Genomic DNA, 57,671 nt, shown 5'->3' with positions numbered 1-57,671 from the left:
TCGGATCGCGCTTATACAGGTCGCCCAATTTAATGGTTGTTTTAATATCCGATATTAATATGGAGATCAATTCGGGATTACGTAAAAGTGTGTTATATGAACGCTGAACATCAGCTGGAAAATCATTGACCAGTATTTTATACTTCGATTCGAAATCAAGGCGGATATTTTCTATTTCAACCAGAACAGGATATTCATTCTTTACAAAATAAATGGCCGTCTTCTTTGTTTCCTGCGGGTAAACTTTCAATAATATGCCCAACTCAGTATCTGATTTATCTTTGTTGCTGATAAGCATCGGCAATAGTCCCGGAAATCGTGAAATATCCCAAAGTTGTTTTTGTTTGCTTTGCTTGTATTTCGACACGGCTTTTTTAAAGGAAGCTGCGGTGTTCTTTTGAATTTCTTCCAGTCGGGTAAATCCCTGTGGATAAGTAGCGGCATTAAAGATTGCTATGCGGCTTGAATCGGGGTAGCTGAATAATATACGTGCAGATGAACTATCATTTAAAATAAGTTTATGCATCACTGCTGCATTATTTTGCGCCCACACACTTGTTGAAAGCGCTGATACTATAAGGACAATTACTTTTTTCATTTTCAATAATTATTTATAGCCGAAAGTAAGAGGGATCAGTTGCCTTATCCATGACCGATATCAGTACAATGATTGTTTTATATCATCTTCCGGACTTACAGTAAATCTGGGGGATAAAAAAAGATAAGCAGCAGGAGTTGTATTACTTCCCGCAGTCGTTCAAAAACTCATTTTCTACCGGGTAGCCCAGGTCTCTTGCTTTGATGAAATCCTGACAGTAATTGCCATATATAAGCAGTTTTTTTATTCGTCCCCGCATGTAATGCGGGTAGCCTTCATCGGGGATCATTTCTATAGCTTTATCACAATCCGCCAGTGCCGAAAGTACATTCGGGTCGGATTCGTTCACCGTAACTTTATACGGGATGCTCCATTCAGCATTAAATGCCCGCGGGTTTATATCGGTTTTAACCTTGACCAATGTCATCCTGGTCTTATTTGTAAGATTAATCTTTGCCACAGCCCGGTTTACATAAGCCGCGGCAAAGCCGGGATTTAATGTAATGCATTTGTCAAAATCGTAAAGGGCCTTTTGATATTTTTCGAGAGCAAGCAAAGTAGTGCCGTGCACATTGTGAAAATCTTCTTTCCCGAAATCTTTAACGTCCGGTGCAAGAGTTATTCCCTTTTCAATTTCAGATAAAGCGTCATTATAAAGCCCCAATGCGAATTTACATATAGCAATACTAACCTGTATAGAGGCCAGTGAACCATTGTAGTACATATTAATATTTTCGGGTGTTGCATCAGCGAACCTGGGATTACTCTTAATATCAGCTAATAATTGATCTTTATTTTCTAAAGCGGAGTAATAACTTTCCAGGGCACTTTTATAGTTTTTAAGTGCGAGGAGGGAATTTCCCCTGAAAGATAATGCCATTGGGGTTTTGGGAAATTTCTTCAGGCCCTTTGTATAAATTTCCACAGCGTTTTGAAATTGCTGACGGTCATAAAACGCCATTCCCCTTTGAAAATAAAAACCCGGTTTCGTTGAATCGCAGTAATCATTTACTGCATATTCAACTTCTTTAATAAGTGAAGGATCATTAATATCAAGTTCCTTTATTAATTTTAATACAGTAAAGTTGTCACGGCATGATCCGTCAAGATCATTCAGTTTATACCTGGCTAGGGCCCGGTTCTTATATGGAAGAAGATCATTCGGATTCAGCTCAATGGATCTTGAATAATCTTCAATAGACTTGTTGTACTCATTAAGCGCATCGTAAATTGCTCCCCGGCCGGTAAAGAGAGAATGCAGATTGCTTTCGAGTTGAATGGCTGTATTAATATCCGCCAGAGCTTCCTGAAGCATTTGGTTGCTGAAATAGACACTCGCCCGCTGGAAGTAAGAATTATAATTATCCGGTGCCAGCTCCACGGCTTTGTTCAGGTCGGAAATAGCATCTGAAAAGTTGTTTTGATGCGAGATAAAATTTCCCCGTTGAATGAAATAGTTGGCATTTTTTGAATCGAGCTCAATGGTCTTGTTGTAGTCGGCTAGTGCGCCGGGTTTGTCATCCAGGTATTCTTTCAGGTTGGCCCGGGTTATGTAAAGTATAGCATCCTTTGGGTCAATGGCGATAGATCGGTCAAACAGTTCAAGCGCTTTTGTATTATCATTTTTTACCAGGTAAATACGGCCCATATTCATATAACAGCGGGCACATTTTGGATTTACTGCTAAAGCATCGTTGTAATATTTTTCTCCAATATCAAGTTGGTTGTCGGCAATATGCAGGTACCCGAGCCATCGCAAGGCTTTTTCATTTTTCGGATTTGATCGTATTTCCTCCTTAAAATACGGAATTAATTTTTCCTCTTGCCCTATACGTTTGAGTGAGTCAACAATTTTATCGTATTTATCGTTAGCCTGTCCGAATAGCCCGAGTTTACAGAGGATTAATAATACGAGTGAGAGATGTTTCACTTGAACATATTTTATAAAATGCTGATAGTTAAAAGGAGCTCGCATTATATATTCATTCCTATTTGTGTTTATTAAACGTCCTCAATACGATGCCACACAGCAGGAGTCCAATTAAAAAACTGTACTCTCCCCTTTGGCTATTTGAATGGTATAACTCAATTCATTACAATTCCAGCCGAAATTAGCTAAAAAAATTTGAGAATGGAATTGAGATCAAACAAGGGGCTTTCAGAAAGTATTGTGATTTTGTTTTGTGGTATTGATATGTGAAATAGCATGGATTTAAGTGATCAAAATACCCGAATAGCCGGCTTCTTTCCCGATCGAAAGTAGACCAGCGAACTAATCCATAGTGTTTAAATGTTGATACGTAGCCCCCAAAATGAGAATTGTCGAAAAGATGCAACATTTATAGATATTATCTCGTAAAACAGGTGATTGAACAGAAATGCCATGGAAAGTGGACAATTTAACAAGGAAAATGTAAAAACAGCGTACGATCTCTTATCGGATGGCTTCAAAGGCAAGCCGGGCATTTTAGGCGTTTTGAGTCTGGGGGAAACCAGGATCACCCTTAATAAAGTTGAGAACAGAATATTGACCAAAGCCATTAAAAACAAAGATTATTATGAAATAAAGAGAATTGTGAAGAAGATACATATGAAATAGTTGAATTCTGTTCCATTCCGAAATCCGTCAAACATACAGTCAAATATAAGTTAGCGTTAAATCAAACGGTTTATCACTATGTTCTACTATAGTAATTTCAATAGAATTCTTCTGTTTGGCAATTAGTTTATTTATATTTATCATATTGCTTTCCGGCATATATAGGTCCATACAATCTTTAAGTACTATTCTAAGTATTTCGTCCCCATTTTCTTTAACAGAGAAAATAATACTATCTGCACTTTCAAACCCGATATCAAAGGTGCAATTTAACACCATAAAGTTTTTTTGAAAAAAGGTAATTGTGTGTGACAACTTATCTGGGTTGCTCTGAATGCCTCTATTAAAAGTAAGTTCCATAATATATTTTAATTTCTTTCCTCTAAAGATACCTAATCGGGGATTATGATGGGCTCCCTATTTATCAAGACTAATTTTAAGCAATTGTTGTGGATTAACTGAGTGCAGGAGCGGATTATTTCATGATCCGCTATTTACCTGGAGTCACAAAGCAAAAAATCAATCCCGCCTAAGCGGGATTGATTTTCTTTTTTCTCCATGCCAATTCAAGCGAAGCTTGATTGTCATTCCGAAAAAACAAAAGGTCAGCCGAACTGGCTGACCTTTTACTTTTATCCGAGGACAGGAGCGGAGCTATGAGATTACACCTATAAACACTTCTACACCTTTCTACGCAATGTTTAGCTTTGCCCCAGTTCAATTTAAATCGTATAAACATCTGTACATACGTATAAATATTTGACCGAATTCGGTACCTGTTAAGTATCTATTAATAAACAGTAGCTCTTTGAGAGAATATATCACCTCAAACATGTTTCTTTCTGACATGCGCGAATATGTTGGATTTGGGATAGGGGAAACTGATTCGATCTAACATACAAAATAGATCAGCTACTTAACTTAAATCCCGAAAGTTATATTCCCTGGTATGACCTTGAATCCTCCCGGTCGAAGAAGTATATAATTTAAACGGTAATGTTGGTTCAAATTCTATAGTAAATTTTGATAAATTAATTTTTTTTAGACCATTGAAAAGGGGTGATGATTTGGCAGGCATACTGTCAACATATATGGTATTGTAGGATGGTTTAAAGTAGTTAATTAAACCAGCTTCATATAATGTAAGTGTAGATTTTCTTTTTATTTTATCCTTAGTAAGTAATTCTCTCTTTACATTATTGTAAAAATGTTTTGACTCTGTTGAGGAGGGTTTTCTTACATCCATTAATGCAGATTCTTTCACAGCTGAGATTAATAAAAATATTTCCTTGTCAGGATGATTCTGGTTGTAATCTGAAAGGATTTTCGGGAATGTCTGATGCTTGTCTAATCGCTTTTTTACTGGAAGGTTATCTGATCCTTGCATTGCCTGACCGATATATAAAATCTCATAATCGGCAATTTCTTTATGGACTAATTGAGAAGAATGATTATCCAAGAAAAATGCACATTTTGAAATAAATACGTTCCCGTCAGAGTCATTCAATGAAAACCTTCCATACGGAAATTCTGTATTTAATTTAATGTCAGAAGTTGGATGAAAAGGATTTTCAAATAAAATTCTTTCGAAGAATTGATTTCCTTGTTTGCTAACTAAAAAAGTTAAATACAAATTTCCGTTTTCGACTGTTAGACTTTAAAAAAGTTCTTTCCATTTAATACAACATTGCCTTGTGTCCATAGCATAACCTCTTGAGACCCTGTTTGCAAGTAGCTACCCCGATCGATTGGAAAATTATCTGCTACTGGCTTACCATTGGAGTTCACATATTTTATCCCTCGCCAGTTAGTATTCTCCACAATTTGTAATAGCTCCAATTTTATATTTCCTGGAATTGCATCAAACGCTCCATCAATTTCATTTCTTGTGAAATGAGTTGTTTTATGAACAATAAGCCGTTTGGGTGATCTTCCAGAGTGGCGCTTCTGATATAAACTTAGGCTCTTCGACAAAAGCTTACGCATTTCTGACCGAGTTAAAAACGGATTTTCACCAATTCTAAAATCAAGTTCCCCCGCATCATAAGCAATGAATTCCAATCCAGTTCCATCTGAGTCAAAAACTTGGCTACAACATGTTGTAAAATCAAATTGGTTTGTTTGTTGATTAAAACGTGTTGAATAACTTAAACCTAAGAAGGCCGTCTCTTCATCCATTGCTGCCAATTTCCAAGGAACACCGCCCGCTTTCACATATAGTGCAATACCAAGTCTCCACATTACACTACATCGACACCTGTATTTTATTACACTCCCTTCCCTTAATATTTGAGTAGGGATACTATTTATGGCTGTAGTTGCTTTAAGAAAATCATGGAGATCGAATCCCGTATCAGCATCCTCAAATCCTGCCTTCCAAATTTCGGGTAGATAAATAAATAAAACATCAAAATCCTGTTTCCTCTGACTCATACTTCGTATTGCGTTCCCAAGTTCTTGGCTTAAGGTAATGTATGGCTTATTTGAGGTGCTTTGAATTTTATTTCCATCGATCTGTACGGATGATCCTTCAGCAAGTAATTCAATTTTCGTCTTAAATGTATTTTCAAATCCAGTAAATGAAGGCAAATAGTTTACCCTTTCGAGAGGAGAATGAGTCCGCCCTAACTCATTAACTAGTTTTTTATCTTGTTCTTGAAGCTCTGTACTGGTATTTTTTAGTTTTTCCGAAAAATAATCGCCGTGTATTTTTGTAATGTAAGGCCTTAAATCTGAATGATATTTTTGGACGGCAGTGGAGATGTTATCTAACGTTGCTACAAAAAAATTATCCATAGTTTTAAATTGTCCTACTGCCGCGTTTTCAAATGCTTTATCAAAGTTGGTAGTAAAAATGAGTCTTATTAAATCGTTTTTCATTAATACTCCAATAACTTTATGTCCAAAACTATTTTGCATTCCCTGAAGCTGCTGCATTAAATATGTACTTCTATCGGTAGCTGAAGGATACGCCTCCTCGAAATAGACGGAATATTCATCTGTTGAATTACTCTTAGGATAACTTTGCTTAGCATCAAAGTAAGATTGGATTTGATTTCTTATTGCGGGATCGGATAAATTATTGAAAAGTGAAATATCATATCTTTCTAAAGAACAATAAATCCTTCTCTTAAATTCCCATACTAAATCACTTGCTGTCGGCATACCTGCTGAAACGGAGGTACCAGCTCCAAAAAACCACGCGAATTGTTTTGCCCGTAAAGGATATAGTCGTACAAATTCTGATAGCAACATGTAAATAAATTAAGGGAGGCAAAGTTGCCCCATTTTACCATCATAAACAAACAATAAATAGACGTTTTACCCTAGCGTTGCCGGATGGAATGCATGTTTGTGTATCGTAGCGAGCATTTGAACTTCTTCAGATTGCAACCCTTTTTGTTTGATTGTGTTGTCCGAACAGGATTCAAAGGGTTCAAGTCCAACTCAGACCCCACCTATCTTATACAATCTCCCGTCAATTGTGATGATTAAAAATTGAAATACCTATTCGGTCAAACATGCGGTCAATTAAAACCGTTATTTCGTTGAGAATGTATGGACCTATCCTAAGGTTATTCTACAACTATTTTATTACTGAGTAGTTTATTGTTATACAATGCACTAATCATATAAATGCCTTTCGCAAAGCATTGACTATCTTCTATCGGAAGAGTTCCACTACCTTGGGTGTCAGTCATTATTGTTTTTGAATAATATTTTTCACCAAGTATATTTCGTAACTCAATTAACACCGGAGTTTCTTTCTGAAGATCAGGAAACTTCAGTGATAAACTATTTTCAATAGTTGTAATTATGGGGTTCGGGTAGACTCGAAGAGCCATTGGTTCATTTCTTTCAAAATCTTCAATTGATAATGGAGCAGCATATTTAAAAATAACTCCTAGGTCATTTGCACCACCATTTATTGTAAGGCCATAAAAGCCATTCGATGAAGGAGTCAAAGAGCCAATTGGATCGCAGCCACTCGTAGAACATTTAAAGTCAAACAATTTAGAATAACCTGTGCCATCAGTTTTGATTTTGAAAATGACCCCATTATTGTTAACTCCACCATTCGCAAATCCATACAGATAATTATTTGCAACAGTAAGATAACCTGGGCCATCAGCGCCTGTTATTGTACTAAAGTCAAATAATTTTGAATATCCAGCACCACTAGTATTAATTTTGAATATACAGCCAACGCCAAGGCTACCCCCAGCAGCCGATCCAAATAATTCAGTACCAGATAAAACAAGCGGAGATGGACTAGATTCAGTGGTAATATTAAAGTCATGCAATTTGGAATACCCAGTTCCATCAACATTTATTTTGAAAAGGCATCCATAACCATTCGTGCCACCTTCCAATGTTGCCCCATATAAGACACTTCCTGAAAGTATAAGAGGGCCCATTGGTCGACTTCCATTTGACGAATTAGTGAAATCGTAAATTGTTGTAAATCCAGTTCCATCTGTGTTTACTTTAAAAATACTACCAAAAGAAGATGAAGCGCCGTATGACGTTGCTCCGTATAATACACTCCCGGAAAGTATTAAATTTCCATATGGAGTAGCACCATTTACATCTATATCAAAATCAACTAATTTGCCAAATCCAGTACCATCTGTATTAATCTTGAAAATACAGCCTTGACTGTTATCACCATCATTTGGGGATGTGCCGTATAATACATTTCCTGAAAGCATTAATCCACGTGGATATGCTCCCAGTGAAAGGTTAAGGTCATGTAAACTGGTAAATCCTGTTCCGTCAGTATTGATCTTAAAAATGCCGCCATAGCCATATGTTCCACCCTGATCTGTTGTCCCATATAGCACATTTCCATTAAGCACCAATGAACTAGATGGGTTTTTGAGATTTGTACCACCAAGAAAGTCGTACAGTTTGGAATATTGAGCTTTAGTTTTAATGTTTCCAAATAATACTAGAAGCAACAGTAGATAGTAGTTTTTCATTTGCAAATGGTTTATGGTTTTAATTAATTCATTGGAGAATTAGGGTTAATGTGTATTTGTGTCACAATCGAAGGCTTCAATACAGCAATTTAGGCAAAAAATCATCTAAAAGGTAATAGTTTACTGTTTTGCTAGAAAAAGATTGTAAATACTTTATTTTCATACTCTACCGAAAATGAAAAAACCCTTGAAAAAGAATAATTTCAAGGGTTTTAGAGGACAGGAGCGGATTCGAACCGCTGTAGCAGCTTTTGCAGAGCTGAGCCTAGCCTCTCGGCCACCTGTCCTTTTTAAGAACTACGAATTTAAGAATTAATTGGCAATCCTTCACTGTTTGCCGCATTTTGCTGCATTGCATAGGCTCGTATGCAGGATTCGCATAGGCAATTATCATACTGTTGTCGTAATTTGTCGAGTGTGGAGGACGATAAATTGTAGCGTTCACACCAGCAGCCCCTTTTTTCGGCACCACAATGAAAATCCTGAGAACATTTAACGCACTTTTTTATCGGCATCAGGAATGAACTATAACACTTACTTTTTCCACATCTCCGTTTATCGGAGGGTTGAGCTTTGTAAGTTTTACTTCCGCGTATTGAAGTGTGGTAAATTTCTTTTTGAGATCATTAATAATTCGCTGCGCAACCGGCTCGATCAGTTTTGAACGAATGGCCATTTCGGCCTTTACAATTTCGTATACCTCACAATAGTCAATGGTTTTGGAGAGGTCGTCGGTTTTTGCCGCTTCACTCAGGTCGGCTTCGATGGTAACATCAACTAAGTAATTACCTCCAATGCGGGCTTCTTCGTCCATGCAGCCATGGTAGGCATATAATCGGATACCTTCTACAATGATTTTCATATTTTTATCAATCCTTTATTGAAATAATAAAGCTATAAAAAAGAATGACGCTAAATTATCGAAATGGTTTTTATATCCTTCTTTTTCATCAAGCCAATTGGCTGCGCAAATTCACCCAGCCCATTCGCTTTCATTAGTCCTTCAACTTCATTTTTAAGGCTGGGCACAATTGTGAAAAGCAATCCCCCGTTTGTCTGCGGGTCACATAAAGTGAGTAGCGATTCTGCGCTTATTCCCTCCGTTCGTTGTTCGTAAGCGTTCCAGTTTTTGAAGGTATTATCCGGTACGCACATTTGGGTTGTATAATGAGCGAGTCCTTCGATCAGGGGAACTTTGCTGTAATATAATTCCGCCGACAAGCCTGAACCTGCTGCGATTTCAATAAGATGTCCCAGAAGTCCGAACCCGGTAACATCAGTCATAGCTGTAACTCCGGTAATTTTTGCGAGTTCAGTGCCGAACTTATTGAGTTTAACCATTTGTTCAACCGCAATTCCCCTGTGTTCTTCTTTTAATAAATTTCGTTTTGTTGCTGTGGATAGAATGCCCACACCGATTTTCTTAGTGATATAGATCAGGTCACCTTCTTTTGCTGTTGAGTTTTGTTTTAAATTTTTCAATTCAACAATACCATTTGCCGATAATCCGAACATCGGTTCCAGCGTATCAATACTGTGTCCTCCTGCAAGAGGGATGCCGGCCTCTAAGCAAATACTACGGGCCCCTTCAATTACTTTTTTAGCCAGTTCAACAGGTAATTTGTTTACAGGCCAGCCTAAAATAGCCAATGCAAGTGTCGGATGGCCACCCATAGCGTATACATCGCTAAGGGCATTGGCTGAAGCAATGCGGCCAAAATCATACGCGTCGTCGACAATTGGCATAAAAAAGTCGGTGGTGCTGATGAGTCCCGTTCCATTGCCCATGTCGTAAACAGCGGCATCGTCGTTGGTAGTGTTCCCGACAATTAACTTATTGTGTATGGGTGAAATGGCATCTGATCTTAATATCTCTTCAAGCACTTGTGGAGCTATTTTGCAGCCGCAACCCGAACTGTGACTGTATTGAGTCAGTTTTATTTCGCTCATCGAATGATCATTTTACTTGTTTTATTTCAGACGCGATAAAATCTGCATCTATTTTTTCAAATATGTATTTTTTTACGGTTGCCGTTTCACGCTGTTGTAACCCATGATCATAGGTTTTGTCGTAATAGGCCAGGCATATTTCGCAGGTGGTTTTAAGATCATTGGCTTCAAGTGCCTCCAAAGCTTGTTTTGCCTGAAGCCCCCCAAGCCGCTTGGTAATGCGTGTTATAGCTTCTGCTAACTCTTTTTTGGTGAACTGCCCGTATTCTTTTGTTAAATACTCAGCACGTATATTGAATGGGATATCGATGTAAGCTACTTTTGCTGCACGCATCTGTTCCCACATGCCCGCCGGTATTACTTTTTTCCCGATCAGCCTGCTCTCATCTTCAAGCCAGATGTGTTTTAACGGATCAAACCTTTTAAGTTCAATTGCCAGGCAATTTTCAAACTGTTCCTGTGTTGGCTGTTTTTCCTCTCCGATCGAACCAAATGAGGAACCTTTATGATGTGCTAATTTTTCAAGATCTACAACCTGCTCCGATTGTTCTGCCAGCTTTTTTAAAACCAAAGTTTTTCCCGAACCTGTTCGTCCTCCCAGTATAATGTACTTACGGTTACCATCAAGAGTTGCTAAAACATATCGCCTGAAAAATTTATACCCACCTTTAAGCGTATAAACTTTGTACCCGTATAATTCCAGCAGCCAGGCAACACTGCTGCTGCGCATCCCTCCACGCCAGCAGTGCATTAAAATAGATCTCACCCCGGCCCTCTCTCCCTCCATTGTCGGGACAAACTCCATAGAGGAGGCAATGGATGTAGTGTCCTGATTAATAATGGTTTCAACTTTTAAAACAAGTTCTTTCATTTTAGGGCCGACAAGTTCGAGTCCCTTTAAGAGGGCAGGTTGGCGGCCCTGTTGTTTGTAAATAGTTCCGACAATAGCCCGTTCTTCATTTGTAAATAATGGCAGGTTGTGCGCTCCCGGGATATTGCCTTTTTCAAATTCAGCAGGCGTGCGAACATCCAGTATTGGATATTCCCGGGATAGGATAAGAAATTGTTCGATGTCGATACTTGTAGGCAAGTGTGCGTTTTTTTCAATCCTACCCCTGTCAGGGTTTTAAGCCCTGACAGGGGTAGGGTGTATGGTGTGTGCGGAAATTACACTAATTCCGAATTATTATGACAATAGACAAAATTTTCCAAATCCTCGAAGTATTCAATAACCGCAGAACGATTTATAAATGAATTCTCTTTTCCTGAAATAATCAAATGGTAAGATGAATTCTCCCATTTCTCAGGTTGAATACACAATCCTGCTTCTACGGGGTTAAAATGAATATAGCGTATCACATTTATAAGGTGTCTTTCTTCGCTAATTGAAACTCGTTTGAACGGCCGCATAAATAAACTGCCTTTACGTTTTTGTTGTTTGTTATAAGCTTGAGTATATCCATTGAGCCAATTGGAAAATTGTCGACTGATATGATTTGAAAGAAATTGTTCTTTCTCAAACCCTGATAGGTTTCCAAACCCTATCAGGGTTTGAATGTTCTTGCAATTATCAAGAAAATGTTTTTCAATTATATTCTCTTCTTTGCACTGAACTAAGAAATGAAAATGATTAGGTAAAAGACAATAACAGTAGGTGTTAACTATAGGTGAAATATATTGCTGGTATTGCCGCAGGAAGTATTTATAATTTTCAGGAGTTGAGAATAATTTCTCATTTCCATTTGCCCTGTTGTAAATATGAAAAATGGAACCGGGAACCAGCGGGGCGATATAATCTTTCATTCTTAGTTAATCTTGTTTATCCTGTGTGGCCAAACCCTGACAGGGTTCTAAACCCTGTCAGGGTTGTGCGCTAGCACTAGCCATATTTATATTACAGTCTTACTTCCGGCAATGTATATTTTCTTCCGGCATTCACTTTTTTCAGGTGATCCATCAACGGCGCAAAGTAATCAAGCATAGCGCGGGCGCTGAGGTCTTCACCTGTTTTTTCTTTTAATAATTTTCTCCAGTCGCCAACGGCGCCGTTTTTCATAACGCTGCCGATAAACTCGCCGATCTGTTTATTGCCAAAGTAATTCGTGGAATGAGGATCCTGGTGCAAAATATTTTTGGCAATGTGATCATGGAACTGGAACATCAGTACGGAAGCTAATGCGTAATCATAGTACTGGCCCGGGTCATCAATGATATGTGTTTTGGTGGCGGCATCGCAAAATTCTTCGCCGCGTTCTGCAGGAGGAACGATGCCCTGTTCGCGTTTAACAATTTCCCACCAGCGTTTGTTGAATTGGTCTACCGGAAGATTTTTTGAGTATAATTCATATTCAAACTCACTCATTGTCCCGGCCTGCCAATTTAATGCAACAATATGGCTGAGAGCGTCCTTTAATAAGGATTGAATGGAATCGGTCTTCGTTTTCATGTCGATCAATCCCAGTCCGGCTAAAAATGGTTTTTGCATAGCTGCCATCCCCATCATGCTTCCAAGTGCTTCATGGTAGCCACGATTGGCACCTTCGCGCATCACCATGGGTACAGCCGGGTTGCTGTAAGAAATGTAATAATAAATATGTCCCAGTTCATGATGCGTGGTTTCGTACCAATGAGAGTTGGGTTCAATACTCATTAATGAACGGACATCATTGTCAAGATTGATGTGCCAGGCGGAAGCATGATTATTTTTTTTGTATGTGGCATTGGCTTCCAATGGATACAGATCAGACTTTTCCCAGAATATTTTTGGTAGAGCAGGGAAGCCCATGCTCACATAAAAACGTTCGGCCTGTTCGGCAATCCATTCTTTGGTATACTTTTTTTCCTTGATAATATTATCCAGATCAAAGCCTTTAACGGTTACAATGTCGCTCCAATCCTGTCCCCAACGGTTAGGAAGCCAATGAGCAGGTATATAATCCGGAACTTCTTTAACATTATATTTCTTTGCCAGTTCATACCTGGCATATGTATGCAGTTCACGGTACAGCGGGTAGATCTCTTTATTTATTTTTCGCAAAAGCTGCATCATTTCATCAGTGCTCATACCATAGTCTGCAACCTGGTATGAATAGTAATCAGGGAAGTCAAGTCCCTGAACTGTTTTATTTCGCAGTTCACGTAATTTGACAAGCGTTTCTTTCAGACCTTTGCCCACTTCTTTGCTGCATTCCCAGGCCTGCAGACGTTTGCGGATCGCATTTTCTTTTCTTAAAATGTCGTCAATATTATTAGTGGTTACTGACTTGCCGTCTAATTTATAATCGAATCCATATAACTTTTCAGTGGCTCCCGTTTCTGTTTTTATGCGCTCCTTTACTATATCGGCAACGGTTTGTGGGCTGCCACCGGCAAAATAGAGTACGTGTTCCAGTTGTTCAACCTGCAGTGAATCCAATTGATCTTTATGTTCGAGGAATTTTTTTATTTTTTCAATATTTTCAATACTTCCGGTAAAATTGGCCAATGCCTGCGAAGCTTTTTCAGTGGCATTTGATGTTGCGGTATCGCCTTTGACAATATAAATCTGAGATTTCCATTGTGTTTCATTTGCTTTGGTGCTCAGCTCCTGGTATTGCTTGTTGTATGATTCAAGAAATAGAGTTACATCGTTTGCAATGTTTGTTTCCTCTTTCTTTGTTTCGTTGTTGCCGCAACTCAAAAAGATAACTGAGACAATAGCCGTGATAAATAATTTGTTTTTCATTTTTATAAAATTTGCCCGAAGTTAGGATTATAATGGTATATCGACTTGTTTTTTTAATGAATGGTTAAAATCGGGGATTAATTACTTTACTTTTATTTTTGCGGCAATTGATTTCACCTTTTCTACAAGTTCTTTAACATTGGAATCAACATGGTCATAGGTTAACGCAACACCCATCCTGCGATAGGGTCGGGTAGAAGGTTTTCCAAAAATACGCAGGTCCGAGCGTGTAACATTAAGCGCTTCTGCGAAACCCTGGTATTTTGGATTAAGACCTTCGGCTGAGGCCAATATTACTGCGCTTGCACCCGCATTCTCCAGTAAGATTTCAGGGATCGGCAGGCCAAGTATAGCTCGCGCATGTAATTCAAATTCTGAAAAATTTTGAGTTCCGGCTAATGTTACCATGCCTGTATCATGCGGGCGTGGTGATAATTCAGAAAAATATACGCCATTATCTGAAAGGAAAAATTCAACACCCCAAATGCCTGGGCCGGTCAGCGCCGCCGTTACTTTATCAGCTATGTGTTGGGCTTCTGATAAATGTCCGGGATCAATTGCGGCAGGCTGCCAGCTTTCCTGGTAGTCGCCACGCTCCTGGCGGTGGCCAATAGGAGGACAAAACAAAGTCGGGCTATTTTTTTGGGTAACGGTAAGCAGGGTGATCTCGGAGTGAAAGGAAATAAATTCTTCTATGATCACTTCTGCCATATCGCCACGTTTCCCTGCCTGCGCATAGTTCCACGCTTTTTCAATATCCGTTTCGGTTTTAATGTAGGATTGTCCTTTCCCCGATGAAGACATTAGAGGTTTTACCACGCAGGGGATCCCAATATTTTTAACGGCAGAACGCAGTTCATCAAGTGTATTTGCATAAGCGTATTTAGCTGTTTTTAATCCTAATTCTTTTGCAGCCAGGTCGCGGATCGCTTTCCTGTTCATTGTGAAGTTAGCGGCACGTGCACTGGGAACTACCTGTATGCCTTGTTTTTCATAATCATAAAATCGTTCCGTGCGTATGGCTTCAATTTCGGGGACAATGATATCCGGTTTATGTTTCGCAACAATTTTATCCAATGCTGCGCCATCCAGCATGTTGATGACTTCACGTTCATCAGCTACCTGTTGAGCGGGAGCATTATTGTAAGAGTCAACGGCTATAACATATTGCCCCAAACGTTTAGCGGCGATCGCAAATTCTTTGCCCAGTTCACCGGAGCCTAATAGCATGATCTTTTTTATCATATCCAATTATTGAGTGTGTTCAAATGGTCTCGGACTCGGCAGCAACCGCTCCTCCTTTATATAATTGATTTTTGTATTTAAGTGATGGGGATTTAATAAAAGGGCCAAGACCAAGCATACTCCATTTTTCATCAATTGTTTTTATTGTTTTTTCATCCGCACAAATGATATTAGGCCAATCCCGCAAAAAGCCATCCAGCTTTTTTGTTTTACGGGTACCGTCAAAACCAATGTGTGACATTGAATTTTCGTCTTTTGCCTGAATAACATAACTGTCGCGTTTAGGATCAATGTTATTGGCAAATCGCCAAATCACGTCAGCTGTATCATTCGCATCTACAGTATGTTCAACGTAGATAATCATTTTCACATTTTTAAATTCATCCAGCGTAAATAGTTGCTCGTTCAATTCCCTCACATGATTTTTTCTGTTCTTTTTCACCGAAATAAAAACAACCGATATGCCCTGTTGCAACAACGAATCATTCACCCCGACAATTTCCGGAAATTTGTTTTTTATATCGTCTGCATTCAACTTTGAACTTTGAACTTTGAACTTTGAACTCGAAATTTCTTCCGGAAATTTCGCCGTTGCATCCACACACATTTTTCCTCCAAACGCGAACTTAGAACAGGAATGATCCAACACATCCATTGGTCCCTGGCTTAAATATATATCGTTTTGCGGGTCAACATTTTCGGAAATTGCTTTTGCAATAGCCATGTAATTATGTATGTCAACCTTCTCATCTACAACAACAAGAATTTTGTTGAACATCATTTGTCCAGCGCCCCACATGGCGTTCATCACCTTCTGCGCATGCCCGGCGAACTCTTTTTTTATTTTTATTATAGTGAGGTTGTGAAATACACCCTCAACAGGCATCTCCATATCAATGATCTCCGGTAGCAAAGTCATTTTTATCGGAGCCAGGAAAATGCGTTCTGTTGCTTTCCCGATCCAGGCATCTTCCTGTGGAGGTATGCCGACAATGGTCGATGGATATATTGCGTTTTTTTTGTGAGTGATGCAGGTAATATGAAATTTCGGGTACATGTCGGCCAGTGAGTAATAGCCGGTATGATCACCAAAAGGTCCTTCAAGTATCAACTCATCATTGGGGTCAACATAGCCTTCAATAATTATATCCGCGTCAGCGGGAACATGTATATCCTGCGTTAAGCACTTTACAAGTTCCACCCTTTTTTTACGTAAAAAACCTGCGAGCATATACTCATCAACATTGGGAGGAAGCGGGGCTGTAGCGGCATAGGTATAGGCTGGATCACCGCCAAGCGCCACGGCAACCGGCATTTTGATCCCCAGTTTTTTGTACTCATTAAAATGCCCGGCAGAGACTTTGTGTTTGTGCCAGTGCATACCTGTTAGCTTTGGGCTAAACACCTGCATGCGGTACATGCCCACATTCCGAATTCCTGTATTAGGATCTTTGGTATTGATAACAGGCAGCGTAATAAATCTCCCCCCATCTTCAGGCCAGCATTTCATCACCGGAAATTTTGTGATGTCGGGATCTTTCATGATTACCTCCTGGCATTCACCTTTACCACGTATCATTTTAGGCATCCATGATGAAATTTCGCCCAGCATTGGAAGCATCTTAAGCTTGTCCAAGATGTTCTCTTTAGGGCCTGCCAGCTTTTTAAATAATATTTCAATTTCTTTCGCAATATCATCCAGGTCAGCAACGCCCAGTGCCATGCACATGCGTTTGTATGAGCCCATTGAATTGATCAGAAGGGGAAACCCGGTTCCTGTGTTCTCAAATAACAGGGCTTTATTGTTGGAAGATTTTGAAACGCGGTCAACTATTTCGGCGATCTCGAGTTCGGGATTTACATACTCTTTTATGCGAATGAGTTCGCCGCTTTGGTCGAGGGTGACTATGAAATGTTGGAGGTTTTTGTAGGGCATAGGAATTTAGATGCTAAATAGGCAGTTTTTAGTTAAATGGCATGAAAATTGAACATAATTAACATTTAAATGTTTGTTTTATAACACCTTAATTTGGAGGAGTCAATATTTATCGCATATATTTGCACATCTCATTAACCATGTGTTAAAGGAGTTACGAGGCCGTCTGTTATGGGCGGCTTCTGCTTTTTATATATTCATCGTACTCCTTCTGTTTTTTTCTTTTCTCGTGCTCATAGTTTAAAACAAATGCAGTCCAAGGTAAAATATAGTCCTTTCTATCATCCAATATCATAATATAGTCAGGTTCTCCGCTACCCATTTCAAGCCAGATACATAATCTATTTTTACCGTTTCTGATTTGTGGCCAAACCTTTAATTTAAGCGGGCTTGTAAATATTCTGAAATATGACTTTCGTTTTTTGATAAATAGGGGAATTGCTTGTCAAGTATATTTGTAACCTTCGCACTTTTTCTGGTAGATATTTCTTCCATGTTTTCATAAATCCCTATCATAAGAGGATTGAACTTACTAAGAAGATAATGTTGCACAGTTATTGTAACCTGGTCGCAGCGGTCATTTGACGCTATAGGAAAAATGCAGATAGGTTTTGTAGCTTTTGTTATTGCATGAGGAGTAAAATATTCATCTGCAAAAGGAACTTCATCAGGGGTGTATTTTTTTTCAAATCCATAATCTTTAAATGCTGAAGACAAAAATTGTTCCAGTGTTTCGTAGAAGGGATTCTTGTTCTTTTTCCAGGTTAATAGAACGAGAGAAGATAATTTTGAAATGGTATCTAACAAACACATAAGGTTAGGAAGAATAAATTGCCTGTCGGATATTAAGTAAATATTTCCATCATCAATACTAACTTGGTTTTCAGAAAGTATTTTTTTAATTAATTCTTGTTTGCTGTCACTTTCAACGTCAACATCATACGACATTTTCATTAAAGTCAAGCCGTAATCTTGTATAAGGAAAGCATCCCCCCTTTTTTCAATAAAGATTTCATAAATGTCTCCATCAGGATGATAATAGGGCAGCAATATCTGATAGATATGAGGTCGCACAGGAACCAAATCAAACATATCCATGAACTGCTTTTTTAAAGCCTCTTTTATTTCCTGAATCTCTTTCATTATTTTTTAAACATAGCTAATTGGTTAGGGTCCTCCTCCTCAATATCAAATATTTTCAGGTACTCTTTATAATTTGTAAAATTAAGTTCTTTAAAAAAATGCAGAATGGCTCCTTTAAAGGTTACATAATCCGCTTCCCTTGAATGATGTTCTGCCCGGATTCCTTTTGCAATTATTTCTTCCTTGGCAAAATGTTTATGAAATGATTCTATTTTTTTACCATCTGAAAATTTATTCGTGTGATCCTTATGTTCTCCGTTATAACGGACCAAATTAAAATCCTCATCTTCTTTGGATATATATTTCAGTCCAATAGAGAATCTTTCTTCAAATTTTTCACTTTGACGAATGAATACTTCCAATTTATGCGTATCATCTTCAGTACAAGCTTCCATAGTAAGTCTTTTACTCCTGTTAATCGACTTAAATTTAACTCTTTTAGAAGATGTTATTTTTTTTGCACAAGTTATAAGACTATCAATTTCTTGCTGTGTCATAGGACAAAATTACGAAAAAATCATGGGTCACTGGTCAATTCAGAATACCGTAGCAGTAAACACAACTATAAAATCAATTCTTTTTCTTCTTTTTCTTCTCCACCGCAAACAACCCTGCTGTATACTTCTCATACAACTCAAATAAAAACTCCATGCGTTTGGCCTCGGTTGTAAACGGCTGCTGGCGGTAACACAGATCAACTGCTTTATCAAGCTCCTGGTGGGCTTTTACCAATAGGGGTGGCATGGTTAATGGGTCGTACAAATCGGCTAATGAGCTGTTAGGAAACTCCGCTCTTGCATCTAACACCTTTTGCGCCGCTGTTTCAACGGCCTTTATTTGTTTTTCTGTTGGGCTCTCCGGCCAGGGGTAGTTGTTGTAGACGATTTTATTGGAATAGATAAAATCGCTTTTCATTCTGCCACATACATAACTCATCCAAGCCATGCGCATCTTACTTTCCAAAATGCCAAAAAGGTAATGGCTTTCGTTGGGAATGAATGATGCTGTATTGTTAATTATAAATTCAGGTTCAACATAAGCAAATGGAATATAGTTTCTCCTTTCCGATGAAACTTTTGGAAACATTAAATACTTTGTTGTTGGTTGTCTGTCTTCGGAAAATAAAGTTGGAAAATTTGCCCAATGTCTTGTTCTTGCTTTAGTGCTCGCTAATCGGAAGTTTTTTACTCTTTCAATTCGTTCTTGAATAAATGGAATGTTTCTAATTTCACTTATTGGTGCATCTTTCAGCCAAAGGCAATATCGAACGTTTCCATTAATAAAATCTCCGCCACCAACAAATGGTCGAATGAATTTTGAACTTTGAGGATACTTTTTCTTTAACTCAGTTACTTCGTCAAAGGTTAGCATAAAGTGTCCATCATCGGTTGTTTCACTGCCTTTAATAATTTCAGGAACATTACATAAAGGCTTTGTTCTTGTAATAATAAACATGTCTTTTCCCTCAACTAAGTAAGGAGTGATGTTTTTTACCCTAATTTCATGCGGCTCTCCTTTAATATCATCGTATTCAAAAATTCGTTTCTCATTAATATCAAAGTTGGAAAATCCAATAATTACGACATGTACAGCTGCATTACCTTTTGCCTCATTCCCCCATTTAAAAGTGTTATGAGCAAAATGAATTTTTATTTTATATTTTTTAAATAATTCATTCCATAAAATTCCAACTTGCTCGCCTTGAGTAATTGAATTGGTACTCACAAATGCACATTTTATTTTAGTGTTTTCAGTTGAATATTGTTGTAAATACTGCGCGGCTTTAATGTACCAGGCTGTTACATAATCCAACACGCCTGCGCCTTTAACACCTGCAAAAATTAAATCCATGTCAGCTTTTTGCTCCGCACCTTGCAATTGTTTCCCAATAAACGGAGGGTTTCCAAAAATATAATCAAACACCTGTTCTTTCTTTTCCCATGGTATAGGGTCAATAAGGGTATGCCAGTCAAAACGCAATGAGTTAGTGTTTTTAATAACAGGGCTTTTCTTTAAAGGCAGGCGCACGTAATATTCGCCAAACTCCTCGCTCACTATCATGTTCATCTGGTGGTCAATTAACCACATGGCTACCTGCGCTATTTGCGAGGCAAACTCATCCAGCTCAATGCCGTAAAAGCGGTCCACATCAATTTTCAATAATATGGAAACAGCTTTTGCCTGTTCGTTTTTGTTCAGGCGTTTTATTATTTCAAGCTCCAGCATACGCAATTCTCGGTACCCAATAATTAAAAAATTACCGCAACCGCAGGCGGGATCGAGGAAACGGAGCAGGCTTATTTTTTCGTGAAGTTTGTTAAGCTGGTTTTTATTGTCTTTTGCTTTATCAAATTCCTGCCATAGTTCATCAAGAAATAATGGCTTTATCAGTTTTAAAATATTTTTTTCGCTGGTATAGTGCGCCCCCAAATTGCGGCGTTCCTTAGGGTTCATTACACTCTGAAACAGTGAACCAAAAATAGCGGGCGAAATTTTTCCCCAATTGAGCGCGCAACATTCCAAAAGTATTTTCCGCATCTCGCTATCAAATGAGGCGACGTGTAAATGTTCTTCAAATAATTTACCATTCACATACGGAAATGCGGCCAGCGCTTCATCCATATTTTTCAGGCGGTCTTCTTTGGCAGTATTAAGCACCTCAAAAAGCTGAGAAATATGCGCGGCCAGGTCGGAGCCGTCTACATTGGTTTTTCTTTCAATGTATTCGCGGAAGGTGTCTTTTTCAAAAATGCTGGTATCATCGGCAAACAAGCAAAACAACAGGCGCACTAAATACACTTCGAGCTGGTGGCCTTTGTAGCCAATAGCTTCCAGCTTATCGTGGAGCTTACCCATTAACAGGGCTGCCTCTATGTTTACGGGATCCTGTTCTTTATAGGTTCTTTTTTCGTAGCCTGCAATAAAACCAAACTCTTTTATGTGTTTGTATAGGTCTTTTATTGGAAATTCAACCGTGGTATTATCATCAAGATTGTAAAGACGGAAACGGGCAAAATCAGAAACAAGAATATATTTAGGTAAGTCGCGATCATTAAGCCCCGGAAAATAATCAATAGCCTGTTGATGAGCTTTATCAAGGTCTTTGCCGCGCGATTTAAATTCAATAAGTATTTGTCCTTTCCAAAGCAGATCGATATACCCTTGCTTGTCGCCTGCCTTTTTTACCTGGGTTTCAAAAGTAGCCACACGCCGGCGCGGAATGCCAAACACATTGAAGAATGCATCCATAAAGGATTTGGCTTCGGCATCCTCATTAAAATCATGTTCCCATTCCTTCGAGAATTGAACGGCGCGTTGTTTTATTTCGTTCCAGCTTAAAGCCATAATTTGTTAATAGAAATGTTTCCAAAAGTACTTATTGCACTATTGGTTTCTCATATTAATTCAAACAATAATTTCCCAACTATTTTTAACAGATGTATTGAGCATAACAATATATAACAGGCCGGGATGGAGGGGGTAGAAAAATCATTTTCAAATGGCCTACGTATTTTTTGTAATTGATTGATTATCATATAATGATACATGTCATTTTTATGAGAAATGAATATGCTTAACTTAGCACTTCTAAAACAATAGCCATGAAAAGGACACTTTTGATTTTCCTGTTTAGTTCAATAGCAATTTCATCCAGAGCCGATCTTAAAAAGGTAAGCGTAACCGGGAACTGGACATCTAATGAGACATGGGTGTCAGGTGCACCGGGGAATGGCGACAGCGTTGTGGTACCTACAGGACTCATACTTACAGTAAATGCCAATAACCTTGGACCTTTTTCAGGCATGAGGATAACTGTTGAAGCAGGCGCCGAAATAATAATTGGCGGCGGGAAAAAATTAGAGCTGGAAGATGATGGAATTATTTATCTTCTGGGAAATGGTAAATTGTCGGCTGAAAACCATGGTTCTTTAGGTTTTATCGGGGGAACTGAAGTTATACAAGGAAGTACGGGCCCGGCTACTACCGTAACACTTACCGGACCATTAAAAATTACGAAAGACGGCCAATTTCCCCTTCCAATTCAGCTTGTTTTCTTCTCTGCGAAAGAAGAGGGTGGTAAAGTGCTGCTCACATGGGCAACCGGAGTTGAAGTCAATAATGATTACTTTTCTATAGAACGCAGTTTGGACGGAATTTCTTTTGAAGTTATCGGGCGTATTAAAGGGGCCGGAACAAGTTCGAGGCAATTGAACTATTCGTTTTTGGATGAAAAACCTTTTGAAGATATTTCTTATTATCGTTTAAAGCAAACTGACTACGATGGTAAATTTGAATACTTTGCTTTAGGGTCAGCAAATATAAGATCAAAGACCCAGTTCTCTGTTTACCCATCACCGGCCGCATCAGCTGAGATGGTAAATGTGTCATATTTCTCCGCACATCAGGAAGAAGGGGCAATAATAAACATCTACAATGCTGAAGGAAGTATTGTTTTAAGTAAAACCCAGTCAATATCTGAAGGCCGGAATTTGTTGAGTTTTGAAAATAATCTTTCAACAGGTCTGTACTTGCTGAGGATGACAGTTGGAAGACATAGTTATACAGAGAAGGTAATAATTCAGTAGGACGTATTCACTGTTAATTAAAAAAGCCCTGATAATTCAGGGCTTTTTTAATTATGTAAAATGAATTTATTTAACCGTCGCAATCCCTATTTTTTTCTTAAGTCCTTCAGTAGTGATAGAGCTTGGCCGTTCAAGCGGATGTCCAAGCGCCCTGTCCCAAACGAGTGATGCGAGTACGCCAAGCGCACGGGATACGCCGAATAACACAGTATAAAAATCAAACTCGGTAATGCCAAAGTGCATAAGCAACGCGCCGGAGTGCGCATCAACATTCGGCCATGGGTTTTTTATTTTGCCAGTGCTTTCCAAAATAGGAGGAGCAACTTTATAGATCAGTTGAACGATCTCGCATAAGTCGTCTTTCTTGCCATCAACAGCTATGTAGCGATAATAAAAATCCTGTTGTGCGCTAAAGCGCGGATCTGTTTTGCGAAGTACGGCATGACCATATCCCGGAACAACTTTGCCTTCTTCCAATGTTTTTCTGATAAAATCGGCAATTTGTTGTTCAGTGGGTAAGCCTCCGCCTAATTGTTCACGCATATGCATGATCCACAGGATTACTTCCTGATTAGCTAATCCGTGTAAGGGGCCTGCCAGTCCGTTCATAGAAGCGGCGAAGCTAAGGTAAGGATCACTTAATGCCGAACCCACCAGGTGGGTAGTATGTGCAGATACGTTTCCGCCTTCATGATCCGCATGTATGGTCATGTACATACGCATGAGACGCTTTACATTAAAATCTTCGTAACCCATCATGTGCGCGAGGTTCGCTGCCCAGTCAAGTTTTGGATCGGGTTCAATATGTTCGTCGTTCTTATATTTTTTGCGGTAGATATATGCGGCTACACGCGGCAACCTGGCAATAAGGTTCATGGAATCTTCGTATGCATAATCCCAGTATTCCTTTTTGCTCATACCTTTACGATAAGCGGCAGCGAATACCGACTCGGTTTGCATGGCCATAATGCCAATGCTGAACATAGTCATTGGATGGGTAGAGCCAGGCAGGGCATCAATAGTGTCGAATACATGCTTAGGCACAATACTTCTGCGCGCCCAATTGTTCGTAATGTTAGTAACGTCATCTAAAGTTGGCGCTTCTCCGGTTAGCATCAGATAAAAAACGCCTTCAGGCAACGGTTCAGTACCTCCATTTGGTGACTTGGGGAACTGTGCGCGTAATTCAGGAATTGTATATCCGCGAAAGCGAATTCCTTCTTCAGGATCGAGTTTTGATGTTTCGGTAACTAAACCTATAATGCCCTTCATACCCTGGTATACCTGTGCAACGGTGTATTCACCAAGTTTTTTATCGCCATGCTCTTTAATAAGGGCTTTAACTTCGGCAGCCATTGGCAGGGCTTTCGCGGCAAATTTTTCTTTAAGTGTGTCCATGGGATAAATGTTGTTAGTTGTTGGTTGTTTGGCGTTATTGGCTTCAGGTCTCAGGTTGTTTGCGCCTGACAACTAACAACCAACAACCAAGAACGATTCATTACTTTATAAATTTAAAATCTTTACCAATAAATCTCGCCGCTTCCCCCAATTGTTCTTCGATCCGCAGCAATTGGTTATATTTCGCGATCCTGTCTGAGCGTGAGGCCGAGCCGGTTTTGATCTGTCCGCAATTTAACGCGACGGCCAGGTCGGCAATAGTAGTATCCTCGGTTTCACCCGAACGATGACTCATGATGCTGGTATAAGAATTGTTATGCGCAAGCTGCACCGCATTAACGGTTTCAGTGAGCGTACCAATTTGATTTACTTTAACCAATATAGAGTTAGCGACATTGTTACCAATTCCCTTCTGTAAAAAATTTACGTTGGTTACAAACAGGTCATCTCCCACAAGCTGTACTTTTTTGCCCAGCTTATCGGTAAGCAATTTCCACCCATCCCAATCATTCTCAGCTAATCCATCCTCGATCGAAAGAATGGGATATTTTTTTGCCCAGTCAACCCAAAAGTCAACCATCTCTGCCGATTTTAATTTTTCGCCGCTCGACTTTTTAAAATGATAGCTTTTGGTCTTCGCATCATAAAACTCAGATGCCGCAGCATCCATGGCAATATATATATCATAACCAGGTTTGTAACCTGCCGTTTCAATGGCTTTAAGAACGATCTTAATGGCTTCATCATTCGATTTAATGTCAGGAGCAAAGCCTCCTTCGTCGCCCACATTGGTGGAATAGCCTTTGTCTTTCAATACCTTTTTAAGGGTGTGAAAAATATCGGTGCCGATACGCAAGGCCTCGCTGAAAGTTTCCGCACCAACAGGCATGATCATGAATTCCTGGAAATCGATACTGTTGTCGGCGTGGGCACCTCCATTCAGAATATTCATTAAGGGGATAGGAAGTGTATTGGCATTGATACCACCAACATACCTGTATAACGATTGGCGGGCTTCTTCAGCGGCAGCTTTGGCAACGGCAAGTGACACACCAAGGATGGCGTTGGCCCCTAAAGTGCTTTTATTATTACTGCCGTCAAGAACGATCATTTTTTTATCAATGGCATTCTGATCGAATACATACATGCCATTTATTTCCTCCTTGATAACGGTATTTACATTATTTACCGCCTTCAATACACTTTTACCCATGTAAACACCTTTGTCGCCATCACGCAATTCCACAGCTTCGTGTTCGCCTGTTGATGCGCCTGATGGAACGGCCGCCCGGCCCATAATGCCTGTATCTGTTATAACTTCAACTTCAACGGTTGGATTACCGCGTGAATCAAGGATCTGCCGCGCCTGTATACTTGAAATGAAACCCATAATAAAAGGAGAATTTTATGATAAAACTATGCCTATCAAAAGTAGAAATTTAAATGACATTTAACCCTTATTTTGGCTAAAAAACTTTGTATACGGGCCATATTGGGGCATTGCTATTAAGTAATTTCATAATAAGTTGATTCCTTTTTTCTATTTTTGAATGCAGATCTATGGCAAATCCTAAAAAAACAAACTCCATTAAACCGGCAGCTAAAAATGCTCCATCAATTGCGTTTTCAAAATTGAAGTGGCGTTTTATTAGTGTTGTTTTCGCTTCAGCCTTTTTATTATATGCAAATACACTTCAGCACGATTATTCACTCGATGATGATATTTACACCAAGAAAAACACGTTTATTCAGCAGGGATTTTCCGCTTTACCAAGCCTTTTTAATAAGGGTTCACTGGTGGGGTTTAATAATGCCAATGAGTCCAACTACCGTCCCCTGGTGTTGCTCAATTTTATGATCAGCACTGCTATATTCGGGAATAACGCTCATGTTGATCATTTCTTCAATGTGATCTTTTATGGCCTGTCATGTGTTATTTTGCTGTTGTTGTTGCAAAAAATGTTTAAAAAATACAATCCGTATGTGGCCCTCGCAATTACGTTAATATTTGTATTTCACCCCGTACATACCGAGGTGGTGGCCAGTATAAAAAGCCGCGATGAAATACTCGGTTGGCTGTTCGGGGTGCTTTCTTTTTACTACCTGATGGTATATGTTGAAAATATGCGCCTGACCAAGAAGTTGTTTTGGTCGCTTCTGTTTTTCTTCGCTTCTATTTTGTGCAAGGAAAACAGTTTGACATTTATTCTTATTGTTCCTTTGTTGCTTTATTTTTTTACCGACCTGCCTGTTAAAAAGATCACCAGTATCGCTGTGCCGTACGCGGCTCTTATTCTAATATACATGGCCATTCGTATAAGTGTGTTGGATAGCATTACATTCAAAGACAAGATCATTATTATGAATAACGGGTTGATGGCTGCAAAAACAACTGCCGATATGCTGGCCACCAACTTTGTTATCCTGGGTAAATACATCTGGCTGCTGGTATTCCCGGTGAACCTGACCTGGGATTATTCATACAGCCAGGTGCCTATTGTTTCTTTTTCCGATTGGAAAGCTTTAGTTTCCCTCGCATTATACCTTGGGATGGGAGCCTATGTATTGTTGCGTTTTAAGGAGAGAAACGTATATGTATTCGCGATCCTCTTTTTCCTCATTACTATTTTTCTTTCATCCAATCTTTTGGTGAAAATAGGTGCTACTATGGGTGAACGTTTTCTATACGTGCCTTCACTTGGTTTTTGTATAGCTTTGGTATTACTGTTACTGAAAGCTATGAAAGTAGAAATGGAATCAATGAGCTGGCCGAACAGGTCGACCGTATTTGCTTTACTGGGTTGCATATTGGGTTTGTATGGATTTAAAACAGTTGACCGGAACAAAGCCTGGAAAAATAATTTTGAACTGTTTACGTCTGGATTGGAAATTTCTACCGGCAGTGCCCGTGCTCATTTTGCGGTTGGAAGTGAGTGCCGTGTAAAGGGTGAGGCAGAGCCCGATCCTGTTAAGCGTGGAGAATACTTTAAAAAGTCGGTGGAAGAATACTATAAGGGAATTGCCATTTACTCGGAAGATGCTGAAATATGGTATAACCTTGGCGTAACTTATTTTGATATGGGAGATACCGCAAATGCGCGTAAAGTATACGCCAAAGCGATTGAACTTAGGCCCAATTATAATATGGCTTTAAATAATACAGGGGTGCTTTATTTTAATATGAAGAATTACGACAAGGCTCTCCAATATTTCACCAAAATAATTGAAACCGATACGCTGTTTAATGACGCGTATGGAAATATCGGCGCGGTTTATCACAACAAAGGCGATTACAGCACGGCGGCAAAGTTTTACGAAAAAGCGTTGTCGAAAAATCCATACAACAAGAGTACGCTTAGTAACATGGCTCTTGTATATAAAGCCTTAGGCGATACAGTAAAAGCTAATTCCTGTCTGCAACGTGCGGCCGCTATCCAATGAAATTTGAACTGACATATTACCCCTGTTCGGTTTGCGGAAGTGAGCAATATAAACTTCTGTATAAGGTAAAAGGGTTTGACATTGTTCAGTGTAAGGACTGCGATTTTGTTTTTGTCAACCCACGTATTAAAAACAGTGACCTGTATAAAATTTATTCTGAAAATTATTTTACCAATACCGGCGAAGGATATGGTTACCAGGATTATGAACTGACATCGCACTTGCGGTTAAAGACATTTCAAAAATGGATCGATGGAATTGAGCCGTATTTAACAAAAAATAAAGGGCCGGTTTTGGATATCGGCTGTGCTGCAGGGCATTTCCTTGAATTGATGCGTGAAAAGGGTTGGGATGTAGAAGCGATCGAGCTGGATAAAAAAATGATCGAAAAGGTAAAAGCTAAAAACATAAAAGTTTTTGAGCGCCCTTTTGAGGAATTTACTTCCGGTAAAAAATACAAACTTATTACCATGTTCGATGTGCTTGAGCATATTCCTGATTTGAAAACAACATTTAAGAAATTACATGAGTTGTTGGATGATGATGGAATTGTTGCACTTATAACACCTGATTTTAGCTCAATGCAACGCAAATTGTTTGGTAAAAAGTGGTTCCAGTATAAACCGCAGGAACATATACAATATTTTACCCCTGCTACGTTGGCAAAAGCCATTGAGCCTTACGGCCTGACCTTAGTACATTCTTCGCCAAGCGGGCAATATGCCGACACAGGATTTTTGCTTGACAGACTCGACCGGTATAATTTCAGATTAATGAAAACAGTTGCGACAACTGCTGCTGCTTTGTTCGGGCTGAGGAATAAATACTGGTACCTCGACACAGGAAGTCTGTTCGCGGTCATAAAAAAGAAATAACCCGGCTCTTTTTTTTGGAAGGATGGGGACCTCATGATCTATATCATCGATTTCGGCAGCAGCAAAACTTCAAACATAAAAAATGTAGTGGAGGGGCTTGGATATAAATGCCGCATCATTCCATGGCAGGCGCCCCATTTGATTGATTTAAAAAATGCAAAAGGATTTATTTTAAGCGGAGCCCCTGTTTTGTTAACGGAGGCTTCTTCAGAACCTTATCTTGAAAAGTATCGGTTTATCACAACAGCCGGATTGCCTGTTTTGGGAATTTGTTTCGGGCATCAGTTAATTGGATTACTTTATGGCGCAAGAATTTTTAAGGGGGATGCGGTCAGAATATCGGTTCCGATAAGTATTAAAACTCAAAATAGTTTATTCGATCGTTTGCCGGAACAACCTGTATTTATGGAAGACCATATAGAAGGAATTGATTTACCAAAAGGATTTGTTCATTTGGCCCGCTCTGAAAAGTATGAAGTGGAAGCAATGAAGCATCCTTCTGAAAATATTTATGGCGTGCAATTTCATCCTGAGGTATCAGGAGAAAATGGAGAAAGGCTGATTGAAAATTTTTTGATCAAAATGAGTGAATTGAAGCGATAAAGCACTCATTTTTTATTACGCTTCAGTTTGATCTTCCTTTCTTTTAAAATGTCGTCAAAATAGCTCTTAAAACTTTTCTCGATTTTCTGTTTTATATTCTCCCAACTTATATCATGTATCATTGCCGGCATTTCGCAGGATTCAGCCCCGCTAAAATCTTTGATCTTTATGATCACATCATCTTCATAAGGCGCCATAATAGGATATTTTTCCTTAAAGAACCCAACCATTTGTTTCAGGCTGTATTTGTCGAGCAGAACACTAATATCCGCCAGATCTTTTTTTGTTTTCCTTCCTGAAAACGGATCGCATACCATTTTTATTTTTGTTGCGGCAATATCCTCGGTACTTGCCATCCGGATGCCATTTTCAAAAATAATTTCACGAATAAATGGGGTTTTACTGTCCACAATGTCAACTTTTACTCCATTGATTTCAGTTCGTATCATTATCCCACCTTCAGCCCTTAGCCGGCTCAATTTAAACTTCTCAATCAATTCATGGCATATCTCTTCAGCGGAAAAATCATTGCAACTGAACATATCTATATCAATTGATTTTCTGTGTCCTAATTGTAAAGACAGAGCTGTCCCGCCAACAAGACGGAAATTCTGAAGTGTTTTCAGCTTCATCAATTCCTTGAGGACGTTTAATAACTCCTTGGATACTGTTTCAGTTCGTAACATTTAAACTCGTTTTGGGGAATTTCAAAAACAGCTGAAGCGACAGCAAGCCCGAATGCATCCAGGTTAAGGGTAGAAAGCAGGAGGTTTTTCACATAATCTTTTCCATAACAAATAATAATGTCTGCAATTTCCTGGAAGTTTCCATAGTTGAAAACGCGACAGATAATAAAATCACTACTTTTTGTATAATCAATATTAGTTCCGGCAACATCCCATAAAACAACAGGGCGTATTTCAGGAATATATTTAGGTGATTTCATTCGTATATATTTCTTAAGTTTCAGGGTATCATATGTAACACGCATGATATCATCCGTGTTGTTGATACTGAAAGGCATCATAGTTGTTTGGTAAGTGTAAAGTTACAACATATAACAATTTTCGGTTATAATTATTGTTACCCCAGCATTTTCAAATAGCTCACTTCTTTTTCGGTTAACATACGCCAATTACCGCGGGGCAGATCTTTTTTTGTAAGACCCGCGAATATAACACGGTCAAGTTTTACAACAGTATAGCCAAATTGTTCGAATAGCCGGCGCACCACCCTGTTTCGGCCGCTGTGTATTTCAAGTCCAACTTCTTTTTTACTGCTTCCGTCACCAACATAACTGATCATGTCGGGCTTTATATGACCATCTTCAAGTGTAACGCCGTTATTGGCGATCTCATCAAAATCAGGCTTGTTGAGCGGCTTGTCAAGCGTGACCATATACACTTTTTTTATACCGTGTTTGGGATGCGTGAGTTTTTTGGTAAGGTCGCCATCGTTGGTCAAAAGCAAAACGCCTGTTGTATTGCGGTCGAGGCGGCCAACGGGGTAAATGCGTTCCCTGCATGCGTTTTTTACGAGATCGAACACCGTTTTCCGGTCAGCGGGATCGTCAAGTGTTGTGATAAAATCTTTTGGTTTATTCAGTAATACATAAACCAGTTTTTCTTTTCGGAGTGTTTCACCGCCATAATTAATTCTGTCGTCGGGTTTTACTTTGTAGCCCATTTCGGTGACCACCTTTCCGTTTACACTGACTGCACCTGCACTAATAAGCTCATCGGCTTCGCGCCTGCTGCAGATTCCTGCATTGGCGATGTATTTGTTTAAACGGATAAGGCCATCGGAAATGAATTCATCCTGTTCGCTAAGTTTTTTGTAGGCAGGTCCGGCCGATCTTTTTACAAATTTTCTTTTAAAAGATTTTTTTGTTTCGCCGGGTCTGTCTGTATCACTTTTTGCGGAGCTGCTGAATGGTTTTTTAAAAGGCTTTTTTTCAAACGGGGCTTTGTCGCGGCTGTAAGGGTGTTCTTCACGAACATCATCTTTTCTTTTGAACCCTTTTTCTTTACGTACATCCCTGCCATCGCTATAATCTGATGGATTAAATGATCCGCCAAAAGGCTTACTGCTGAAGCGGCTTGGCTGTTCTCCGCGATCATCGCCATTCCTTTTTGAGTAGGTGTTTTTACCTTTTCCGAAGGTCTTGCCTGGCTTTTTGAATGATTTGCCAAATTTCTTTCCACCTGGTCGGTCGGGTTTACCAAATGACTTCTTTTCGTCGGCGTAAGCAGGTTTTTCGAAAGGAGCCTTTCTTTCCTGGTCTAAAAGATTCTTTCGCTTTCTTACAGAATAACTTTCTTTTCCGTGCGCGAGATCTTCATTGGGATCAAAGCTCTTTTTTTCATTGGATCTGCCAAAGGTTTTCTCGTGGAATGATTTTTTTTCCTGATACGAGCCTTTTTTTTTGCCTTTACCTTTCTTAAATGATCTTTTCTTGTTGAATTCTCGAGCCATCGGTGCTTTACTTTACGCAAAGATAGTTAATTAAACAGCCTTTGCGAGAGAACAGCACAAAGAGATTTTTTGGAATACCACTTTCTAGCCTGCCGTTGAAAAAGCGTCTTCTATGTGATTTACCTGGGGATCTTGTGCGGTAAGTAAAATACCAACAATATCAAAACGTGTTTCTGTTTGTATGTTGTGCTCCATTACATAAGCATCTGCGGCCTTAATGATGCGCAATTGTTTTTTTCGTGTAACCCACTCATGCGGTTCGCCAAAAGTGATGCTGTTACCCGTTTTCACTTCAACTATAACCAGGAAATTATCTTTTTGAGCAATAATATCAAGTTCTAAATGCTGATGCCTCCAGTTCACTTCGAGTATAGTATATCCCCTTTTGCGCAAATGGTTTGCTGCAATTTGTTCCCCTTTGTCACCTGTTTTTTTTGACATTATCCTGTGGTTCGTTGCGAATATACGAATTCGCATTTTTCGTATTTAATGTTACTGAGTATTACGAAGCTTATGCGACAATGTATTTAACAAAAGCTTTATTAATAGGATACTTTCAAAGGTTTTAAACGTCGCCCAGGTAATGGGCCTAGTAGTATAATGATTGGTAATTCGCAGAAATTCGCAGTTCGTGCCGGTTGGCATGATACTTGAATGGCAATATGATAAAATTTACTATTTTCGTATTAACTAAACGATTCGACAGATGAAAAACCTAACTACTAAATTAACTGTTACAACCATTGCGGTGGCGAGTTTTGTATCAGCTTCACTTGCACAATTCGAAGGAACGATCGACTTCAAAAAAATGACCCAGATCGATACAACCGAATATATTTATTATGTAAAAGGGAATATGGTTCGTATTGACGAGATCGGTTCCAAATCGAAAAAGGTAGAAGGCACTTTCCTGATTGACCTTTCGGCTTCAACAATGTTGTCCTTGAGTCATGACCGCAAATTATATATGGATCAAAAGCCAGGAGCTCCTGTTGCTGTTGCCGGTAAGCCTGAGATAACAAGCACAAAGGGTGCAAAAACATTACTGGGGGTTAACTGTAAAGAAGTTTCCGTTGTTAACAAGGACGAGAACACAACCATTAAATACTATGTTGGAGGGTCTAAATTCGAGTTTTTTGCTAAAATGTTAAGGCTGATGAACAGGAAAGACAAGCCGGCATCGTATTTCCTTCTTATCTCAAAAGAAGCAGGTGACGGATTTCCATACATGTCTGTTCAAACGGATGCTACTGGAAAAGAAACAGGACGTTTAGAAGTTCAAAAGATAGAGAAAAAGGCCCTTGATGCTGAAATGTTCCAGATCCCCAAGGATTATCACAAATTCGAGAAGAACTAATCATATCTGAGCATTACTCCGGTATCATCCACAGAAAACCTTGCCTTACGGCCAAAAACCAGGGCGAGGTTTTTTTCTATATGCCCGGCAGGGAAATTGAAACAAACAGGATAGTTATATTCCGAAACCGCTTCAAATATTATTTCTTCTGCGGTTTTTCCAAAAGGATTTGGATTATCTTTCATGTCGGTCATTCCGCCCACCACCAGGCCGGCCAGGCCTTTTAATTTGCCGGCACGTTTTAAGTTCATCATCATGCGATCGATGTGATAAAGGTATTCGTTCAGGTCTTCAATGAATAATAGTTTACCCTTTGTGTCAATATCAGATCGGCTTGCGCTAAGGGCGTATAGGAGAGATAGATTGCCTCCAATTACTTCACCTTCGGCTTTGCCTTTTCTGTTTAGCAAATGGGATTCAACCCGGTATGATAATGGCTCATTAAATAACGCCTTTCTTAATGTGTCAACAGCCTCTTCGTTTTTATCGAAAATATTGGCCATGATGGCGTGCACTGTTTCAATGCCGTAATTCCTGTGTATATGAGCATGTAAAACAGTAATGTCGCTATATCCAACTATCCATTTTGGGTGTTTGCTAAATATTTTAAAGTCAAGTTTATCAATGATGCGCAGCATTCCATAACCTCCGCGTGCGCTGATTATAAGTTTAATTGATCTGTCATCCAGCATTTTTTGCAGATCGGCGGTGCGATCGTCATCTGTTCCTGCAAACTGGAAGTTTTCATTAAATATGTGTTTGCCGAGTTCTATTTCCAATCCCCATTCGTGAAGTTTATTGAGAGCCGGCAATATGCTTTCTTTATTTATTTTTCCGGCAGGCGCAACGATGCCGATCTTGTCACCTTTTTTAAGAGCAGGAGGAGTGTGCATAAAATACAATTTACAAAGTGAAAATGGCGATATGGATTAGTGATCCAATCTTGTATCTTTGCGTGAATTTACGTGAACTGTTCCAGGTTCAGGGCTCAAAGTTCAAATTTTTTATAAACAAAATAATACGACTTAAACATTGAACCCGGAACTTTGAACATTGAAACCCGAATATTGAACTATAAAAGACATACCGTTACAGCAGCGCTACCTTACGCCAATGGCCCTGTGCATATAGGACATTTGGCCGGCTGCTATTTGCCGGCTGATATATATGTGCGTTACCTGCGTTCAAAAGGTGAAGATGTGATCTTTATTTGCGGCTCAGACGAGCATGGTGTTCCCATTACAATTAAAGCAAAAAAAGAAGGCATAACACCTCAGCAGGTTGTAGATAAATACCATAAGCTGATGGGCGATGCGTTCCGCGATTTTGGCATTTCATTCGATATTTATTCGCGAACCTCCAGCAAAACGCATCACGAAACGGCTTCAGATTTTTTTAAAAATCTTTACGATAAAGGTGTTTTTAAAGAGGAAATAACTGAACAGTACTTTGATGAAAAGGCCGGTCAATTTTTGGCCGATCGTTATATTATAGGTACCTGTCCGAAATGTGGAAACGAGAATGCTTATGGTGATCAGTGCGAAAAATGCGGTACATCATTAAGCCCTACGGAACTGATCAATCCGCGTTCAACTTTATCGGGCGAAAAGCCGGTGATGAAGAAAACAAAGAACTGGTTTTTGCCGCTTGATAAAATGCAGGCCGGTATCGAAGCCTACATCGATTCTCATAAAGACTGGAAGACCAATGTTTACGGCCAATGCAAATCATGGCTAACACAAGGTCTGCAGCCGCGTGCAATGACCCGTGATCTGGATTGGGGTGTAAAGGTTCCGGTTGAAGGAGCGGAAGGAAAGGTGCTGTATGTTTGGTTTGACGCGCCTATTGGATATATTTCTGCAACGAAGGAGTTGTTCGAAAAGGGCGAGGGGCAAGGGACGAGGGACGAGTGGAAAAAATATTGGATGGACAAAGAAGCTCGTTTAGTTCATTTTATTGGAAAAGATAACATCGTTTTCCACTGCATTATTTTTCCCGCAATGTTAATGGCGCATGGGGATTATATTCTGCCGGAGAACGTTCCTGCCAACGAGTTCTTGAACCTGGAGGGGGATAAGATCTCCACTTCACGGAACTGGGCAGTATGGCTGCATGAATACCTGGTTGATTTTAAAGACAAGCAGGATGTATTGCGTTATGTGCTTTGTTCGAACGCGCCTGAAACAAAGGACAATGATTTTACATGGAAAGATCTCCAGGCGAAAAACAATAATGAACTGGTTGCTATACTTGGCAATTTTATTAACCGCACATTGGTTCTTACTGATAAATATTACGGAGGAAAAGTTCCTGAAGCGGATCAGTTTAGCAAAAACGATCTTTCTCTTCTTGAAGAAATAGTAAAGTATCCGAAAAAAATAGGCGATTCGCTTGATAACTTTCGCTTTCGTGAAGCACTGGCTGAATTAATGAACCTTGCACGACTGGGAAATAAATACCTTGCAGATAATGAACCCTGGAAAATTGCCGCAACCGATGAAAAGCGGGTCCGCACAATAATGAATATTTCTCTGCAGATTTCCGCGAATCTTACCGCATTGATGGAGCCATTTTTGCCGCACAGCGCGAAAAAACTTTCGGAAATGCTAAATTTAAAAGATCTGCACTGGCGCGATGCAGAATGTATTGACCTGCTAAAAACAGGACATCAGTTGGGTAAAGCATCACTATTATATGATAAAATAGAAGAGCCGGAAATAGATAAACAAATACAAAAACTTGCGGATTCAAAAAAAATGAACAACGCTTCGACTCCGCTCAGCATACCAAGCTCCAAGCCCGATATTACTTTTGATGACTTTTCAAAAATGGATATTCGTGTAGGTACCATTTTGGAAGCGGAACGTGTACCCAAAACTGATAAACTGTTAAGGTTAAAGATCGATACCGGCATTGATCAGCGAACAGTTGTATCGGGAATTGCAGGGTTTTATGAGGCAGAAAAGATTATCGGTCAGAAGGTAAGTATTTTAGTAAATTTGGCGCCCCGGAAGATCAAAGGGATTGAATCACAAGGGATGATATTAATGGCAGAGAATAATAAAGGTGAATTGGCGTTTGTGACGCCAACGAAAGATTCGAATAATGGCTCAGTAATAAAATAATTTTTAAAATCCAATAATTCTAAATCAATTTGGCCCTGTAGTTCAATGGATAGAACGGAAGTTTCCTAAACTTTAAATCCAGGTTCGATTCCTGGTGGGGCTACCAAAGCGGACTTTTCAGGGTAAAACTTGTTAAGTCCGCTTCTTTTTTGTGTGAAAATGGCTGATAATGCGGGGATTGCAGCGAAGAAGGAATTCACTCTCGCAGTTCGATAATCATTATTTTCCTTATTGAACCTAACGCCCTCAGGAAACACCAGATTCTGTATTTTCAGTTTGGTATCGTACTCTGCGGAATCCCACGCTGGCTGGAGTTTTGAGGCTAATCGCAAGGTGTAATTTACGTATTCATCCAAGTTCGATAATTCAAAACTGCTTTCGGCAAGTTTTTTCTCCAAATCGGCTTTTTCCTTGCCATATTTCGTTATGAATTTTTCATACAAAGCTCGGTCTATTTCACCCAGCACAAATTTTTCTTCCACCGTATTTATTTTTTCCTGACAGGCTTTCAATGCCTTTGAAAAAGTTTCCTTGTTACTGCTATTGGATTCATTCAGATTGTTGAAAACGTATGACATCATCCGGTGCATGGGAGGAATCCCCTTTTCCTCGACTGCATATTCCCCCAGTTTTTTGATAAAGGCTTTATGCAGGATTTCTGTATTCCGATTGCACTTGCAGCCTATCTTATTGCATTTATAATACTCTGCATTTTTCTTTTCCATGCGGTAAGCTGTCATGGGCGTACCACAGGAATCACATTTTGCAAATTGCTTTAAAGGAAATTGAGACCTTTCCTTCTGCTGCTTGTACCCGTGATGATTTTTTGACTGAATTTCGTTCACTTTTAAAAAGACTTCTTCGGAGATGAGTTTAGGATGCTTTCCTTTTATGATTTCACCCTCAACCAATGTGCTTACTATAATCCCGCAATAAAATGGATTTTTGAAAATTTCGGTGAGCCTTTGCTTTGAAACTTTTAAACCGAGCTTGTTTAGGCACAATACGATTTCGGTATTAGACAAGCCCTCATCAGCTTTCCATAGGAAGGCTTTGCGTAAAAGTTTTCCCTTTTCATCAATTACTATGCGGTTTTCTCTATCCGCTCCCGGAACATGGGAATAACCTACCGGAGCTTTGGTTGCCCAAAATCCCTGCCGGAGCATCTCCCTCATTCCGGCTACTGTTTTCTCCCGCCTCATATCATTGTCGAGCTGGCTGAACATAAAAAACATGTTCTGCTGAAACTTTCCGGTCGGGGTGATGGTTTCTATGTTCTGTGTTACAGAGAGGATATGTATTCCCTGCTTTTTTAATTGCTCACTGATATAAATAGCATTTGAACCGGAACGTGAAAAGCGGTCAATACTGAAAACGATAATATAGGATATTTTTTCTTTCTGCTTTTTAACGAGGTTCAACATACGCTGAAACTCCTTGCGTTCGTCTGTCTTGGCACTCTCATAAGTTCCGCCAAAATATTCCACTACCCGCAGGTTGTTCTTTTTCGCATATTCCTCGCAATATTTCCTTTGGGTTTCAAGGCTAAGATTGGTTTCCGCCTGTTCTTTTGTAGATACCCTTGTATAGATAACGGCATTGGAAGTCAGTGCCTTTGGCTGGCTATTGCCTTTCTTTGCAAACTTTTTAAATATCTCAAGATTACTCATGCTGCTTTGGATTTTTCCTTTTTGTAAAGCTCATAAGCAATAATACAAAATGTTTCCATTGTATCAATGTACTCACTGGCTTCTGAATCACTGAAATGCTCAAAACCCTTGTAGCTCCTGAGTTCTTCAATGGTTAGTCTTGATACTTTTTTCTTTTCCCCATTCAGCTCATCCGTCTTTTCCATTGATTAATACCATCCTCGTCCCAACTCCAAGACCTTTGGTTGTTGAGATAACTGCACTGGCACCGGAGGCTATCCGTTTTGCCTTACCATCTTTGGTACTATGGATTTTCATAGCTTATTGCTCAATATAAAACAGCCTATGGCTGCTGTATTTTCTTTTTTACTTTTCTTACGATGGATACAATCACATCATCTTTTTTAATGACTTCTATGCTCTGATATTTTTGTTCCTTTAAAATATCAACCATGCGTTTGCTTACGTCCAATCTTTCTACCGCTTCAATGATTTCCATTTTCTTGTTTTTAAAACGGACTTCTACCCGTTCATACTCACCCATGCGGATAAAGGATAATAATTCCGCTTCCTCATAAGTCAGGTAAATTTCCAGCGGATAAACCGGGCTTATATTTTTGTCAGGAAAGAACCGTTGCAGGATTTCGTTCATATCAATATGAATATGATTTTTTAATCCGTAATTGATGAGATTCATTTTGTATTCTTCATAGGGTATGGGCATAGCCGAGCCATCACTGAATACCATCAGAATAACAGGCAGCTTACTTGACAAGGCAATAAAAGTGCAGTATTCCAGCAGAGGCATAGGATACTTTACTTTTTTGCTTCCTTCAGCTAAACTTTCTTTTACGAGCTTGATTTGGTCTATGGTATAACCCAATAAGCGTAGCTCATAAATGATATTGAGCCATAGCGCATCCATGATGCTGTATTTTCTCCATTCGCTCCCTTCTCTTTCTATAACATCCAATAAACCATACTGATCCCAGCTGTTAATCTGCCGGTAGGAAGCGACACTCGTTTTAATGGCTTTAGTCCGATCGTTTAGTATGAATGAAATGTCTTTGGCTGCCGGTTCAGGATTACTGAAATAGTCCTGAAAGTGTCTTTTAAAGTCAGGGCTGATGGCTATGCTATCGGCAAGCCTTTCGTTTTTCTTTTTTGTCATGGCTCAATGTTTTTATAAATGATAAACATTACCGTTCGGTACAAATGTATAAAATTATTTTAATAAAACTTACCTAACAGTAATATTTATTAAAAATACCTTGTATATTTGCGTAACAGACAGCTAAAATTTTCCATAACAGGACGGCTGTTTTGTGTAACAACCTTAAAAATCGCGTAACAAATGAGTAAAAATCATCCGAAGAAGTGCTTAGAGTGCAAAAAACATTTTTTTGCTAAAAACCTGCGTGCTGTCTATTGTTCAGACAGGTGCAGGGTGCGTTCTAACCGCAAAAAATCCGTAACAGTTACGGAAAAAGCAGAAATTGTACTGAGTAAGGAAGAAATCCTGCTGAAAGAAACTCGGCTTTTGTTGGAAAAGGAACAAATGGGAATACCCCTGCTCGAAAAAAAGTTAACGGAAACGGAAATAAAGCTCCGGGATAGGGAACTGAGAAACGAAAAGATCAGGGGTATCAAAACCAAGTTGCTGAAGGCAAGGACTTATTATGATAGGATACATGGAACAGTAAAATCAGGTGGTGAGATTACAAAGGGAATGTTGGCGGATTCAGCAGGTAAAAACCTTCTTTTAAATGCTCTCGCCGGTTTTGTTACCGATAAAGCAATGGGCAATTCCATCAAGCGGTATGATTATTCAAAGGAGCTTCGTGATATTGATGAACAACTGGCATTACTTGGAAAGGAAGAACGAATTATCCTTTTTCCCTTTGACACAGATTCTTTAAAAGGTGAAATCCAAAACAAAGCCCGGCATATTGAGAACCTGAAACAAAAATGTAAGGAGCTGGAAGAAACAGTACTAAGAAATAAAAGCGTAAAGGATTTAATTCTTCTGAAAGATGAGCATGGCTTTGTCTCTGCTAAGGATGTGAAAAACATAAACTTTTCGGATAGAATCATGCTCAGCGGGGATATGGGAATATTCATCGGGGCCATCGAAAAAAATAAGTGCGCCATCACCCTTACCGGGAAGCAGGGTTCCGGTAAAACTTATTTCTCCTTCGACCTGATAAGCAAGTTCATAGAGTTAAAATACAAGGTGGCTTATTTTTCCTGCGAGGAGGGGATCACCCAGCTCACAAGGGAAAAGATTGATTATTACAGGCTCCAGAACGAAGAAAACTTTAAAATCCGAGAGGAGGCCAGCTTGCAGGACATTCAAAAGTTCGCCAATAGCTTTGATGTAATTGTAATTGACAGTTGGGGCAAGCTGAATACCGACATCAGTGAGTTTGATAAGCTGAGGATCGCTTTTCCAAACACGATTATCGTTTCCATCTTCCAGCTCACTACCTCCGGGCAGATGCGTGGCGGTACTATGGCTGCTTTTGATGCAGGGATTAATATTGAAACATCCATAGTTGACGGGAAACGCATAGCTATGTGTACAAAGAACAGGTATGGAAAAACCGGGATAAGATATTTTATAGATGAGCGAGTGATAAAATAGCTTTTATACTTGCCATTTTAGCAATATATATCCTTGTAATATTGGGCAATAAATCAATTTTATTGCCGATAATAACGAATTTAGATGAGTATTTTGTTATTTTAGGCAGTAATCATATCTTATTGCCCAAAATAACATTTGTTACTTTCGTCAATTATACATATATTTGCCTAAAATTACACATACAAATTGAAAACAGAAGACCTTAAATCATTTCTGCCTGAAAATGAACCATTCACAAAAGAAAGGCTCAGAGATTTTTTTTCTAAAAATGGGAGCAGGTTATCTGATGAAAATTTACGAGTCCGGATTAATAGGTTAAAGGCAAAAGAAAAAATTGTTGCGGTCGGAAGAGGATTATATCGGCTGAATGACAAAAAAATATTTGAACCGGAATTAAGCCTCTCATTAAAAAATTTATCTGGAAAAATAAAAAAAGAGTTCCCATTCTTAAATTTTATTCTGTGGTCATCCACATGGTTAAATGAACTGGCAACACTTCAACTGATGAGAAATATTTTAGTGATAGAGGTTGAATCGGGTTCAGAAGATGCTGTATTTGGAAAACTCAAAGAGGATTTTCCTTTGCGATGCTTCTTAAATCCTACCGAAAATGAATGGGAAAATTATAAAGCGGAAGATGAAAACATTGTGATTAAGACAATGATTTCGGAATCTCCATATAAATTATCCGAGGGGATGAAAGTTGTAAGGCTGGAAAAAATACTGGTTGACCTCTATTGCGATAAATTTTGGAAAATGATTTTTTCGAGCGAGACCTTCAACATTTATTCAGAAGCATGTAAAAGCTATGCGATAAATTTTAGTACGCTTCTCAGCTATGCAGCAAGGCGCGGGAAACGTGATGAAATCTGGAACTATATAAAATCTTTGGAAGCAGTAGATGAAAAAACAATAAACCTGATAGAAAAATGATTAAACCGGAATCGTACTCACCACAATGGCTTGATTCAAAATTGAATGAATATGAAGCCACCAACTACGACTTGGCAGAGAAAATGACCTTTGCCTTCATATTACTTGAGCATCTTAAGCTGAAAGGCCTTGATTTTATTTTCAAAGGGGGAACCTCTTTGGTTCTTATGCTTGATAAATTTCACAGGTTCTCAAAGGATATTGATATTATCCTTCCGGTAAATCCCGGAAACCTGAATGAAATATTTGATAAGGTTGTTGCGGACACTCCATTTACCCGATGGGAAGTGAGCGAAAGAAAGAACGATGAATTTCAGGTTCCGAAGGAACACTACAAGTTTTACTACAACCAAAGCAGGCCGTCCAAATTTCCGGAGCAGCCTGTGTTGTTGGATATAATATACGTGGAGAGCTGTTATCCAGCAACACGCAAAATCAATCTTGCGCACTCTTTTCTATGCACAGAGGAGCCGCATACGGAAATAACAATTCCAACCTTAGATTCTATTGCCGGTGATAAGCTATCTGCATTTGCGCCAACTACCATTGGTATTCCAATGGGAAAAAACAAAGCAGTGGAGATAGCGAAGCAATTATTTGATGTCGATCAGATGTTTGAATTGATGGAATCCCCGGAGGTAGTTCGGGAGAGCTTTGAGCAAACCTCATTGATGTGCATTACGCATTATAAAAAAGATTATACCGTTGAGAACATATATAATGATGTAATCAATACCGCTTTTGCAATGGCGATGATGGGAAAGACCCATCCGGAATTATTTAATGAAATCAAGGCCGGTGTTAGCTCACTGAGCCAATACCTGAATAAGAAAACCAATTTCGGTTATAATGTGGCCTTAACTGCTGCTGCACGCATTGCATATCTGGCTGCTTGCCTGATGAAAAAAACAGTGCCTCATAAATTAGACTGGAAGTCAATCTCTCCTGACGAATTAAAGAGCAAAAAAATTGACCATCCCGAATACGGCGTACTCAATAAAGCTCTCAAGGCAGGGTACCCGGAAGCATGGTACTACTGGTTGCATACAGCAAATATTCTGAGTGGAGCGGCTATTACTGCGGTACCGGTAGCAATAAAAGAGAGCGGGAAAAGGAGTGATAATTTAACTTCTCTCACCTTCATTATTAATGGAAAGGAAACTGTTCTCGATAATGTCAATTTGAATGAACCGCTGCGTGCGGCTGTGGAACAGGCATTAGCCAAATCGGGAAGTACAGGGCGACTGACAAGTGATTATCTCGTAAAGTATAATGATGTGGATTTAGATGTTTCAAAAAAAGTTGGAGAATATCACTTTCCAAAAGATGCCAAAATATTTTTAACGTTAAAATCAGGTGAGGGTGGAAAATAAAAATTTACAATATGTGCAGCCTGAAATTTCGCGCTCCAAATTTGAGAGTGAGATACAAGAATTTCTCAAAATACAGGATGTATGGCGCCAAAAGGGAGTTGTCTGCGTAAAAGCAGAATTTCCTGTTGCGCATTTTATTTTTATTGCCCATTACATGAAACCTCCCGCAGTTGCTTTTGCTGTTTCAATAGATTTTACCAACTACGATGTTGAACCACCCTCAATAGTTTTTATTGACCCTTTCACCGGAGCGCCAGTTACCCGAAAACAGATGGGGCCCTTAAAGTTCATTCAACAAAAAGCCGGAGGAGCGCTTCAGATCAATGGTCAGGTTATGCCTTTTAGTCAGCCGCAAGACTTATTAGTGGGTCAAGGAGATGAATATCCTTTTTTATGCTTGCCGGGCGTGCGCGAATATCACAATCATCCCCAACATTCAGGAAATGCATGGTTATTACACAGAACAAGAGGAGAGGGTACACTGGGTTTTTTACTTACGAAACTATACGACCATGCTATTCCATCTATGCGAGGATACCATATACAATTTAATGTAAACATTCAGCAGCAGTTTTAATGAGTGGCTTTTTAAACATAAAAAAAATAATTCTTCCGGAAATGTGTTTACACATGGCTTACAAACATATGCGGGAAGCTGGCAAACATCAGTTGGAAGGCGTAGCCCTTTTCTCCGGTAAAGAAAATGAAAATATTTTTCGCATTGAAAAAACGATTGTGCCTGAGCAACATGCAATGAGTTTAGAGGATGGATTACTTTATTCTGTGAGTGGCGATGAGTTACATAGGATAAATGTTTGGCTTTATGAAAACAAGATGAGTTTGATCGCACAAATTCATAGTCATCCAACGCGGGCGTATCACTCAGCAACAGATGATGCGTATCCCATTGTTGCAACGGTTGGTGGGGTTTCCATTGTAGTTCCAGATTTTGCTTTTGGCGAGGCTGATATAAACTGTTGCGCCGTTTACAGGCTGCATCCCGAAAAAGGATGGATTGAATTAGATAAAAAGATAAAAAATGAATTAATAGAAGTGATTAAGTAATGGCATTGGCTGAATATTTTTCTAAAAATTTACTCGCACTGTCCCAGGCTCTGAACAAGGGATCGGCAGATGAATTCCAAAACATCTTGAATAAAACAGTGGTTGGAATTGCATTTGACGATGCAATCAATAAGCGAGAAGGAAAATTAGCGGCTGAGATGCTCACACGCTTGTTAAGCAGGCTTTATCCTAAGCTAAATCTTATTAATCTCACAGGAAAGAAAGATGCGGCAGATGAATATATTGAATTGGCTAAAAAGATAAATTCCCGAATAGAGATTACAAAAGTGAAACCAACAGTAATAGTTGCTGTAAGTCAAAAGCCACTTTCAAAAGAATATTTGGGCTCACGTATTTTCTATGTAGGATCCGATAAATGGGTAGCAAAATTCTCTGACAAAAAACCTGTTGGATGTGGTAATAGCGAAGTGCCTTTTGCTGCCGGAGCTGTGGCTTGCGTAGCAGTTTCAAATATTTTCAGGGTTGTTTTTCAGGACTTTATCAATGAAGCTGCCCTTGACGGAGATTTTTCTTTTTCACTTATCAATCTTGATTGTTCGGATAGTAACGCTGAGATTAAAGAAATAGATGTACAGGATTTTATTTTGGTTGGCTTTGGTGCAATAGGGAACGGTGCGGTCTGGGCTTTAGCAAACACGCCTTTTATAAAAGGAACGGTTACTATTGTGGAACCCGAAACAGTTGATTTATCGAATTTGCAGAGATATGTACTTGCCGAAGAACGTCATATAGACAAAGCTAAAACCGATATACCACAGGTATACAACAAGAACTCTAACCTCAAAATAAATGTTGTTCCTAAAACATGGGCGGGGTTCCTCGGTGAAAAAAATAATTGGATAAATTCATCTGTGTTGATCTCGATTGATAATGCAAAGGATCGTATAGGGGTTCAGAGTTCCTTGCCAAAAAAAATCATCAACTCATACACAGCGGAGAATTTAATTGGTATTTCCCGCCATTATGCTTTTGGCGAAGAAGCCTGCGTTGCCTGCACCTATATGCCCACAGAAGAAAGAAAAAATTTTGCTTTGGAAGTGGCAGAAAACTTGGGTATTCACCGCATAAACTTGCCTCCTCCCTTTACCATTGAATATGCAATGGGCGGCTACTTGCATGGAAACAAGGGTGCAGACGATCAATTATTGGGGTGGATCGCAAGTGAAAACTCTATTGATCGTGCAGAACTGGAAAAGTTTAAGGATATCCCGGTGCGCGAATTTTATTCAAAGTTTGTATGCGGAGGCATCTTAATGAAGATGAAAAAGAACGATAGTAAAGCAGGCGCTGTTGAAGCTCCTTTGGCTTTTCAATCAGCCTTAGCCGGAATTTTATTAGCGGCAGAGTATGTGGTTGAAAAGGGCCGTCTTAGAAAAAGCAAATTGCCAAATGTATCGCAGCTTTGGCCATTAGCTCCAATAAAAAAGGACATTAACCCGCGTAGCTTCATTTTTACAAAGGATAATACGGGGCGGTGTATATGCAGTGATAAAGAATTCATCGCGGCATATCAAAAAAAATATCCTGCTCCTGTGAAACAAAAATCTTTAACCCATTAAAATACTATGGCAAAAAAGGAAAAGGAAATAAAAGAAGAACCGCTGGAAAAAAAACTCTGGAAGACGGCTGACAAGCTCCGTAAAAATATGGATGCTGCCGAATATAAGCACGTGGTATTGGGACTGATCTTCCTGAAATACATCTCTGATGCTTTTGAAGAACTGTTCAACAAATTGAAAGAAGGCGAAGGAGATTATGAAGGTGCGGACCCGGAAGATAAAAATGAATACGCAGCAGAGAAAGTATTTTATGTACCTCCCTCCGCACGCTGGGTATGGTTGCAGGGCCGGGCAAAATTACCTTCCATTGGCAAAGACATAGATGATGCTATGGATGCCATTGAAAAAGACAACCCATCCCTTAAAGGAGTTTTACCAAAGGTGTATGCACAGGAAAAATTAGACAAGGCAAGTGTTGGCGGTTTAATTGACCTTATCAGCACTTCCGTACTCGGAACAAAAGAAGCGCAAAGCAAAGATGTTTTAGGTCGGGTGTACGAATATTTTCTCGGTGAGTTTGCATTGGCCGAAGGTAAAAAGGGCGGTCAGTTCTATACTCCGGCAAGCGTTGTAAAACTATTGGTGGAAATGCTCGAACCTTATGAAGGTAGGGTATTCGACCCATGCTGCGGAAGTGGTGGTATGTTCGTACAAAGCGAAAAGTTTATCAAAGCACATCAGGATTACTACAAAAAGAGAGACAACGGCAAAAAACTATCTCTCAACTCTGCCGACTATATTTCCATTTACGGACAGGAAAGCAACCAGACCACCTGGCGACTGGCCAAAATGAACCTTGCCATTAGAGGCATTGACAGCAGCAATGTGAAGTGGAACAACGAAGGGAGTTTTTTGAATGATGCCCATAAAGACCTGAAAGCCGATTACATCATTGCCAATCCTCCGTTTAATGATAGCGACTGGAGCGGTGAGCTTTTACAAACAGATGCCCGATGGAAATACGGTGTACCCCCTGCCGGAAATGCGAATTACGCATGGATACAGCACTTCATTTATCATTTGGCCCCAACCGGACAGGCAGGTTTCGTCCTCTCCAAAGGTTCACTTACCACCAATACCAGCAACGAAGGTGAAATAAGGAAAGCTCTTGTTGAAAATGATTTGATTGATTGTATTGTAAACCTTCCGGCAAAATTATTTTTGAATACGCAGATACCCGCCTGTCTTTGGTTTTTAAGCCGGAACAAACAGAAACACGGTTCGACAAGCTCACCGCAGCGAAAAGGAAAAATATTATTTATTGACGCGAGAAATCTGGGCTTCCTTATAAACAGGCGCACAAAAGAATTATCTGCGGAGGATATTAAAAATGTTGCCGCCACTTACCATAACTGGCGCACAGGCGAAAATAAGTATGAAGACATTGCCGGATTTTGCAAAGCCACAACCATTGAAGAAGTAAAAGCCCTCAACTATGTAGTAACCCCCGGCAGGTATGTGGGCTTACCGGATGATGAGGACGATTTCAATTTTGCGGAACGCTTCACGACCCTGAAAACTGAACTGGAAAGACAGATAGCGGAAGAAGATGCTTTGAATAAGCGGATAGCTGCCAATCTTTCAAAAATTAAAACTGAAGTGGAAGCATGAGTAAAATGCGAAAATATACACATGAAGAAGTTGAAGCTAATTTGAACAAAGCACTTTCAATCCTACAGGAAAGGGATGCTGTATTGCTCGATTCTGAATTTAATATCAACGAAAGAACCGTTACACATAGATTGGGTATGTATCTGGCCGAGCTCTTTTCTGAATTAGATGTTGATTGCGAGTATAACCGAGTTTTCAATGAACAGACAAGAGAGTTTATGGCAAAACGAGTTGAACTTCCACATGTTGAAAGTGAATTGACTTTAGAGGATACAGAAGCTAAAACAGTTTTTCCTGATATTATAGTACACAAGAGGCAAACTGGATATAACATAATGGCAATTGAAGTAAAAATGGGATGGAAAAACTCAAAGGGCGATTTTGATAAAGTAAAGGCAGAGGTGTATAAACATCAGCTTGGTTATCAATATACAGTATTTGTTATTATAGGGCCTGGTAAGGAACTAAAACTTCATTGGATAAAATGAGCGAGTGGAAGGAATATAGAATTGGAGATTTACTTCAACTTGAATATGGGAAGTCCTTGATGGATTATCGTAATGGTATGGGTACGTATGAAGTATTCGGAACAAATGGAAAGATTGGATTGACCGATAAATGCTTACATGACGAACCATCAATAATTATTGGAAGAAAAGGTGCTTATCGTGAAGTCCATTTCGCTAAGAGACCATTTTTTGTAATTGACACCGCTTTTTATACCAAGAGAAAAAACAATAATACTGATACAGTTTTCATGTATTACTGGTTTAAGAATGTTGACATTAATGCAATGGATAGTGGCTCAGCGATTCCGTCAACAAGCAGGGATGAGGTTTACGAATTAACCATAAATCTCCCACCACTCTCTGAGCAAACCGCCATAGCCGAAGTTTTAAGCAGCTTAGATGATAAAATATATCTGTTACACCGCCAAAATAAAACCCTTGAGCAATTAGCCGAAACGCTGTTCAGGCAGTGGTTTGTGGTGGAAGCGGATGAGAGTTGGAAAGAAAAACCATTGGATGAAATTGCTGAATATTTGAATGGATTAGCATTACAAAAGTTCCCCGGAGATTCATTACCCGTTATAAAAATCAGAGAAATGAGACAGGGGATTTCGGAAAATACAGATAGATGTAGTAGAGAAATTCATGAGAAATATATCATTCATGATGGCGATATTCTTTTTTCATGGAGTGGCAGTTTGGAAGTAGTGATTTGGTCTGGTGGCGATGGTGCACTAAACCAGCATCTTTTCAAGGTTAGTTCAAAGGATTATCCAAAATGGTTTTATTACTTGGCAACTAAACATCACCTTGAAAACTTCAAAATGATTGCAGAATCAAAGTCAACCACAATGGGGCATATTCAAAGGGAGCATTTGTCAGATGCAACTATTTCAATTCCACCTAAGGAAATTTTTGCTGAATATGACAGTATCATTGCCCCTTTAGTTGAAAAAAAAATCAAAAACAATTTGCAAATCCATATCCTCACCAAGCTACGGGAAACATTGTTGCCAAAGCTGATGAGTGGGGAGGTGAGAGTAAATGCATGCAAGGATGGAATCAAAAACTAACAGACTATCCATATACCTGATTAAAGAAGGATTTGATACTCCGGATAAGATTCTCAAAAGTATCTCTCCCCAAAAAGAAATTAGTGGAATAGGAACATTTTATTATGCAAGTTCCCCCACGAGAGAGCCAGATTGGGTTAAAAAGTTTTTTGCCAATTCTCTTGGAGATACCTCCCATCTGAAAACCGCTGCTGCTAAAGGAGTATTATTGGTTCAGATTAATATAGATACGACCACTGTACGCTTTGCTTTCTGCTTCGGAACGGGCAGGCATATGTTAAAAGACGGCGTTATTGATGAAAGATTCGGCTTGCGTACCACTTTAAACACAATAAAACCGAATAACATACGCAGCATAGAAAAAAACAGCATTGGAGCTGTCTCTAAAATAAGCAAAGAACAGATGAGTAAAGGTGCTACATTCTCGGATTTTGGCTTTGATATAGAGCAGGATTTAGTTCGTTCAGTAACAGGACAATCTTCTCTTGATCAGTTTGGGAAAATAATCACAGGTGGTGATTCGCTGAGTCTCTCTGTAAAGGTGAATGTCAACAATGCAATAGAATTTTTGAAACTCTGTTATGCGCAATATATTAGTCCAAAATATAAAGAGGAATTCGGCTGGATTGATCAGATTCAGGAAATAAAAAATCATAAACTGATCGAAAACTTGAATGCCGAGCTGCTTCGCAGGTTAAATGCAAAAGAGCTCGATAAGCTATGGATGTCCGTCCCTGACCTAATAGACTGGTGGGATGTAAAAGGGTTTAAATACCTTCCTCGTCAAGACAAACTATCCGATGATATATCTATCACGGAATTTTTGAATCATTATCAAAATTTTGATTCCGTTCAGCAGATTAAGACAAAAACATTGACTGCTTTTTCTGCGTCAAATGATAGTGAAATTGACAGCTGGTCAATCTACAAGTGTATTTATGGAGAAGTAACTCAAGGTGATAAAATATATGTGATTAACAATGGAAAATGGTATGAAATTGCATCGGGATTTGTTGATGAAATAAACTCAAGCTATAATAATATCCAGCTATCAGATATAACCCTTCCGGAATACAATCATAAAAATGAATCTGAATACAATGAGAGTGTAGCTTTGGGAGATTCTTCCATTGTTTGCATGGATCGAAAAGAAATTATCTATGGGGGTGGGCATAGCAAAATAGAATTCTGCGATTTACTAACTTCTGATAACAAAATAGTTCATGTAAAGCATTATGGAGGATCGAGTGTTTTAAGCCACCTGTTTATGCAGGGAAGTGTTTCGGGAGAACTATTTATTCAGGATCCAAAATTCAGAAAGGAACTGAATAAAAAATTGCCAAGTGGAAGGAAACTGATCAATCCTGGCAATAAACCTGATCCATCAAGTTACGAAATAGTTTTCACGATAATAAGCAACAGTCAAGACGAACGTCCGCACCTCCCCTTTTTCAGCAAAGTGAGTATAAAAAATGCCAAAAGGAGACTGGAAGGTTATGGCTATAAAGTAACGTTGAAGAAAATAGTTTCCGTGAAAAGGGGAGTTGAAGAAGAATCAGAAACCTAAGTTTAAAATATATCAGTATGCCAAATCTTTTTGTAGTTCGTTCAAATTATGGCCAATACACCCCCCAATTTATAAAGGGAGGATATGCAGCTATTGGCTGGCTTGATGAAATGGACTTATCAAAAATTAAAACCCGAGAAGAACTATATCCTATCTATGAAGAATATCATAAAGAGAAGAATAGTTTGGTATTAGGTCAACAGGTAGGACAGATCAGCAGGTTTCTGTTCGAAATACAAAAAGGAGATTACGTTATTGCTCAATCGGTGAATAGCGACCATATTCATTATGGCATTGTGGAAAGCGATTATTATTATGAGCTCCATTCAAAAGACGGATGCCCATATCCGCACCGCAAGAAGGTAAAATGGATCAATGAGTTGCCAAGAAATTCCTTTTCGGTTCCTTTTCAAAATACCATACGGTCATCCCTTACCGTATTCAAGGTTTCACAACTACAGAATTTCTTTTCGGTAATCGGCGAAACAAAATTTATTGCACCAAAAGAAGGACTAATTGAATATAATTATCACAAAACCATTCTTGACCGTTTGATGGAATTGGATGCTAAAGAATTTGAAATTTTAATTACGCATCTGTTAGCTGCATTGGGATTTGAAGGCACTGAACATACCGGAAGGCCCGGTGATGGCGGTGTAGATGCCACAGGTGAATTAAATATAGCTGGAATGGCAAAGGTGAAGATATTTGTTCAGGCGAAACGCTACAAGCCAGATTCAACTATAAAATCATCAGATGTAAAGGCATTGAGGCAAAATATTCCGAGAGATGGACAAGGTGCATTTATTACCACCGCACAATTTGATAAAAAATCAAAAGAAGTGGCACTGGATGCGAATTTTCCAAGAATAGGTTTAATCAATGGAAATCAATTTGTTGAATTGTTGGCGGAGCATTGGGATGAAATTCCAAATGAATTCAGAGAAAAATTAGGTTTAAAAATCGGTTTGATACCAATGTAAATGAAACCCATCACCGAAAATATCATAGAAGAATCAGCGATTGAAATTTTGCAATCGCAGGGATGGGAATATGCCAATGGCAAGGAGATTTCACCGGAGGGATTATTTTGTGAGCGTGAAAATTTCAGCCAGATTATTTTATCCAGCAGGATCAGGGCAGCCATTGCGAAAATTAATCCTCACATTCCGGCAGATGCTCAGGAGGCAGCCGTTCAAAAAGTATTGCGGATTGCTTCACCCGATTTGCTGCATAACAACGAGGAATTTCACCGTCTTTTAATCGAGAAGGTAAAAATTCCCTATCAGCAAAACGGCTATGAGCGCAGTCATGAAGTGGCGTTGATTGATTTTGAAAACCCTGCCAACAACCAGTTTCTGGTGGTGAATCAATACACCATTATTGAGAATAACCAGAACAAACGCCCGGATGTATTGCTTTTCGTTAATGGCATTCCACTGGTGGTAATTGAACTGAAAAATGCGGCAGATGAAAATGCAGACATCCTGAGCGCTTACAAACAAATTCAGACATACAAGGCCATTATTCCTTCACTGTTCACTTACAATGCCATTTGCATTATCAGCGATGGTCTAGAATGCAAGGCAGGAAGCGTTTCAGCAGACCTGAGCCGGTACATGACATGGCCTGTCTGCGTGCAACGCACAGGCAGAAAAACAGCTGACGGCTTTTTCGTTTATGTTTTAGAGTGTGATAATGGAAGTTATTACATAGGGCAAACTGAAAATCTTGAAAAAAGATGGCAAGAGCATATTTCAGGTAAGGGTGCGAAATGGACAAAATCTCATAAACCTGTTTGTATAATTCATTATGAAGAATTTAAAACACGGGAAGAGTCAGTAAAGCGGGAAAGTGATTTGAAAACGGGTTTCGGTAGAAAGTGGATCAAAAGAGAAATTGCAGCAGGACGCAACAATCCATACAAAACCGAAGAAAATCTAAAATTAGCTTCCCGCTTCAAGCCGCAATTAGAGACCTTGCTGAAAGGCATGTTCCAACCGGCAACAATGCTTGATTTGGCGCGCAACTTTATTGTGTTCGAGAAATCAAAGAAAGAAGATGCCAAAACAGGGTTAATTCAAATTCAAACCGTTAAAAAGCTGGCCGCCTACCATCAATATTATGCGGTAAACAAAGCCGTGCAATCAACTATCAACGCATCTGGAACAGACGGAGATAAACGGGGCGGTGTAGTTTGGCACACACAAGGATCAGGGAAAAGTTTGAGCATGGTTTTCTATTCGGGTAAGCTCATTACCTCTCCCGAAATGAAGAACCCTACCATTGTGGTTATTACCGACCGCAACGATCTGGACGACCAGTTGTTCGACACCTTTGCATCTTCAGTTCAGCTATTGAGGCAGGAGCCGGTGCAGGCAGAGAGTCGGGACCACCTGAAAGAATTGCTGAAGGTAGCCAGCGGTGGCATTGTGTTTACCACCATTCAGAAATTCTTGCCTGACGGTAATAAATCTGTATATGACCAGCTTTCAGATAGAAAGAATGTCGTAGTCATTGCAGATGAAGCCCACCGGACACAATACGGTTTCGAGGCAAAATACCTCGATGTAAAAGATGCCAAAGGAAAGGTAATAGATAAGCGCCTTGCTTATGGCTTTGCGAAGTATATGCGGGATGCCCTGCCCAACGCCACCTACATTGGTTTTACAGGCACTCCGATTGAAGGCACAGACGTAAATACACCGCAGGTTTTCGGAAATTATATTGACCGCTATGATATTAAAGATGCAGTGGATGACGGAGCAACTGTTAAAATTTTCTATGAAAGCAGATTAGCGAAAGTTAATCTGGATGAAGAAGGCAGAAGATTGATTCAGGAATTTGATAAAGAATTGGAGCAGGATGAAGAAATAACTGAAAAGCAAAAAGCAAAAGCGAAATGGACAAAACTTGAAGCCATTGTAGGGAACCAGGACAGGGTGAAGAATCTGGCAAAAGATATTGTTACCCACTTTGAAAAAAGACAAACCGTATTTGAAGGCAAGGCGATGATTGTTGCCATGAGCCGCAGAATTGCTGCCGACCTCTATAAAGAAATTATTGCCCTCAAACCGGATTGGCACAGCGACGATATGACCAAAGGCATTATAAAGGTGGTGATGACAACCAATAGTGCTGACGGTCCCGAAATTTCAAAACACCATACTACAAAACAGCAGCGAAAAGATTTATCGGAACGCATGAAGGATCCCTCTGACGAATTGAAACTTGTCATTGTTCGTGATATGTGGCTGACGGGTTTTGATGCTCCCTGTTTGAACACGATGTATGTTGACAAGCCTATGAGAGGGCATAACCTGATGCAGGCCATAGCAAGGGTAAACCGTGTTTTCAAAGACAAAGCGGGCGGCCTGATTGTGGACTACCTCGGCATTGCCACCGACCTGAAAAAAGCCCTTTCATTCTACGGTGAAGCGGGCGGGAAAGGAAATCCAGCAGAAAATATTGAAAAAGCATTTGAAATATTTACCGAAAAACTGGAAGTGATCCGGCAAATGTTCAACGAAGAAAGCAATACCCGGAAAGATATTTTGGTAGAAGAACCGCAGGCCTACTATCAAAACAGCCTTAAATTCAATTACAGAAGATTCTTTTCCGTTGATGCCCAACAAAAATTATCTATCATTCTGCAAGCTGAGGAACATATTTTGGGCTTGTCTGCCTGTGACGGCACGGCAGACAGGCAGGAAGGTAAGGAGAGATTTATCCGTGAAGTAAGCTTGCTCAGTCAGGCTCTTTCTCTTTGTATTACCAAAGAAGAAGTTCAGACGCATTTACCGGAAGTGGCATTCTTTCAGGCAGTAAAGGCACGGTTGGCAAAATTTGATGCTCCGGCCGGTGGTGGCAGAACAGATGTAGAAATTGAAACGGCTATTAAGCAAATTGTGGATGAAGCATTAAGCAGCGATAAGGTAATTGATATTTTTGATGCTGCCGGGATGAGCAAGCCGGAAATTTCCGGTCTTGAAATTCTCTCTGACGAGTTTTTACTGGAAGTACAGGGAATGCAGCACAAAAATTTGGCGATTGAATTGCTGAAAAAAATTCTGAACAATGAATTGAAGGCAAGAGCGAAAACCAACCTTGTTAAGAGCAGAAAACTTCTGGAAATGCTGGAAGGTGCTATCAAACGCTATCAGAATAATCTGCTGACAACTGCTGAAATTATTCAAGAACTCATCAACATTGCCAAACAAATAAAAGAATCAGATAAGGAAGGCGAGAAACTCGGTTTGAACAATGACGAAGTGGCTTTTTACAATGCGCTGGAAATAAATGATAGCGCAGTGCAAGTGTTGGGTGATGATACCCTAAAGGATATTGCCCGTGAAATCGCCGATAAGGTAAGAACCAATGCCACCATTGACTGGACGATCCGCGAAAGTGCGCGCGCTAAACTAATGGTATTGGTAAGGCGTACCCTAAAAAAATACGGCTATCCTCCGGATTTGGAACAAAAGGCAATAGATACTGTTCTGAAACAGGCTGAAATGATGGCAGAAAATGTGTTGAATAATTCATAAAATAACTTTCATAAACAAGCAAATTACATGGACGATTTTTCTGAGAAAAACGAAGAACTCAACAAGCTCCGCATAGAGAATGAGATAAAGAAAATGAAACTTTCATTGGAGCATGGGGCTAATTTTTTCTCTGAAGGAGAGAAGAAACTGTCCCCTGAAATGGAAAGCCAATGGCTGGATCAAGTACAGCAGTTTGAGGACGCTTATGCAAAAAATAAAAGAGTAGTGATATATGATTTTATCGGTAGGCCGGCATATAAGCCTGTGAGTGAAATTCCTGAAACAGAAATCAAATCCGAGTTGAAAAGGATTTTAAATCTGCTTGGCGAAAAGTCAATTTGTATTGACACTATCTGTAAAGTAGAAGACCGAGAACTATATCGCTTTATTACCGAAGAACTATTTCAGGAAGAAACAGACTATATGGTGATGGAGGGGATGACGCACAATTACATTTATGAAGAATTCCATCCTAACCACGAACATGATATTAAAAATCATTGCAGGGAATTTATGGAAGTTCTTTTGAACAAAAAGTTAGACCTAAATCCTTCTTTTATGGCGATGGCTAATGAAATAAATTCGGAAAGCGGTGTTATAAAGCAGAGTGAAGCCATAAAAAAGATGCAGTTATTCCGGGACGCATACATATTTTTAAAATTGCAATACTTTAAAGTAACCTCGTTGCATGTAAGCGAGGAAAAAGCGAAAGCCACTTTTGATATAAAATACACAGGAACTATTGAAGGAAGCAATGAGAAAAAAACTTTTTCAGGAATAGCAGAATTTCAATTAAAATACGAATACAATTATTGGTGCATCAGTAAAATAAATATTCCGGGAATATCAATTTAAAGGGCAGGTAGATTTTTAGGCAATGAAAATCCCATTAAGACAATTTGAGCAATATATAGACGAAACCATACTCCAGCGTGGGCTTTCCTATTTTAAGAAAGGTTATGTAAATACACCTGAAGAAATTACTTCCGGGAAATTTGAAGCGATTGTTCAGGGGACAGAAGATTACACAGTGGAGGTGCAGATTAAAAATGAAACTATTACTGATTATTCCTGTACCTGTCCCTATGATTTGGGGCCTGTATGTAAGCATGTAGTAGCAGTAATTTTCTATTTACAGAAGGAGGAACTTGATATTAGAGCAGGTTCAGACCATAAAAGGAATGGAACGGAAAAAATAAAAAAAGGAACAGGGAAAAAGAGACAAACCGTTGCGCAGCAGGTAACGGAATTACTCGATAATATTTCTCACGAGGAACTGAGAGAGTTTATCCACGAAAAAGCAGAAAGTAATGCTTCCTTCAGGAATCTTTTTATTTCTTCTTTTGCTCATCGCAACAAAAATGAGACACAAGAAACATACAATAAGCAAATCCGTTCTATTCTGCGTCAGGCTGCCGGGCGGGATGGTTTTATTGATTGGTCAGGTACACGCCATGTAGGTAATATGGTGCATGGATTGGTTACAACCGCACGAAACCAATTCCAGCTTAAAAATCCTAAAAGTGCAGTCCTGCTCTGTTGCGCTGTGATGGAGGAAATGACCGAAGCCTTGCAATTTGCCGATGACAGCAATGGTGATATTGGCGGACCCATAGAAGAAGCTGCGGAGTTATTGCATGAAATCGCTTCCTCAAAGGAGCTGCCTGAAGAACTTCGCAAACACCTGTTCAGTTATTGCCTGAATACCTTCAATAAAAATATATTTTCCGGGTGGGATTGGCATATTGATATGCTTGACCTCGCATCTTGTCTTATTAAAAGCAATGAAGATGGAGAACGTGTTATTGCTATTTTGGATAAAGTAAAAAATTCTGAATATGAAGCAGAGAAAGCGCAGAGTATAAAATTGAATATTCTGAAAAAACTAAAAGGAGAGAAAGAAGCCGACCGCTTTATGGAACAAAATCTGTCAAATCCTTCCCTCCGGGAAACTGCCCTTGAAAAAGCTTTTTCAAAAAAGGATTATATAAAAGTCATTCAGATAGCAAAAGAAGGTATTCTGCACGATAAAAAGGATAAGCCCGGCCTTGTGTATGATTGGTATGACTGGCTTCTGAAAGTTGCCAAAACGCAGCATGACAAAGAAAAGATTATTGAATATGCACGCCTTATGTTCATTGAATCACACCGCCACGATCATAGAGAACATTACAAGCTGATGAAAACCCATGTGGAAAAAGGCAAGTGGGAAGATTTTGTGCATGAACTTGTCAAAGAAATCATAAAAAATAGTCGCTTTGGAGATTTTCATCTTGTGGCTGAAATATACATCAACGAGCAATGGTGGGATAAACTGTTAGCGTGGATTAAACAGAATTCTCTGAATATGGAAGGTATTTCCGAGTATGAAAAATACCTGTCAAAAGACTATGCACCTGAACTTGCAGATATTTATGAAAAGAAAATCGTAGAATACTTAAAACGCAGTACCGGACGGGGAAATTATAAAACTGCATGCAGGTTTATGAGAAGGATGCTAAAGCTGGGGGCAAAGGAGAAGGTCAACCGGATGATTGAAATTTTCCGAAAGGAATACATCCAGAGGAGGGCACTTATGGAAGAATTGGATAGGATATAAATTTAAAGTCGGGTAAACTTCCTGAAATCCATCAGCGCCTTGAAATCCTCAATAAAAAAGTCCGATAATAACGGTTTTAGGGCTACTTTTTAACACATAACATATTTATTTTCAATATGTTATTATTTTATACGTACACCATTACGTACATATTTTCTGGTTTACCCCCCTCTTAATTTTTATTCTTCATTCTATAATTTATTTTGCCATTAATGAAAGTCCTCCGTGTCATATCGCTGAGTAGTTCCAACACGGTATTTTTTAAAGTACCTGGCAATGACTGGAAAGCTTCCTCGTGGGTAAAACTGATTTCAAGGAAATAAAATATAATTATAAGAAACTCCCGAGTTTGACACTCGAATCGAGGTCGCAACCCTACAGCCCTTGTTAATGCTGCATTCTTGTTTGGATTTTAAAATTTTGTAGTGAACAAACATTAACAAAACGTTGTTAATACTTGCCTTTAGGCTTGTGATTTAAT

The 57,671-nt window shown here is 39.3% G+C and carries 48 protein-coding genes, 2 tRNA genes and 1 pseudogene (1 of these 51 running past the window's edge); 23 read left to right on the top strand and 28 right to left on the bottom strand.

Features of this window, described 5'->3' with window-relative positions; translation table 11 throughout:
- Positions 1-598 carry the 5' portion of a hypothetical protein gene (locus tag HYU69_08160; GenBank protein ID MBI2270315.1) on the bottom strand. Its footprint begins 563 nt before the window's first position, so only the first 598 of its 1,161 coding nucleotides appear in the window; its start codon is at positions 596-598; the stop codon falls past the left edge of the window.
- 142 nt (positions 599-740) lie between these two features.
- The gene (locus HYU69_08155; GenBank protein ID MBI2270314.1) at positions 741-2,528 is read right to left on the bottom strand and encodes a tetratricopeptide repeat protein; all 1,788 of its coding nucleotides are present in this window, start codon (positions 2,526-2,528) and stop codon (positions 741-743) included.
- Positions 2,529-2,981: 453 nt separating this feature from the next.
- Here HYU69_08155 and HYU69_08150 point away from each other — a divergent pair, with 453 nt between their 5' ends.
- Complete coding sequence (locus HYU69_08150) at positions 2,982-3,197, top strand: hypothetical protein (GenBank protein MBI2270313.1); 216 nt, start codon at positions 2,982-2,984, stop codon at positions 3,195-3,197.
- A gap of 39 nt (positions 3,198-3,236) precedes the next feature.
- On the opposite strand, the gene HYU69_08145 is transcribed toward HYU69_08150, so the two are convergent.
- From HYU69_08145 to HYU69_08070, 16 genes are all read right to left on the bottom strand, one after another.
- Positions 3,237-3,557 (bottom strand): hypothetical protein, encoded by a 321-nt coding sequence (locus HYU69_08145; GenBank protein ID MBI2270312.1) that lies wholly within the window; start codon positions 3,555-3,557, stop codon positions 3,237-3,239.
- A 556-nt stretch (positions 3,558-4,113) separates the two neighbouring features.
- Positions 4,114-4,830: a hypothetical protein gene (locus HYU69_08140; GenBank protein MBI2270311.1), complete on the bottom strand. Its 717-nt coding sequence runs from the start codon at positions 4,828-4,830 to the stop codon at positions 4,114-4,116.
- Between the two features lie 17 nt (positions 4,831-4,847).
- Complete coding sequence (locus HYU69_08135) at positions 4,848-6,452, bottom strand: SIR2 family protein (protein ID MBI2270310.1); 1,605 nt, start codon at positions 6,450-6,452, stop codon at positions 4,848-4,850.
- A gap of 320 nt (positions 6,453-6,772) precedes the next feature.
- Positions 6,773-8,179 carry a hypothetical protein gene (locus tag HYU69_08130; protein MBI2270309.1) on the bottom strand — a complete coding sequence of 469 codons (1,407 nt, stop codon included), beginning with the start codon at positions 8,177-8,179 and terminating at the stop codon, positions 6,773-6,775.
- Positions 8,180-8,395: 216 nt separating this feature from the next.
- Positions 8,396-8,466, bottom strand: a tRNA-Cys gene (locus HYU69_08125).
- 18 nt (positions 8,467-8,484) lie between these two features.
- Entirely contained in the window at positions 8,485-8,694 is a 210-nt protein-coding gene (locus HYU69_08120) for a cysteine-rich CWC family protein (protein MBI2270308.1), read from the bottom strand.
- Positions 8,694-9,041, bottom strand: coding sequence for a dihydroneopterin aldolase (gene folB / locus HYU69_08115; protein MBI2270307.1), 348 nt, complete (start codon positions 9,039-9,041; stop codon positions 8,694-8,696). Before folB ends, HYU69_08120 begins: the two co-directional genes overlap by 1 nt.
- 50 nt (positions 9,042-9,091) lie before the next feature.
- Complete coding sequence (gene selD / locus HYU69_08110; protein ID MBI2270306.1) at positions 9,092-10,129, bottom strand: selenide, water dikinase SelD; 1,038 nt, start codon at positions 10,127-10,129, stop codon at positions 9,092-9,094.
- Between the two features lie 7 nt (positions 10,130-10,136).
- Complete coding sequence (gene mnmH / locus HYU69_08105; GenBank protein ID MBI2270305.1) at positions 10,137-11,219, bottom strand: tRNA 2-selenouridine(34) synthase MnmH; 1,083 nt, start codon at positions 11,217-11,219, stop codon at positions 10,137-10,139.
- Between the two features lie 77 nt (positions 11,220-11,296).
- Positions 11,297-11,932 carry a hypothetical protein gene (locus tag HYU69_08100; GenBank protein MBI2270304.1) on the bottom strand — a complete coding sequence of 212 codons (636 nt, stop codon included), beginning with the start codon at positions 11,930-11,932 and terminating at the stop codon, positions 11,297-11,299.
- Between the two features lie 91 nt (positions 11,933-12,023).
- Positions 12,024-13,853 (bottom strand): M2 family metallopeptidase, encoded by a 1,830-nt coding sequence (locus HYU69_08095; GenBank protein MBI2270303.1) that lies wholly within the window; start codon positions 13,851-13,853, stop codon positions 12,024-12,026.
- Between the two features lie 81 nt (positions 13,854-13,934).
- Positions 13,935-15,098, bottom strand: a complete 1,164-nt coding sequence (purT, locus tag HYU69_08090; protein ID MBI2270302.1) for a formate-dependent phosphoribosylglycinamide formyltransferase — start codon at positions 15,096-15,098, stop codon at positions 13,935-13,937.
- A 19-nt stretch (positions 15,099-15,117) separates the two neighbouring features.
- Positions 15,118-17,034, bottom strand: coding sequence for a menaquinone biosynthesis decarboxylase (locus tag HYU69_08085; GenBank protein MBI2270301.1), 1,917 nt, complete (start codon positions 17,032-17,034; stop codon positions 15,118-15,120).
- 375 nt (positions 17,035-17,409) lie between these two features.
- Complete coding sequence (locus HYU69_08080; GenBank protein MBI2270300.1) at positions 17,410-18,177, bottom strand: DUF1828 domain-containing protein; 768 nt, start codon at positions 18,175-18,177, stop codon at positions 17,410-17,412.
- Complete coding sequence (locus tag HYU69_08075) at positions 18,177-18,674, bottom strand: hypothetical protein (protein ID MBI2270299.1); 498 nt, start codon at positions 18,672-18,674, stop codon at positions 18,177-18,179. Before HYU69_08075 ends, HYU69_08080 begins: the two co-directional genes overlap by 1 nt.
- A 73-nt stretch (positions 18,675-18,747) precedes the next feature.
- Entirely contained in the window at positions 18,748-21,522 is a 2,775-nt protein-coding gene (locus tag HYU69_08070; protein ID MBI2270298.1) for a class I SAM-dependent DNA methyltransferase, read from the bottom strand.
- A 257-nt stretch (positions 21,523-21,779) separates the two neighbouring features.
- On the opposite strand from HYU69_08070, the gene HYU69_08065 reads away from it, so the two are divergent.
- Entirely contained in the window at positions 21,780-22,763 is a 984-nt protein-coding gene (locus HYU69_08065; GenBank protein ID MBI2270297.1) for a T9SS type A sorting domain-containing protein, read from the top strand.
- A 66-nt stretch (positions 22,764-22,829) separates the two neighbouring features.
- Here the strand turns inward: HYU69_08065 and HYU69_08060 are convergent, their stop codons facing one another.
- Together HYU69_08060 and eno are read right to left on the bottom strand one after the other, a co-directional pair.
- On the bottom strand, positions 22,830-24,161 hold the full coding sequence (locus HYU69_08060; GenBank protein MBI2270296.1) for a citrate (Si)-synthase: 1,332 nt from the start codon (positions 24,159-24,161) through the stop codon (positions 22,830-22,832).
- A gap of 100 nt (positions 24,162-24,261) precedes the next feature.
- Positions 24,262-25,551, bottom strand: a complete 1,290-nt coding sequence (gene eno / locus HYU69_08055; protein ID MBI2270295.1) for a phosphopyruvate hydratase — start codon at positions 25,549-25,551, stop codon at positions 24,262-24,264.
- 170 nt (positions 25,552-25,721) lie between these two features.
- Between eno and HYU69_08050 the strand changes: the two genes are divergently transcribed.
- The 3 genes from HYU69_08050 to HYU69_08040 are packed head-to-tail and all read left to right on the top strand — an operon-like array spanning position 25,722 to position 29,080.
- Entirely contained in the window at positions 25,722-27,602 is a 1,881-nt protein-coding gene (locus HYU69_08050) for a tetratricopeptide repeat protein (GenBank protein ID MBI2270294.1), read from the top strand.
- Complete coding sequence (locus HYU69_08045; GenBank protein MBI2270293.1) at positions 27,599-28,477, top strand: class I SAM-dependent methyltransferase; 879 nt, start codon at positions 27,599-27,601, stop codon at positions 28,475-28,477. Before HYU69_08050 ends, HYU69_08045 begins: the two co-directional genes overlap by 4 nt.
- A 33-nt stretch (positions 28,478-28,510) precedes the next feature.
- On the top strand, positions 28,511-29,080 hold the full coding sequence (locus tag HYU69_08040) for a gamma-glutamyl-gamma-aminobutyrate hydrolase family protein (protein ID MBI2270292.1): 570 nt from the start codon (positions 28,511-28,513) through the stop codon (positions 29,078-29,080).
- A gap of 5 nt (positions 29,081-29,085) precedes the next feature.
- Here HYU69_08040 and HYU69_08035 read toward each other — a convergent pair whose 3' ends face one another.
- The 4 genes from HYU69_08035 to HYU69_08020 form a co-directional block, all read right to left on the bottom strand.
- Entirely contained in the window at positions 29,086-29,766 is a 681-nt protein-coding gene (locus HYU69_08035; protein MBI2270291.1) for a nucleotidyl transferase AbiEii/AbiGii toxin family protein, read from the bottom strand.
- Entirely contained in the window at positions 29,730-30,107 is a 378-nt protein-coding gene (locus tag HYU69_08030) for a hypothetical protein (protein MBI2270290.1), read from the bottom strand. Before HYU69_08030 ends, HYU69_08035 begins: the two co-directional genes overlap by 37 nt.
- A 56-nt stretch (positions 30,108-30,163) precedes the next feature.
- Positions 30,164-31,555, bottom strand: coding sequence for an rRNA pseudouridine synthase (locus HYU69_08025; protein ID MBI2270289.1), 1,392 nt, complete (start codon positions 31,553-31,555; stop codon positions 30,164-30,166).
- A gap of 84 nt (positions 31,556-31,639) precedes the next feature.
- On the bottom strand, positions 31,640-31,996 hold the full coding sequence (locus HYU69_08020) for a YraN family protein (protein ID MBI2270288.1): 357 nt from the start codon (positions 31,994-31,996) through the stop codon (positions 31,640-31,642).
- Between the two features lie 265 nt (positions 31,997-32,261).
- Between HYU69_08020 and HYU69_08015 the strand changes: the two genes are divergently transcribed.
- Entirely contained in the window at positions 32,262-32,912 is a 651-nt protein-coding gene (locus HYU69_08015; protein ID MBI2270287.1) for a DUF4412 domain-containing protein, read from the top strand.
- Here HYU69_08015 and HYU69_08010 read toward each other — a convergent pair.
- Complete coding sequence (locus HYU69_08010; protein ID MBI2270286.1) at positions 32,909-33,805, bottom strand: LD-carboxypeptidase; 897 nt, start codon at positions 33,803-33,805, stop codon at positions 32,909-32,911. The genes HYU69_08015 and HYU69_08010 overlap by 4 nt on opposite strands.
- 171 nt (positions 33,806-33,976) lie before the next feature.
- Between HYU69_08010 and metG the strand changes: the two genes are divergently transcribed.
- Together metG and HYU69_08000 are read left to right on the top strand one after the other, a co-directional pair.
- Positions 33,977-36,037 carry a methionine--tRNA ligase gene (metG, locus tag HYU69_08005; protein ID MBI2270285.1) on the top strand — a complete coding sequence of 687 codons (2,061 nt, stop codon included), beginning with the start codon at positions 33,977-33,979 and terminating at the stop codon, positions 36,035-36,037.
- A 31-nt stretch (positions 36,038-36,068) separates the two neighbouring features.
- Positions 36,069-36,143 (top strand) — tRNA-Arg (locus HYU69_08000).
- Here HYU69_08000 and HYU69_07995 read toward each other — a convergent pair.
- The 3 genes from HYU69_07995 to HYU69_07985 form a co-directional block, all read right to left on the bottom strand.
- Positions 36,103-37,272 (bottom strand): recombinase family protein, encoded by a 1,170-nt coding sequence (locus HYU69_07995; protein ID MBI2270284.1) that lies wholly within the window; start codon positions 37,270-37,272, stop codon positions 36,103-36,105. The genes HYU69_08000 and HYU69_07995 overlap by 41 nt on opposite strands.
- Before the next feature lie 431 nt (positions 37,273-37,703).
- Positions 37,704-37,892, bottom strand: a complete 189-nt coding sequence (locus HYU69_07990) for a hypothetical protein (GenBank protein ID MBI2270283.1) — start codon at positions 37,890-37,892, stop codon at positions 37,704-37,706.
- Positions 37,893-38,029: 137 nt separating this feature from the next.
- On the bottom strand, positions 38,030-38,857 hold the full coding sequence (locus tag HYU69_07985) for a MerR family transcriptional regulator (GenBank protein ID MBI2270282.1): 828 nt from the start codon (positions 38,855-38,857) through the stop codon (positions 38,030-38,032).
- Between the two features lie 183 nt (positions 38,858-39,040).
- On the opposite strand from HYU69_07985, the gene HYU69_07980 reads away from it, so the two are divergent.
- The 15 genes and pseudogenes from HYU69_07980 to HYU69_07910 all read left to right on the top strand — a co-directional run bounded on the left by HYU69_07980 (position 39,041) and on the right by HYU69_07910 (position 57,190).
- On the top strand, positions 39,041-40,330 hold the full coding sequence (locus HYU69_07980; GenBank protein ID MBI2270281.1) for an AAA family ATPase: 1,290 nt from the start codon (positions 39,041-39,043) through the stop codon (positions 40,328-40,330).
- 189 nt (positions 40,331-40,519) lie between these two features.
- The gene (locus HYU69_07975) at positions 40,520-41,266 is read left to right on the top strand and encodes a hypothetical protein (protein ID MBI2270280.1); all 747 of its coding nucleotides are present in this window, start codon (positions 40,520-40,522) and stop codon (positions 41,264-41,266) included.
- A complete protein-coding gene (locus tag HYU69_07970) occupies positions 41,263-42,639 on the top strand; it encodes a nucleotidyl transferase AbiEii/AbiGii toxin family protein (GenBank protein MBI2270279.1) in 1,377 nt (458 codons plus the stop codon). Before HYU69_07975 ends, HYU69_07970 begins: the two co-directional genes overlap by 4 nt.
- Positions 42,629-43,216, top strand: a complete 588-nt coding sequence (locus tag HYU69_07965; GenBank protein MBI2270278.1) for a hypothetical protein — start codon at positions 42,629-42,631, stop codon at positions 43,214-43,216. The genes HYU69_07970 and HYU69_07965 overlap by 11 nt, the downstream gene beginning before the upstream one ends.
- Before the next feature lie 53 nt (positions 43,217-43,269).
- Positions 43,270-43,704 (top strand): Mov34/MPN/PAD-1 family protein, encoded by a 435-nt coding sequence (locus tag HYU69_07960; GenBank protein ID MBI2270277.1) that lies wholly within the window; start codon positions 43,270-43,272, stop codon positions 43,702-43,704.
- 86 nt (positions 43,705-43,790) lie between these two features.
- Positions 43,791-45,284, top strand: coding sequence for an E2 ligase fold family C protein (locus tag HYU69_07955; GenBank protein MBI2270276.1), 1,494 nt, complete (start codon positions 43,791-43,793; stop codon positions 45,282-45,284).
- A gap of 6 nt (positions 45,285-45,290) precedes the next feature.
- Entirely contained in the window at positions 45,291-46,895 is a 1,605-nt protein-coding gene (locus HYU69_07950; GenBank protein ID MBI2270275.1) for an SAM-dependent DNA methyltransferase, read from the top strand.
- Positions 46,892-47,383 carry a hypothetical protein gene (locus tag HYU69_07945; protein MBI2270274.1) on the top strand — a complete coding sequence of 164 codons (492 nt, stop codon included), beginning with the start codon at positions 46,892-46,894 and terminating at the stop codon, positions 47,381-47,383. The genes HYU69_07950 and HYU69_07945 overlap by 4 nt, the downstream gene beginning before the upstream one ends.
- Positions 47,380-48,477 (top strand): restriction endonuclease subunit S, encoded by a 1,098-nt coding sequence (locus HYU69_07940; protein ID MBI2270273.1) that lies wholly within the window; start codon positions 47,380-47,382, stop codon positions 48,475-48,477. Before HYU69_07945 ends, HYU69_07940 begins: the two co-directional genes overlap by 4 nt.
- Complete coding sequence (locus HYU69_07935; GenBank protein MBI2270272.1) at positions 48,461-50,044, top strand: TIGR04141 family sporadically distributed protein; 1,584 nt, start codon at positions 48,461-48,463, stop codon at positions 50,042-50,044. Before HYU69_07940 ends, HYU69_07935 begins: the two co-directional genes overlap by 17 nt.
- Positions 50,045-50,061: 17 nt before the next feature.
- Complete coding sequence (locus HYU69_07930) at positions 50,062-51,027, top strand: restriction endonuclease (GenBank protein ID MBI2270271.1); 966 nt, start codon at positions 50,062-50,064, stop codon at positions 51,025-51,027.
- Positions 51,028-51,672 (top strand): annotated as a pseudogene (locus HYU69_07925) (type I restriction endonuclease subunit R). It abuts the gene before it with no gap.
- A gap of 126 nt (positions 51,673-51,798) precedes the next feature.
- Positions 51,799-54,591: an HsdR family type I site-specific deoxyribonuclease gene (locus HYU69_07920; protein ID MBI2270270.1), complete on the top strand. Its 2,793-nt coding sequence runs from the start codon at positions 51,799-51,801 to the stop codon at positions 54,589-54,591.
- Positions 54,592-54,618: 27 nt separating this feature from the next.
- On the top strand, positions 54,619-55,446 hold the full coding sequence (locus tag HYU69_07915; GenBank protein MBI2270269.1) for a hypothetical protein: 828 nt from the start codon (positions 54,619-54,621) through the stop codon (positions 55,444-55,446).
- 22 nt (positions 55,447-55,468) lie between these two features.
- On the top strand, positions 55,469-57,190 hold the full coding sequence (locus tag HYU69_07910) for an SWIM zinc finger family protein (protein ID MBI2270268.1): 1,722 nt from the start codon (positions 55,469-55,471) through the stop codon (positions 57,188-57,190).
- Positions 57,191-57,671: the final 481 nt, after the last annotated feature.

The sequence above is a fragment of the Bacteroidota bacterium genome (genome assembly GCA_016183775.1).
GTDB lineage: Bacteria > Bacteroidota > Bacteroidia > JABDFU01 > JABDFU01 > JABDFU01.
The sequence above is the reverse complement of the archived record's forward strand: the minus strand, read 5'-3'. Positions and strand labels throughout refer to the sequence as shown.

Excerpts from the sequence above, each read along its gene's own strand:
- HYU69_08050 (MBI2270294.1), top strand. The coding sequence starts at position 25,722 with ATGGCAAATCCTAAAAAAACAAACTCCATTAAACCGGCAGCTAAAAAT.
- HYU69_08035 (MBI2270291.1), bottom strand. The coding sequence starts at position 29,766 with ATGTTACGAACTGAAACAGTATCCAAGGAGTTATTAAACGTCCTCAAG.
- HYU69_08020 (MBI2270288.1), bottom strand. The coding sequence starts at position 31,996 with ATGTCAAAAAAAACAGGTGACAAAGGGGAACAAATTGCAGCAAACCAT.
- HYU69_07915 (MBI2270269.1), top strand. The coding sequence starts at position 54,619 with ATGGACGATTTTTCTGAGAAAAACGAAGAACTCAACAAGCTCCGCATA.
- HYU69_08040 (MBI2270292.1), top strand. The coding sequence starts at position 28,511 with ATGATCTATATCATCGATTTCGGCAGCAGCAAAACTTCAAACATAAAA.
- HYU69_08075 (MBI2270299.1), bottom strand. The coding sequence starts at position 18,674 with ATGACACAGCAAGAAATTGATAGTCTTATAACTTGTGCAAAAAAAATA.
- HYU69_08065 (MBI2270297.1), top strand. The coding sequence starts at position 21,780 with ATGAAAAGGACACTTTTGATTTTCCTGTTTAGTTCAATAGCAATTTCA.
- HYU69_08045 (MBI2270293.1), top strand. The coding sequence starts at position 27,599 with ATGAAATTTGAACTGACATATTACCCCTGTTCGGTTTGCGGAAGTGAG.
- HYU69_08095 (MBI2270303.1), bottom strand. The coding sequence starts at position 13,853 with ATGAAAAACAAATTATTTATCACGGCTATTGTCTCAGTTATCTTTTTG.
- HYU69_08085 (MBI2270301.1), bottom strand. The coding sequence starts at position 17,034 with ATGCCCTACAAAAACCTCCAACATTTCATAGTCACCCTCGACCAAAGC.
- HYU69_08070 (MBI2270298.1), bottom strand. The coding sequence starts at position 21,522 with ATGGCTTTAAGCTGGAACGAAATAAAACAACGCGCCGTTCAATTCTCG.
- HYU69_07960 (MBI2270277.1), top strand. The coding sequence starts at position 43,270 with ATGGCTTACAAACATATGCGGGAAGCTGGCAAACATCAGTTGGAAGGC.
- HYU69_07950 (MBI2270275.1), top strand. The coding sequence starts at position 45,291 with ATGGCAAAAAAGGAAAAGGAAATAAAAGAAGAACCGCTGGAAAAAAAA.
- HYU69_08135 (MBI2270310.1), bottom strand. The coding sequence starts at position 6,452 with ATGTTGCTATCAGAATTTGTACGACTATATCCTTTACGGGCAAAACAA.
- HYU69_08145 (MBI2270312.1), bottom strand. The coding sequence starts at position 3,557 with ATGGAACTTACTTTTAATAGAGGCATTCAGAGCAACCCAGATAAGTTG.
- folB (MBI2270307.1), bottom strand. The coding sequence starts at position 9,041 with ATGAAAATCATTGTAGAAGGTATCCGATTATATGCCTACCATGGCTGC.
- HYU69_07940 (MBI2270273.1), top strand. The coding sequence starts at position 47,380 with ATGAGCGAGTGGAAGGAATATAGAATTGGAGATTTACTTCAACTTGAA.
- HYU69_08080 (MBI2270300.1), bottom strand. The coding sequence starts at position 18,177 with ATGAAAGAGATTCAGGAAATAAAAGAGGCTTTAAAAAAGCAGTTCATG.
- HYU69_08010 (MBI2270286.1), bottom strand. The coding sequence starts at position 33,805 with ATGCACACTCCTCCTGCTCTTAAAAAAGGTGACAAGATCGGCATCGTT.
- HYU69_08130 (MBI2270309.1), bottom strand. The coding sequence starts at position 8,179 with ATGAAAAACTACTATCTACTGTTGCTTCTAGTATTATTTGGAAACATT.
- purT (MBI2270302.1), bottom strand. The coding sequence starts at position 15,098 with ATGATAAAAAAGATCATGCTATTAGGCTCCGGTGAACTGGGCAAAGAA.
- HYU69_07985 (MBI2270282.1), bottom strand. The coding sequence starts at position 38,857 with ATGACAAAAAAGAAAAACGAAAGGCTTGCCGATAGCATAGCCATCAGC.
- eno (MBI2270295.1), bottom strand. The coding sequence starts at position 25,551 with ATGGGTTTCATTTCAAGTATACAGGCGCGGCAGATCCTTGATTCACGC.
- HYU69_08025 (MBI2270289.1), bottom strand. The coding sequence starts at position 31,555 with ATGGCTCGAGAATTCAACAAGAAAAGATCATTTAAGAAAGGTAAAGGC.
- HYU69_07990 (MBI2270283.1), bottom strand. The coding sequence starts at position 37,892 with ATGGAAAAGACGGATGAGCTGAATGGGGAAAAGAAAAAAGTATCAAGA.
- HYU69_08150 (MBI2270313.1), top strand. The coding sequence starts at position 2,982 with ATGGAAAGTGGACAATTTAACAAGGAAAATGTAAAAACAGCGTACGAT.
- HYU69_08015 (MBI2270287.1), top strand. The coding sequence starts at position 32,262 with ATGAAAAACCTAACTACTAAATTAACTGTTACAACCATTGCGGTGGCG.
- HYU69_07995 (MBI2270284.1), bottom strand. The coding sequence starts at position 37,272 with ATGTTTTTTATGTTCAGCCAGCTCGACAATGATATGAGGCGGGAGAAA.
- HYU69_07910 (MBI2270268.1), top strand. The coding sequence starts at position 55,469 with ATGAAAATCCCATTAAGACAATTTGAGCAATATATAGACGAAACCATA.
- HYU69_07935 (MBI2270272.1), top strand. The coding sequence starts at position 48,461 with ATGGAATCAAAAACTAACAGACTATCCATATACCTGATTAAAGAAGGA.
- HYU69_07980 (MBI2270281.1), top strand. The coding sequence starts at position 39,041 with ATGAGTAAAAATCATCCGAAGAAGTGCTTAGAGTGCAAAAAACATTTT.
- HYU69_08060 (MBI2270296.1), bottom strand. The coding sequence starts at position 24,161 with ATGGACACACTTAAAGAAAAATTTGCCGCGAAAGCCCTGCCAATGGCT.
- HYU69_08100 (MBI2270304.1), bottom strand. The coding sequence starts at position 11,932 with ATGAAAGATTATATCGCCCCGCTGGTTCCCGGTTCCATTTTTCATATT.
- HYU69_07970 (MBI2270279.1), top strand. The coding sequence starts at position 41,263 with ATGATTAAACCGGAATCGTACTCACCACAATGGCTTGATTCAAAATTG.
- HYU69_07945 (MBI2270274.1), top strand. The coding sequence starts at position 46,892 with ATGAGTAAAATGCGAAAATATACACATGAAGAAGTTGAAGCTAATTTG.
- HYU69_08120 (MBI2270308.1), bottom strand. The coding sequence starts at position 8,694 with ATGCCGATAAAAAAGTGCGTTAAATGTTCTCAGGATTTTCATTGTGGT.
- selD (MBI2270306.1), bottom strand. The coding sequence starts at position 10,129 with ATGAGCGAAATAAAACTGACTCAATACAGTCACAGTTCGGGTTGCGGC.
- HYU69_07930 (MBI2270271.1), top strand. The coding sequence starts at position 50,062 with ATGCCAAATCTTTTTGTAGTTCGTTCAAATTATGGCCAATACACCCCC.
- HYU69_08030 (MBI2270290.1), bottom strand. The coding sequence starts at position 30,107 with ATGATGCCTTTCAGTATCAACAACACGGATGATATCATGCGTGTTACA.